This is a genomic window from Komagataeibacter medellinensis NBRC 3288, from assembly GCF_000182745.2.
In the GTDB taxonomy this organism is placed as follows: domain Bacteria; phylum Pseudomonadota; class Alphaproteobacteria; order Acetobacterales; family Acetobacteraceae; genus Komagataeibacter; species Komagataeibacter medellinensis.
The window spans coordinates 865,861-923,531 of sequence record NC_016027.1 but is presented as its reverse complement, the minus strand read 5'-3'; the positions used below and the strand labels follow the sequence as shown (position 1 = coordinate 923,531).

Below are 57,671 nucleotides of genomic sequence, written 5' to 3'. Positions count from 1 at the left end.
CCCGCTGGGCCGACGAAGGGGCGGCCGACCTGGTCCTCGCGGTCACCGGGCTGTTCACCCACGAACATCATGCGCGCGGTGGGCTCCCCCTCGCCAAACACCGTCTGGGTTGCGTGGCGGGCCATGGGGCAGATGAGGCAGCTCCGCGCCGCCAGCGCCACCGCGCGCAGGCTGGTGATCTGGCTGATATCCAGGTCCGTCACCAGTGGTAGGGCGGGCGGAGGCAGGGTGGATGGCGCCAGCGGGTGCAGGGGGGCATGCGGGCCATGCAGCAGGGTATCGCCCGTCCAGCGCAGCATGCGCCCGGGCAGGGAGAGTTGCCATGGTGCGAGTGAAAGCTGGAGGGTGATGAAACGCGCATTGCATTCAGGCGCATAGGTGCGGGCAGGAAAGGTCGCGTGCTGCGTGGTGCCCGGCTGCATCAGGGTAAGCAGGGTGCGTCGCAGTTCATCGGTTTCCGCACGGACCTGGGCTGCTGCGGCCTCCATGCGTTCAAGGTTCGCGGGGTCAGGTTGGGTGCCGGTGGCGTGGGCGTAGATCAGACCGTAGGCCAGGGCCGCGCGGTCGGGCAGCATGGACTGGAAGGTGGTGGCTGCCAGGCGCAGCGTCTCCCGCAGGATGGAAAAGCCCGGCAGGTCGGGAGCAGGCGGCGGGGGCTGGCTTGCTGCCCCGGCCTGTGCTGCGACCTGCCACGTAATGGCTTGCGGTGGCACATGCCGGGCGACAAGGACGCGGGTCATGGCGCGCCATGTTGCAAAATCGAGCGGGTGGGCAAGGGTTACGGTGACTGGCTGCATGGCTGTGATTGGTCCCGTTGTGGTATGCGGGGCGGATCAGGTCAGCCCCAGTGCGCGGGCGCTGCGCCACATCATGTAGAATGCCACAAGGAAGATCAGGCACGCAAAGATCAGGCGCAGGTGCTGCGGCTGGCTGCCCAGCCTGCGCGCCAGCACCGTGCCGCCCATGCCTCCCACCACGCCGCCCGCCACCAGCAGACCCACCATGGGCAGGTCAACCAGTCCCGCCATGGCGTAGCTGACCGATGTTGTCAGTCCGAAGGCGCACACGGCCACAAGCGATGTGCCGATGGCATTGAGCATGGGCATGCCGGTGGCCGCCAGCAGGGCCGGCACGATCAGGAAGCCGCCGCCAATGCCGAAAAAGCCGGAACAGAATCCGGTGGTGGCACCGTAAGCCAGCACGGGCAGACTGGCCATGCGCTCAGGCCCCCGGGCTTCTGGCCCCGCCTTGCGGCAGCCGCGCAGCATGAGCGCGCCGACCCCGAGCATGACCAGGGCAAACAGGAACAGCAGCCGCTGCCCGTTGATGACCTTGCCAAAGCTGGCCCCCACAAGCGCACCGGCCACGCCCGCGCTGGCGAACAGGCCCGCGCACCGCCACCGTATGCTGCCAGCGCGGGCATGGTGGGCCAGGTTGCACAGGGCATTGACGGTCACAGCCAGCGCGCTGGTGCCGATGGCCCGGTGCGGGTCGGTCATGCCCACTACATAGAGCAGCAGCGGCACGGCAAGGATGGAGCCGCCCCCTCCCACCAGCCCTAGCGTGAAGCCGATCACGCCCCCGCTGAGCAGGCCCGCCAGCCCCTGGACCAGATCAGGCACGCGCGGTGCGGGCGTGCCGGGACGGCAATGGCGTGACGGACGGGGGGTGGATCATGGTCATGGTTCCCATCATGGGCCGTGGTGTATGAACTGTTTAATTATTTATTATATTATGTATATGTTTTGACAAGCCCCCGTGCTGCCAGTCGCGCGGTAGGGGTCGTATTAATGATGGCGCGCAGGGTATGATATTACGCCCGAAATGACCTGTAAGGGAGCGAGTGGATGCCCAACCTGCCCAGAACGCGCGAAATTGCGGAAACCCTTGTGCTGCGGCTGCGCCTGCTGGCGCAGCCGCAGCGCCTGATGGTGCTGGCCTGCCTGCTTGATGGCGAAAGGAGCGTTGGTGAAATCGAGGTGCAGACAGGCATAGGCCAGCCAACCCTGAGCCAGCAGTTGGCGGAACTTCGTCGTGCTGAAATTGTTGTAACGCGCAAGGAAGCGCGTCAGGTCATCTACAGTATCAGGGACGCGGTGGAGGAGACGCGCCTGCGCCTGATCTGCGCGATCTGTGACCCGGATTGCGATATGGAACGACTGGCGGGTCTGGTGCGCGACCGAAAAGCCGTTATTCCGCCCGAACGGCAGGCCGATGCTGCCTGCTTTGCCCGTATAGGACTGGATTCCTGAAAAGCGCCAGTGAAAGATATGGCTGAATTAAGAACTTTTGTATCAATTTCGTACAAAAACGTACATTTGACTAATTGGTATTATTTAATACTAATTTGCGATCAGGGATCGTTGAATATTCTATTGTGAATATAGGAAAATGTTCCGTGATTGATATTGTAAATATTAACGGACTGATATATGAACGCCCTTCTAATGGCTTGTGAATATATCGCGGCTGTTGGTTGGTTATGGAGCTACGGAATGCGTGATGTCTGATACCGAGCAGGATTTTTCATGTCTGGAACTTACGACACAGATCGTGTCGGCCCATGTTTCAAACAATAGTGTCGCCGCCGACGTGTTACCTGACCTGATTCGTCAGGTATATCAGGCGTTGTCCAGTGTCAGTCGTCCGGTTGAAGAACCCGAAAAGCTTCAGCCTGCCGTGCCGATCAAGCGCTCGGTGTTTCCCGATTACATTGTCTGCCTCGAAGATGGCAAAAAGCTCAAGATGCTCAAGCGCCACCTGCAGAGTGCTTATGGCATGACGCCCGAACAGTACCGTGAGCGCTGGGGCCTGCCAGCGGAATACCCCATGGTCGCCCCCAACTATGCCGAGCGCCGCTCCAGTCTTGCGCGCGAGATCGGGCTTGGCCGCAAGATCACCGCTGCTTCCGCCGGCATGGCCGCAAGTAGTGGCGATGCGCCCGCCAAGTCGGGCCGCCGCCGCAAGGCCTGACGGTTCGTTCACCCTGAAATCCCATCTTCGGTGTGGCTGGTATCCATGATATTGCATGATCATGGATACTGAGCCTGACATCGTTTTGCGTGCCACGTCGCTCCATCGTCGCCTGCTGTTATGGCGCGGTGGAGCCGTGGCTTTTTTTGTGCTTGCCTGCATCGTGGCGGTGGGGCGTGTCTCGGGCGGCGGATGGGCGGCCCATCGGGCACCACATCTTGTGCACCTCAAGGTGCAGGGGATCATCGGTTCTGATGAGCATGAAAATATCGAGGCCCTGAACAGGGCGCGCGATGATGATTCGGTCAGGGGGCTGGTGCTGGAAGTCAACAGCCCCGGCGGTGCCGTAACTGGTGGCGAGACGCTGCATGATGCCGTGGCAGCCTTTGCGCGGCGTAAGCCGGTAGTCGTTTCCATGGGGAGTGTCGCGGCATCGGCTGGTTACATGGTGTCGGTTCCTGCCAGCCGCATCTTTGCCAATCGTTCAAGTTTGACTGGCTCCATCGGGGTCATTTTGGAATCGCCTGATGTCTCGACCCTGCTGGATCGGGTGGGGGTGCATGTTGATCAACTTGTCTCCGGCCCGATGAAGGGGCAGCCTTCTGTTGTGAAACCTCTTTCCCCCGAGGGACGCGACATGCTGCAGGGCGTTGTGTCCGACCTGTATGGCTTTTTTGTCAACGTCGTGGCGCAGGACCGCCACATGCCCGTGGCGCGCGTGCGTGAACTGGCCGATGGCCGCCCCTATACCGGCCAGCAGGCCGTGCCGCTGGGTCTGGTTGATGAGATCGGCAGCATGGACGATGCAAGGGAATGGCTGGCGAGGAAGGCGCATCTGTCCGATACGGCAAAGATGGTCGATATCGGCCCTGCTGCCACCCGCAGCAGATGGCAGCGCATGATAAAAGGGATTGCATCTGCCGTGCCGGGAGCGGAATTCGTGCTGAAGGAAAGTAGTATGCTTGACGGAGCCGTTGCGATCTGGAAACTTTAATTTCTTGTTTAAACAAGGGGAACAGGATGACCAGGTCAGAATTGATCGCTGAACTTGCCGCTGCCCGCCCGCACCTTCCCATCCGGGAAGTGGAACGTATTGTTCAGGTCATATTTGCTGAAGTCAGCAATGCCCTGATGCGTGGTGATCGCGTAGAGTTGCGTGGCTTCGGGGCTTTTACCGTCAAGAAGCGTGATGCACGCACCGGGCGCAACCCGCGCACGGGGGAGAGCGTATCGGTGGACGAAAAGGTCGTGCCGTTCTTCAAGGCTGGCAAGGAACTGCGTGAGCGTGTCAACCGCGCGCATGGCACGGAAGAGTGACTGACTGGCCGGTTACGTCTGTTTAAAGGGTTGTTCTGAGCGGACTGGAATGCCTGCTTGTGCACCGTTCTGTGCGGCAGAAGGACGGTTGCGGCAGGGGCTTTTTCAGGGATTAAAAGCAAACGCCGCCTTTTTGAAAAAAGGCGGCGCCTGATGGCTGCGTAATTTTTGGAGAGCGATCGTTTTCAGCCTGCCTCTTTAGTGGCGGGCGTTGATTTCCGCCAGCAGGAAGTCACGGAAAACGGCTACGCGCTTGGATGTGCGCAGTTCTTCGGGGTAGACGAAATAGGCATCCACCGTCGGCAGCGGCACTTCCGGCAGGATCTTGACCAGATTGGGATACTGCGATGCCGCATAAAGCGGGATCGACCCGATTCCGATCCCTGCCGCGATTGCGCCCGCCATGGCGGCCAGGCTGTTGACCTCAAGCCGCGCCTGACGCCGCTCGTCCGACGGCACGCCGGTTTCCGCCAGCCAGTTGATGTGCGGCACGGGCGGGTGATAGCCGCCAAACAGGATCAGCTTGTGGGCGTTCAGTTCCTCAAGCGTGCGGGGTGTGCCGTAATCATTGAGGTAGGACTGCGAGGCATAGATCGGCAGCGGGAAGTCAGCCAGATGGCGCTGGATCAGGTCCGGCTGGCGTGGCGGGTGCATGCGTACCGCCACATCCGCTTCCCGCATACCCAGATCCAGGTCGTTGTCTTCCAGGATCAGGGTGATCGAGATGTCAGGATTGGTTTCCATGAACCGGTGCAGCCGTGGCGTAAGCCAGCAGGTACCAAACCCGGTTGTGGTGGTGACCCGTAACCGACCGGCTGCCTTTTCCTTGCTTTCCGTCAGCAGGGACTGGGTCATGGCCAGCTTGGAAAAGACTTCCCGGACCGTCTGGTTCAGTGTCTCACCCTGTTCGGTCAGGATCAGCCCCCGGGCATGCCGGTGGAAGAGGGGAACCTGCAGTGCCTCTTCCAGCGCTGAAATCTGCCGCGATACCGCAGACTGGCTCAGGTTAAGCACGTCGCCAGCATGGGTGAAGGACCCTGCCTCGGCTACTGCATGAAATATCCGGAGTTTATCCCAGTCCACGCGTTGACTCCGCTTTTGCTATCTAAATAAAGGGCGCGCCAGATGTTATGACACTATAATTGTTGTGGTGAAGGAAATAACGATGCAGGTCAAGGACTCTTGCTGATTCATTACACGGTGGCAGCAAGGAAGCGTTCGGCTTCCAGGGCCGCCATGCACCCGGTTCCTGCTGCTGTTACGGCTTGGCGGAATATCTTGTCCTGCACGTCGCCTGCGGCGAACACGCCTGGCACCGAGGTGCGGGTGCTACCGGGTGTCGTCATGATGTAACCGTCTGTATCGATCTCCACTATATCACGGAAAATTGCGGTTGTGGGCGCATGTCCGATGGCAACGAACACCCCATCCACCGCAATATCATGTATCGCGCCGGTTTTCGTGTCGCGCAGTTCCAGGCCGGTTACGACAGGCGGCGTGCCGTTGCCGGTTATGCGTTCGACCGCGCTGTTCCATATGACAGATATCTTGGGGTTGGCGTGCAGCCGGTCCTGCAGGATCTTTTCCGCCCGCAGGCTGTCGCGGCGATGGATCAGGGTGACGTGGCTGGCGTGGTGGGTCAGGTAGAGTGCTTCCTCCACCGCCGTATTGCCGCCGCCAATTACGGCCACGCGCTTGCCACGGTAGAAAAAACCATCACATGTGGCGCAGGCCGAAACGCCGGAGCCCTGGAACTCTTTCTCGCCCGGAACGCCCAGCCATTTGGCCTGTGCCCCGGTGGCGATGATCACAGTGCGCGCTTCGTACAGCGTGCCGGAATCGCCCGTGGCATAGAAGCGGCCCGCGCCGTCGCTGCGGCTGAAATCACAGGACACGATTATGTCATCAATCAGCCGGGTACCCACATTGCCTGCCTGTTCGGCCATCTGCATCATCAGGTCCGGTCCCTGGATGCCCTTGCCGAAACCGGGATAGTTTTCGACATCGGTCGTGATCATCAATTGGCCACCGGGCTGGAGCCCGGCTACGAGAACGGGAGAGAGATTGGCGCGCGCGGCATAGATGGCGGCCGTATAGCCTGCGGGGCCGGCACCAATGACAAGCAGGTCGGTAGAACAGGTCTGGGGCATGAGATCCTAAAAACCCTATGGTCGGAATTTCCTTTGGTATGATCGTCCACTGGCGTCCGTGCAAGGGTTGGAGTAGGTAGTGCTGGATTATTGTGGTGCGAAAAGACCTGTTTCGCGCCTTTTCGAGAGATGGAACATGCATGGCGGAACAGATGGCTGATCTTGATGCGATTGACCGTCGGATTGTGGCCGAGCTCCAGCTGGACGGACGCATGACGAACGTGGAGCTGGCCCGGCGTGTGGGCATTTCGGCCCCGCCGTGCCTGCGCCGTATGCGCCGGCTGGAGGAAGACCATGTAATCCGCGGCTATCATGCCGATACGGATGGCGCCCGGCTGGGCTGGTCGATCACGCTGTTCGCCCTGATCGGGCTGGACAGCCAGAAGGAGACGGTGCTCTCCGCCTTCGAGGCCCAGGTCTCGGCCTGGCCGGAAGTGCGTGAATGCCACATGATCCGTGGCGAGGGAGATTTTCTGGTTCGGCTGGTGGCGCGTGATGCAACGCATGAGAACCTGCTGACCCGCCAGTTGACAGAAGCTCCGCATGTGGTGCGCGTGCAGACGCTGCAGACCATCCGCACCAGCCTGAACCGCCCTGGCGTGCCTGTGTGAGTGCTGGGTGCAGCCGACGCATGTGGCTGTATTCGCTAGCGCTGCTGGTCTGTGTGCGGCTGGTTGTGGCGGGGTTATTACCACTTTCGCCTGATGAAGCCTATTACCGCATATGGGCGCTGGCCCCGGCTGCTGGTTATCTGGACCACCCGCCCATGGTGGCCATATGGATCCGGCTGGGCATGCTGTTGGCGGGCGATACCCCGTTCGGCGTAAGGCTGGTGGGGGTGTTGGCGGGATGCGGGCTGTCGTTTTTCATAATCCGTGCGGTGCGCGACCTTGTGCCGGATGCACCGGCGGGGCAGGGGGTGCGTGCGTGCCTGCTGTTACAGGCGACTCTGGCTCTGGCAATTCAGTCAGTTGTGATAACACCAGACATGCCGGTCCTGTTCTTTGTCTCCATGCTGGTGTGGTGCATGGGACGCATCGTGGCGGGTGCAGGTGCAGGATGGTGGGTGCTGGCCGGCCTTGCCGGGGGGCTTGCGTTTGATAGCAAATACACTGCCATCCTGCCCATGGCAGGAATTGGGGTGTGGCTGGGCTTGCAGGGGCTGTGGGGTCGGTGCGCATGGCTGCGGGCGCAGATGGTGGGCATGGTGGCCGCGCCGGGTGTGACAGCGCTGGCCATGGCCCCGGTCATATGGTGGAACGCGCGGCACGGTTGGGTCAGCTTTGCCCGGCAGGGTGGGCGGGCGGCGGACTGGCATCCCGCGCGCGCATTCCAGTACCTGACGGAACTGGCGGGCGGCCAACTGGGATTGATGACACCCGGTATTGCCATCTTTTTTGTGTGGGCAATGGTGTGTCTGCTGCGCCGCGCCCGCCACGCGCCGGGTGCGGCGCTGCTGGTGTGTATGACTGGCGTGCCCGTCTGTGTGTTCGTGCAGCATGCATTGGGTGATCGGGTGCAGGCCAACTGGCCGGTAATCATCTATCCGCTGCTGGCCGTGGGTACCGCCGTACTGGGCTGGCGGTGGGGGCGGTGGGCTATAGGCGGCGGCATGTTGGTGGGGGGCGCGGTGTATGTGCAGGCCGTATTCGCCCCGCTGCCACTTTCGGCGCATGCGGATGTGGCGCTGCGGCAGATGGCGGGGTGGCACGCACTGGCCGAGCGTATAGGGGCAGTGGCTCGGCCGGGAGACTTCATTGCCGCGTGTGATTATGGCACGGCGGCCGAACTGGCCACGGTCATGCCCGGCCGGGTGGTGCTGGGTATGGAGCCACGCTGGGCGCTGTTCAACCTGCCCCATGGTGCTGCGGGGGAAGGGATTATGGTATGCAATCCGCGCCGTGAGTTCGAGCGCGCGGATTTGGCCGTCATCCAGCCCCTGGGCGTGGTGATGCGGGGGCGCCGGAGCCGGGTGGCTGAACTGGAGGGGCTGTATCGCGTGCAACTGCGCCCGGACCTGCCCGCTACCCGTCAGCAGTCGATTGCCCGGCTGCCGGTTGTGCCCGCGCATAAATCATAAAAGTGTTCTTTGAATCTTTTTGTAAAAAGCTTCAAAGAATACTGTCTTTAAAAAAGCAGTGCCCAAAACTTCTAATATTTATAAATAATTGATTTAAAAATGCTTTCTCAGTTCGGAACCGGCATCGCCTGGCGCACCTGTTCCAGCAATGCCTTCATGCGGAAAGGTTTCTCCAGCAGGGGCAGGGGGGCATAATGTGCCAGCCGGTCCGGGTCACCGCTCATGGCAATGACCTGACTGCCCCGGGCACGGGCCGCCTGGATGAAGGCATCCGGCTGCCCGTCAGGCAGGGTCAGGTCAACCAGTGCAAGCGTATAGGCAGCGGTCTGGATGCGGTGCATGGCATCGGCCACGCTGGGGCTTATGGTAGCGGCAATGCCCTGGGTTTCCAACATGGTCGCGACCAGTTCGGCTATCGTGGCTTCGTCCTCGACAATCAGGGCGGAAATCTGGGTCATGACAGGATGCTTTCAGGCTGTTGTGCGGCCGTGGTCTCAGACAGGCGGGTCTGTTGTGCAACGGGCCATGGGGCGATCCCGCGCGATGACAGGGCCAGTGCCCCCAGTTCAGGCAGCCCGGGCGAGAAAGCGGACGGGTTGGCATGCACCTGCGCCATGTCGAACCAGTCCACATCATCGGCATCATCGCCGGCGCGGATCGCGCTCCAGCCATTGTCGTGGCATTTCACCGCAATAATCAGGTAGTGGAAGCGGATCTGGCCGTGAGCATCGCGGTCAATCAGGTCAAAGGCGGTCAGCGTGCCCTCGGCATGGGTTTCAAAGCCGGTTTCCTCGCGCAGTTCCCGTGCGGCGGCAGCCAGATAGCTTTCCCCATGTTCAATGCGGCCGCCGGGAAAGCCCCACAGCCCCTGATCGGGCGGATTGCGTCGACGCACCAGCAGCATGCGCCCGTCGCGCACGATAATGGACAGCACCGCTCCGGCAAGTGTCATGTTATCAGACATAATTAAGGAATATAGAGGATCAGGCCCACGCATCCATGCCTATGTCGGACCACCATCTTCCCGATTGCGTGAACACAGGCCCCAGGGGTGCGGCTAGCGTTTGAGCACGATATGGGCACGGCAGCGCGGGGTACCGTAGGTGCCGACTATGGTTTTGCCTTCGGGATGGGCCTCGAACACCATGGGAAAGGGTGCGCCGGAGGGCTGCCGGACCAGCGCTTCGGCATGGTAGTGGGCATGGTCCGCTTCTGGCACGCCAGTCAGCAAGATCGAGCCATCGGCGGGGGTAAAGGTGACCCGCTTTTTTTCTATCTGGAAAGTGGAGGTGTCACGCGTCTCGTCACAACTGCCCTGGTCGGTCACAAGTTGGCCGGTCCATAGCCCCAGCGGGCTGCTGGCCCTTGCCACGGGGGGCAGGGCAAGGCAGGCAAGGCAGAAGAAGGCCGCAGGCAGCGGGAAAAGGCGCGCAGTCATGAAATAGCCCTGTGGTCTGGTTTTTCGGTGTGCAGGGACGCAGACCGCCCTGCCTTGATTCTTTATATTGTGCTATCCGGGCACGAAAGACTATCCCATCCTTGCACTATGATGCCAGCTCATGCTGGAAGCCTAGCTTGTTGATAATGCCGCGACCGAAAGGTACATGATGACCGAGACCGTGAATACCGCCCCCCCGGCAGCCCTTGATGAAGCCCTGCATGAAGACCGTATCCTGATTCTGGATTTTGGCAGCCAGGTCACGCAGTTGATTGCCCGGCGCGTGCGCGAAAGCGGGGTGTATTGCGAAATCTGGCCGTATTCCACCAGCGCGGACAAGATCCGTGCCTTTGCGCCCAAGGGTATCATCCTGTCTGGCAGTCCGGCCAGCGTGCTGGACGAGAACGCGCCCACCATACCCGATGTGGTCTTTGCGCTGAATGTGCCGGTGCTGGGGATCTGCTACGGTCAGCAGGCTATGTGCCGCCAGTTGGGTGGGGTGGTGGAATCTTCCGAACACCGTGAATTCGGCCGTGCGCATATCGATATCATCAAGGACTGTGCCCTGTTCCGTGGCACATGGGCACGCGGCGGGCGTGAACAGGTCTGGATGAGTCATGGCGATCGTGTGACAAAACTGCCGCCGGGCTTCCAGGCCGTGGCCGTGAGCGAAGGTGCGCCGTACGCCATCATTGCCGATGAAGGTCGCCGCCTGTACGGCATGCAGTTCCACCCCGAAGTGGTGCATACCCCCCATGGTGCGGCGCTGCTGCGCAACTTTACCCACGATGTGGCGGGCTGTCGCGGCACGTGGACCATGGCGGGTTTCCGTGACATGGAGATTGCCCGTATCCGCCAGCAGGTGGGTAAGGGGCGGGTGATCTGCGGCCTGTCGGGCGGGGTGGATTCTTCCGTTGCCGCCGTGCTGATCCATCAGGCGATTGGCGACCAGTTGACCTGTATCTTCGTTGATCCCGGCATCCTGCGCGCGGGCGAGGCGGATGAGGTGATCCGCACTTTCCGTGACCGCTTCAACATCCATCTGATCCACCGTGATGCATCGGATCTGTTCCTGAATGCGCTGGAAGGGGTGAGCGACCCCGAGATCAAGCGCAAGACCATAGGTCGCCTGTTCATTGAAGTATTTGAGGAAGAAGCGGCCAAGCTGGGCGGGGCCGACTTCCTGGCGCAGGGTACGCTGTACCCCGATGTGATCGAGAGTGTGAGCTTTACCGGTGGGCCGTCGGTCACCATCAAGTCGCACCACAATGTAGGTGGGCTGCCCGAACGTATGAAGATGCAGTTGGTTGAACCGCTGCGTGAACTGTTCAAGGACGAGGTGCGTGAACTGGGCCGGGAGATGGACATTCCCGAAGTGATCGTCGGGCGCCACCCGTTCCCCGGGCCGGGACTTGCCATCCGCATTCCCGGAGCCATCACGCGCGAAAAGCTGGATCTGCTGCGGCGTGTTGATGCGATCTTCCTTGAGGAAATTCGTTCGGCCGGTCTGTATGACGCCATCTGGCAGGCCTTTGCCGTGCTGCTGCCGGTTCGTACCGTGGGCGTAATGGGGGATGGGCGTACATATGATTACGCCTGCGCCCTACGCGCTGTGACCAGTACCGATGGCATGACGGCGGATATCTATCCCTTTGACATGTCCTTCCTCAACCGCGTGGCCGGGCGCATTGTCAATGAAGTGCGCGGTGTAAACCGTGTTACTTATGATATTACGTCCAAACCACCGGGAACGATTGAGTGGGAATGATCCCGCGTCTGGCATAGGGTGGCATCACCCGGCATAAAAGTGCCTTAAAGCCCGCAGAAATGCGGGCTTTTTTATTTTTTGGTCCAGCATTGTCTGGCACCAAACGGTATCGCCAGGCAGCAATTTTCTATGGCATGGCGCATGGTAATTATTAAGTAATGGTACCATGATTTCTGTTGATACCGTGTTGGGTATTCTATGTATGTCATGTATATATACTTGATAACCAAATAAATAATAATAGTTTTATCTGATTATTTCGATGGTTTGTGATTATGGTGTCGCTGTTTGAAGTGCCATGAACCGATGCTGACCGATACCAGACTGCCCAACCTCAAGCCGAAGGATAGGCTTTACAAGATAAATGACCGCGACGGGTTATGCGTCGCGGTGACGCCGGCGGAGAGCATTTCATTTCGCTACAACTATGCGATCCATGGCAGACAGAAAATCCTGACCTTTGGGCGGTATGGCGTTGGGAGCATCATTCTGGCCGAAGCCCGTGAGCACAGGTGGGAGCGGCTAAAAAGCTGATGGCAGCCGAGCAGTCCCCCGCTAAAGAAAAGGCTTGGGAGAAAGCGCGTAGTGCCGCCGCCGCTTAAACACAGTTGCTAGCGTAGTACGGCGCAGGCCACGCGGTCCCCCGCGCCACCAATGGGCTGGCTGTGGTAATCATCGGGTTTGGCATGGATGACAAGGGACGTGCCATCGGCATCTAGCACCGCAGGGTGGCCATCTGTGCCGTTGAGGGTCATCAGCGTGGAATACATCTCCACCGTGGCCTTGCCATCACGCCCGACAAACAGGTTGGGCAGGTCGCCCGCATCATTGGCATCGGCATTCAGCAGGCCATGCACCACGGGCGTCGTGGCATGAACATGCGCGCCCGCACTGGTGAACTTTGGTGCCTCGCAGCTACCTTTTTCATGGAAATGTATGCCGTGCCAGCCGGGTGTCAGGCCCTGCGCCGTAATGCGCAGCAGCACGCCATGGGGGGCGGCAGTTACCTGTACGTTGCCATGTGGCGCGCCATCGGTGCCAAGCAGGTTGCCTGCGGCAGTATCGGCCGCGTGTGCGCGCGCATACAGGCCGGAGGTGCCGAAAGCTGCAACACCACAGGCCAGCAGGGCGAACTGTCGAATGCGAGGGAACATGGAATTTCCTTTTTTTGTTATCGGGCACAACTCTGGCGTGTGGCATGCGAGAAGGCCCGCTCCGTGCTGCCCCCGACCCGATGCTGCCCGCCACCGAGGCGCAAACCGTCACGTTCTCCGAGTGTTGCGCCATCGAATGGTCTGGGAAAGCCAATCCTTTGTGACCATGACGCATGGGCCGGGGCAGGGCAATGCAAAAACCGTACCACTGGCCAGCAGAGCTGGAAACACGGCAGTTAACAGGGCAGGACGCGTGCGGTGAAGGTAGGCGGGAAGTCAAAACCTGTCTGCATCAGGTATCTGTGGTTACAAATAGGTCTTGATGCAACCATAGCGCGTGGTGTCTGTAGTCAGTAGCCCGCCCCATGGTGGTTCTGCCTTGTGCTTTGGGAAATAAATCCTGCATCAGGCGTGCCGCTCCGGCATCCGTCATTCTGATCACGCTTCCATGGACCAGAACAGGGCAGGGAACATCTTGTTCGTTTCATTAGACAGGCGTTGACAGGAAAATATTTTCAGTATAATGGGTACAAGAATTAATATAATAAAAATATAATTCCAAATTTGTTTAGTGTATTTCAGTGAAAGCAGGATTTTCATGAGTAATGATCATGTAATGAATGGTTCCCGTTGGCTGGTTCCGGTGGTCATGGATGTTAATCCATAAGGCAGGAACCTGCTCCTGTGCAGACACTGGCCCGCTTTCCGAACAACCTGCCAATGACACGATAGTACAGTCCTGAGATTCCATGATCTGGCGTATTTTAAAGTCCCCCCTTGTCTCCGGTCCGCTCTTTGCCCTGCTCATGGCGGTGGTGTGCCTCACCTACCTCTCCCCTGACCACCAGTTCTTCGTGGCAGTAGGGGGCGCTGCCCTGTTTTTCTTTGTTCGCCGGCATGATGAGCGCTGGTCGCGCTGTTTCCTCATGGTGCTGTCCATTGTGGTCTCGGGGCGCTATCTGGTCTGGCGGTTCACCTCCACGCTGGACTTTGATGGCGCGCTGCAGACGGTGCTGGTGCTCGCGCTGGCGGTGGGGGAAATCTATACTACCATCCGGGTCGGCTTTACCTATTTTCAGTTGGCATGGCCGCTGCGCCGGCAGGTTCACCCCATGCCGGAAGATGAAAGCACATGGCCTGTTATCGATGTCTATGTGCCCACCTATAACGAGGATATCGCGATCGTCCGCACCACGGTGCTGGGGTGCCTGAGCATGGACTGGCCGGCGGATAAGCTCAATGTTTACATCCTTGATGACGGGCGGCGGCGCGCCTTTCGCGATTTTGCCATGCAGGTGGGTGCGGGCTATATCAACCGCGCGGAAAACCAGCATGCCAAGGCGGGCAACCTCAACCACGCCATCAGCATGACGACGGGCGACATCATCGCCATTTTCGATTGTGATCATGTGCCCGTGCGCAGCTTCCTTAAAAAGACCGTGGGGTGGATGATTGCCGATCCCAATCTCGCCCTGCTGCAGACACCGCATCACTTCTATTCCCCCGATCCTTTCCGTCGCAACATGAGCCGCGGCATGCAGGTCCCGCCCGAGAGCAACCTGTTCTATGGCCTGCTGCAAGATGGCAACGACTTCTGGAACGCCACCTTCTTCTGCGGGTCATGCGCGTTGCTGCGGCGCAGGGCTATTACCTCCATCAACGGCTTTGCGACCGAGACCGTGACAGAAGATGCCCACACCGCCCTGCGCATGCAGCGACAGGGCTGGGGGACCGCCTACCTGCGCGAACCGCTTGCGGCAGGGCTGGAGACGGAAACCCTGTTGCTTCAGGTGGGTCAGCGCGTGCGCTGGGCGCGCGGCATGATCCAGATGCTGCGGATCGACAATCCCATGCTGGGCCGTGGCCTGCGGCTGACGCAGCGGATCTGCTACATGGCGGCGGCCACGAACTACTTCTTCGCCATACCGCGCATCATGTTCCTTATGGCGCCGCTTGCGTACCTGTTTCTGGGCGTGACCATGATCGCGGCCTCGCCTTATGAACTGGCGGTCTATGCCCTGCCGCACCTGTTCCATACTACCATGACCATGTCGCGCCTGCAGGGGCGGTGGCGGTATTCGTTCTGGAGCGAGATTTACGAATCCATGCTCGCCCCCTTCCTTGTGCGCATGACGTTCGTCACCCTGCTGGCTCCGCACAAGGGCAAGTTCAATGTAACCGACAAGGGCGGCCTGCTGGACCGCGAGCGCTTTGAGTGGCGCGCAGCCTATCCCGGCGTGATCATGGCCACCATTCTGGCGGTGGGGCTGGTCTGCGGTATCTGGGCGGCGATTACCCATTACCATGAAACGCTCGTGTTTCGGGCCATGGCCGTCAATTCCATCTGGGTGCTGTTCAGCCTGATCATCGTGCTGGGTGGCGTGGCCGCCGCGCGCGAAACCCGCCAGTGCCGGCGCAACCACCGTGTTGCGGCCGCTATTCCCTTCACGCTGTCCATGGGTGCGGAGCAGGGCGTTGTGTGCCGCAGTGTGGATGTATCGATGGGTGGCTGCCAGCTTGACCTGCCCGCGACACTGCCTGCCACGGTGGGCGATGAGGTCTGCCTGCGCGCCACGTTGGCATCCGGCCCGCTTGCGCTGCGCGCCACCATCATTGCCCGGAACGGTACGCGCGCCCACCTTGCATGGATCGTGCCCGACCTTGCCACGGAGCGACAGGTGGTGGGTCTTGTGTTCGGGCGTGATGATGCATGGGCCGACTGGGCCGATTTTGCGCCCGACCAGCCGCTGCACAGCCTGTACCTGCTGGTGGCCAGCATCTGCGCGCTGTTCCGCCCCGCTCCGCGCGCGCATGAAGCAACCCCGCAGCCTGCTCCCGTGACGCAGGGAAAGCCTACGCCGGAAGAGTATCTGCCCCGCCAGCAGCTTGTTATTCCGCCAGACCGCACGGTCATGCTGCGCAATGCGGGCCGGACGCTCGCGGCCCTGGCCCTGTTTGCCCTGTGCGCCACGGGCGCACGCGCGCAGGCCGTTCCCGTCACGCCGCCGGACATGGCCCCGGTGGAGGCGGCCGAAGGCTCCGTTAGCGTGGAAGATGACGGGTTGCTGAGTGTTGCGGATGTGGACCGGGTTTCGCACCAACCGGTTACCCGTACCCGGACCCTGGCGGACATGGGGCAGGTGGACGGCATGGTTCTGCGCGCGGATGCCCCGCTGCAGGGTCTGGATGCGCGGGTGGGGCGCGATATCATTATTACCGCAGGCCAGCTTGCCATTTCCGGCACCATGCATATGGGGCAGGCGGCGGGCCGGGTTGCTGTGGCCGTGAGTGTCAACAATCAGGATGTGGGCGTGGTCTGCCCGGCAGCGGATGGCGGTTTTGGTCCTGTCAGCCTGCCGGTCAGCCCGCTGTTTCTTGATACGCGCAACACGATCAATTTCCGCCTGTTCATGCTGCCCGCAGGTGGCGGTGCGGCGGCACCCGCGTGCGGGCCGGATGCGCGCGCGCCATGGCCGATGCGGGCCGGATGCTGCAGGCAACCCTGCTGTACCGCGCCATCTTCCATGGCGGGCACCCGCTGCCCGAAGCGGAGGTGGAATATGACCGTGTGCTGTCCGGCTCCATCCTTGGCTATGAGGAGGGCACGCAGCGCCTGCGCGCGCTGGGCAGCCTGCTACCCCATGACCTTGAAGTGCGTATGGCGCTGGCGCAGGCGCTGAGCTACCGCCCCGCCACGCGGTCCGACGCGGTAGAGGACATGCGTGCGCTTGCCACATCCCCCGCCACGCCGGATTTTATCCGCGATGAAACGGTTCAGTCATGGCGCAAGACGCTGGAATGGATGGGCACCGACCCGCAATCCGCGCCTTATTACCGCGAATGGCTGGCATTGCACCCCGATGATACGGAAATGGCCAGCCGCCTGAAGGCAGAGGAAGCCGCCCGCGCACTGGCCGAACGCATGGCGCTGGTCGGCTCGGGCTACAGCGCGCTGGCGCATGGGGAACTGGACCAGGCGGAAGCTGACTTCCATGCCTCCATGCAGCCCGACACGCCCCGCCCCGAGGCGCTGGAGGGGCTGGGCCTTGTGGCGCAGCGCCGGGGTGACATAAAGGCCGCGCGCGCTTTCCTGACACAGGCGCAGGCGCTGGCACCCGATAACGGGGGCATCCGCACTGCCCTTGCCGGGCTGGATGCGCCGGGCGGTGACCCGCAGCTTGCCCGCCTATGGGCGCTGGTGGCCCGCCACCAGTATGACGCGGCATGGGCTATGCTGCCCGCCGTGGAAAAGGACCATGGCCGCATTGTCGATACATACAGGGTGCGCGCCATCATAGAACAGTCGCGCCACCAGTTGCCACAGGCCGAGGCGCACTGGCGCACGGTGTTGCAGATGGTACCGGGTGACATGCCTGCTGCGGCCGCCCTGTCCGATGTGCTGATCAAGGAAGGGAAGATCAGCGAGGCCAGGATCTGGGTGAACCGCCTGCGCGCCGCGCGCTACTCCGGCGTGACCGAGCTTGAGGCCGGGATGCTGGGTGCCATGGCCGAGATCGAGACCGACCCCGAAAAGCGTGCCGTGCTGCTGGAACATGCAATGCGTGACGCACCCCATAACGGCTGGCTGCGCCTGCATCTGGCCCAGTTGTGGCTGGCGCAGGGGCAGGCCACCCGCGCGCGCACGCTCATGGCCCCGCTGTGCACACCCGCGCCCCGCACGGATGAAGACCTGCGGGCGTGCTTCAGCTTCGCCCTGCTGGATCAGGACATGCCGCGCGCCGATGCACTGCTGGCCCGTCTGCCGCGTGCGGACATGACCGCCCAGATGGCAGATGGGGTGGCGCAGGTCAGGCTGTGGCACCAGATCCGTACCCTGCCGGTTGATGACGCACAGGCTATTCCCATGCTTGAAGCCATGCCCGTTCTGCCTGACCCGGAAGGGACACGGGCGCGGCTGGTGGTCGATGCGCTGCTTAAGCGCCATGCGCCCGTGTCCGCCATATCGGGCGTGTTGCAACGTGCCCTTGCGGGCAGCGCGGAGCATGTGGGCGTGAACCAGAGCCTGTCCTACGCCGGGCTGTTCCTGCAGATGGGCGATACGCCAGCGGCACAGCATGTACTGGATAGTCTGCCCACCATCATGCAGGGCCGTGCGCTTACCCCCACGCAGGCGCGCACCCTGCGTGACATGCAGCGTAGCCTGACCATTGCGCAGGCCGACCGTGACGACATTGGCGGCCACCCCGATGCTGCCCGTCGCCTGCTGGACCCGCTGCTGGCGCAGACCCCGGATGATGTCGATCTGCTGCTGGCACGCGGGCGCGTTGATGCGGCGGCGCGCCTGCCAGCCAGGGCTGTGGTGTATGACCGCCGCGCGCTGACACGACGCCCCGAGGATATGATGGCCCTGTCCGCCCTTGCGCGTGACAGTCTTGCTGCGGGTGATGAACACACGGCGCGTACCATGGCCCGTGACCTGCGGGCAATGCACCCGCAATGGGGCGATACATGGGAGATACAGGCTGAGATTGACGGTCTGGACGGCCGCGACCGCCGCCGCCTGGCGGACGTGCAGCATGCCCGCACGCTGGACTGCACCGTGCGCGACGGTGAGGACGACAGCACCGGCCACGGCACGCGCATCGATGCGGGCTGTGCCCCCTACCACGCACAGGCAGGCGATGAATGGCCCGACATCAGCACGAATTTCGTGCCCGGCATGGGGGCCGGTATGCCGGAGGTTTATCATTATGATCCGCGCCTGACCCCCGTGCAGGCTCTGGACCGGCAGGCGGGCTACCTTGGGCGCGTGCTGGCGCCACAGGCGGATGGCAACCTGGAAATCCGTGACCGTTCCGGCCAGCCGGGACTGGGGCACATGACGGTGGTCAACATTCCCATGACCGCCATCGTGCCGTTCTCCTCCACCCAGCACCAGCTTGCGCTTTCGGTCATGCCGAGCGTGCTCATGTCGGGTGATCCGCTGGCTTCCGCCACTACCGCGCAGCAATATGGCAGTGTGATGGCCAACGGTGTGCGGCCGGGCTTTCATGTGCCCGCCGCCGTGGCCGGTGTGGCCCTTTCGGCACATTACCAGTGGCGGTTTCTGGCAGCCGATGTCGGTTCAACTCCGCTGGGGTTCACCACTACCAACGTGCTGGGCGGGATCGAGCTTACGCCGCACCTGACGCATGACCTGACCCTGCGTCTGACGGGTGAGCGGCGTGCGGTGACCGACAGCCTGCTGTCCTATTCCGGCGCGCGCGACCCCGGTACGGGACGGGTGTGGGGCGGGGTGACGCGCAACCGCGGGCATGGGCAGTTGGAGTGGGCACAGCCGGGCTACAACCTGTATGCCGGTGGTGGTTACGCGGTGATGCAGGGCACGAATACGGTAGCCAACCATGAGGCCGAGGCCGGTGCCGGTGGCTCCGCGCTGGTGTGGCACCGCCACGATGCCCAGCACCTGCGGCTGGGGGTGGACCTTGTGTATTTCGGCTACCACCGCAACACGTATTTCTTTACGTGGGGGCAGGGGGGCTACTTCTCGCCGCATGCGTTTATGGCGGCCCTGATGCCGCTGACCTATGACGGGCATGCCGGGCGGTGGACATGGCTGTTCAAGGGCGAGGCGGGCTACCAGCACTATACCGAAAACGCCACCGCCATGTTCCCGCTGGGGCAGGGCGGTATTGCGGCCCGGCAGCGTTATGCCGGTCAGTCCACCGGCGGCCTTGCGGGCAATGTTCTGGCGCGTGCCATGTACCAGCTTACGCCTTCGTTACGGCTGGGGGCAGAGGGAGGGTATTCGCGCTCGGGTAGTTGGGATGAGGTGCATGGCATGCTCATGCTGCATTACGCGCCGGGGCGCGTGTATTAAAAGAGGATAGAAGTTTTTGGGTACCGCCTTTTTTGAAAAAGCGGCGTTCTCTGAAGCTTTTGAAAAAAGCTTTACCAAAAACTTCTTCCTATTTTAAAGGCACCCTGCCGTGCAGGCAGGGCGCCATGCCGGGATCAGGGCGTGTGGACCAGCTTGCGGTTGAGGAATTCCTCAATGCCGAATTCCGAAAGTTCACGCCCGTAACCCGAGTTCTTGATCCCGCCAAAGGGCAGGTCGGGTGCGGTGCCGGTGGTGCTGTTGATGAACACCATTCCGGTATCAATCCGGGCCGCCACCTTGCGGCCGCGTTCCACATCCGTCGTGTGGATGGAACCACCCAGCCCATAAGGCGAGTCATTGGCCAGGGCCACGGCTTCATCCTCGCTGGCGGCAGGGTAGATGATGGCAACGGGGCCGAAGATTTCCTCATAAAAAATGGGATTGTCCTTCGCCACATGCGTCAGGATCGCGGCTTTCATGAAAAAGCCCTCGCGTTCGATCTGCTTGCCGCCCGTAACCAGTTTTGCGCCGTTTGCCACCGCTTTTTCTACCTGCGCCATAGCGTGCTTCATCGCCACTTCGCTGCTCATCGGGCCATGGGTCACGCCTTGTTCCAGCGGGTCGCCGTACTGGAATTCGTTCAGGGCGGCCTTCAGCTTCGTGGTAAATTCCTCAACCAGCGATGTATGCACGATCATGCGCTTGGCCGCCGTGCAGACCTGCCCGTTATTGGCCATGCGCCCCTGCACGGCCAGCGGAATGACCTTGTTCAGGTCGGCATCATCCAGCACGATGAAGGCGTCCGAGCCACCCAGTTCCATCGTACTTTTCTTGAGCGCGCGCCCCGCCTGCGCCGCTACGGCGCTGCCCGCGCGCTCGCTGCCCGTCAAGGCCACGCCGCGCACTTCGGGGCGTTCGATCAGCTTTTCAGACTGGTCGTTGGTAATGAACAGGTTGGTGTAGGTGCCTGTGGGGGCACCCGCTTCATGGAACAGTTCCTCAAACGCCACGGCGCATTGCGGCACACCCGGCGCATGCTTGACCATGACCACGTTGCCCGCCATCAGGTTGGGCGCAGCCACGCGGGCCAGCTGGTAGTAGGGGAAATTCCACGGTTCCACACAGTAAATGACACCCAGTGACTCGCTGGTCACGGTAGCGTGCCCGTTTGATACGCTTAGTTCGCGCGGGGCGAGGAAGGTTTCGGCCTTCTGGGCGTAATAGGTCAGAATATCGGCCGAAAGGTCAATCTCGGCCAGGGCCTCGGGCAGGACCTTGCCCATTTCAATGGAAATCAGGCGGGCATGCTTTTCGCGGTCGCGGCGCAGGTTCCCGGCGGCCTTGAGCATGATCGCCTTGCGCTGTGCAATGGGGCGGTGCCGCCAATCGCTTTCCCATAACTGATGGGCGGTGGACAGTTTGGCCAGCATTGTCTTGTCATCATGCAGATCAAAGACTTTTTCCGTCTTGCCGGTGGCCGGATTGATGGTGCGGTAGGGACTCATGTTCATGTCCTTGCGTGGTTTGCGGGGCGGAAGATGGCTTTATGGCCGGGGAAGGTTTGCGTTTCCTGAACGAACAGACGCACGTTACAGCACCGGGTTGCGCCCGGTAGGTGCCGGCTGGTGCATGGCTGCCCATAGCGTGACTATATCCAGCCGTATTGTGTCAATGTCTTATACCGGGCGGATGGGCTATGGCTTGGGTTGTGGGGGACTGGGCCGGGGGCGTGGCGCGCCGGTGGGGCATGCGATCACGATGGTTTGAATACCATGTGCGCATGGCGGTACGCGTTGGGCAGGCGCATGGCATTGCTGGACAGGTCCCGCGCCGCCGCGCATGCTGGTATGTAACCGACTGGAAAGGAGAATGGGCATGGATGAACAGGCCAGGAAAACCGCACTGCGGATGATCCCCTACGGGCTGTATGTGCTGAGCGCGGGCACGGAACAGGGCGGCCTTGCCGCCGCCACCATCAACTGGGTAACCCAGACCAGCTTTGCCCCGCCGCTACTGGCCCTTGGCATCAAGACAGATTCCGCCCTTTACGATGTGGCGCGCCGGAGCGGGGACCTTGTACTCAACATTCTGGGCCAGGGGCAGGGCGGGCTGGCCTTTACCTTCTTCAAGCACGCCGAATACGCGGATGGGAAACTGGCCGGGCAGGATATTGGCTGGGCAGCCAATGGCGCGCCCATCCTGAGCGCGGCCCCTGCGGCGGTGGAACTGAAGGTGCGCCATGTTGTGGAACTGGGCGACCACCACACCTTCATTGCCGAAGTCATTGACGTGCACCTGACCCGCTCCATCACCGGTCGGCCGGATGAATCGGTGCTGCAGATGAAGGACCTGGGCGAGAAGGTTTTCTACGGCGGCTGAAAGCCCATGCTGCGTCCGGTGCCGTACCTTGGGTCGTCCCGATACTGCCCGTCTGCCATACTGAAACGCCCCCTTTTTTAATGGCCGGAATGGGGTAGGGTTAAGGCTGGAAAAGTTGGTAGATTCTTTGACAATAAAATATGCTTTTGGAATCAATAGGTTCCAGGAAGAGTGTTCCCCGCACGCGCGGGGATGAACCGATTACCGACTTGCCAGCACCTACAGGTGCCTCGTGTTCCCCGCACGCGCGGGGATGAACCGACGGAACGCTCACCTGGTATCGGGCCAAAGAAGTGTTCCCCGCACGCGCGGGGATGAACCGATCAATTCGGGCATTTCCATGCGTGGCAATGCGTGTTCCCCGCACGCGCGGGGATGAACCGCGGCGTATCTTTGTCCAACCCGCTCATATGGCGTGTTCCCCGCACGCGCGGGGATGAACCGCGCCCGTGGGTGTCCACACAGGTGGCGGCAGAGTGTTCCCCGCACGCGCGGGGATGAACCGACGCTGGGGAATGTCCTCGCGTCTATATCAGAGTGTTCCCCGCACGCGCGGGGATGAACCGGTGCACCGTTCCCGTCATTCGCCACATACCCTGTGTTCCCCGCACGCGCGGGGATGAACCGCAGACCGGACAGGAAAAAATTTCCGATGATTTGTGTTCCCCGCACGCGCGGGGATGAACCGGCAATATTGCGGTTTGTCGGCTCCATTTGGAGGTGTTCCCCGCACGCGCGGGGATGAACCGACCCCGATCATCCCGCAAACTGGCCGCAGAACGTGTTCCCCGCACGCGCGGGGATGAACCGTAGTAGTGCCGGTTGTAATTGTTGTGTGGCTCGTGTTCCCCGCACGCGCGGGGATGAACCGTCGTGCCGGAACTGCTGCCCGACGTGGTCGTGGTGTTCCCCGCACGCGCGGGGATGAACCGTCTGGGTATCACGGACAAGCAACTGGGCGGTGGTGTTCCCCGCACCCGCAGGGCTAAACGGCCCTGCGCAGCAAAAAAAGGGCAGGCCGCTGTGCAGGAATGCCACACGTCCCGGAAGGCAGAAGCCTGACCTGTGATTTTGACATGCTTTTGGGCAAGACCCCTCCGGTATCTTGCTCTCCAGCCTCTACTGGCAATACGGAAAAAAGGTGAAGCCGTGCCGGATCAGGACGAACAGGGGCTGGCGTTTTTTTGGGGAAAGGCCCGACCGGATGGGGCCGAAGGGCAGGGGGCCGCCGCCATGCACCCCCTACCTGCTCATATGCTGGATGTTGCGGCGGTGGCCGCCCTGCTGCCGGGTAGCGGGCAGATGGGGCTGGACCGGCAGCAGATCGCACTGCTTGTGGCGCTGCATGATATTGGCAAGCTGGCACCCGCTTTTCAGGCCAGGGAGCCGGCATGCTGGCCTACGCAGGTGCTGGGGGCATGCCCAGACAGCGTGGTGCAGACCCGTCATGATGCCGATGGCCTGCTGCTGCTTGCCCATGTCTGCGCCGATGAACTCGCCCCCCTGTTCGGCACGGATGAAGATGGCAATGACTGGTCCCCCGGTGACAGGCTCCGTCTGTGGCGCGCCATCGCGGCCCATCATGGCCAGCCCCTTGGGGTGGAGATGCGCAGGGCCCGCCATATCCGCAATACACCGCTGGCCGCCCATGCCCGTGCCCTGATCGGGCTGCTGCTTGATGTGTTCCGCCCACCCCCCATTCCGCCCTGCGCCACGCTTGGGGATCTGCTGCAACTGGAATGGCGGCTGGCGGGGCTGACGAACAAGGCCGACTGGATTGGTTCAAATCAGAAATGGTTTCCCTATGTCACGCCACATGAAGTGCGCGACATGGCAGGCTACTGGTGGAACCACGCGGTGCCCCGCGCGCAGGCGGCCATTGCCCGGGCGGGGCTGGCCCCTGTTGCCATTGCGCCATTTCAGGGTATCGGGCACCTGTTCGCGCATGTCGTCACGCCCTCGCCGGTGCAGGCGTTGATGGAGACGCTCCACCTGCCCGCAGGCCCGGCGCTGGTGGTGATTGAGGACATGACCGGTTCCGGCAAGACCGAGGCCGCGTTGGTGGCGGCCCACCGGCTGATGGCGGCAGGACGGGCCACGGGGCTGTTCGTGGCGCTGCCCACTATGGCAACCGCCAATGCCATGTTCGACCGGATGGCGGTGGCGTATCGCGGGCTGTTCCAGCCTTCCGCGCATCCGTCGCTGGCGTTGGCGCATGGCCGCGCGGCACTGGACCCGCGCTTTGCTGCCATTCTGGCCCCCGATGATGCGCTGGACCGCGCGGCCATAACACCCGAGCGTGCTGATGCCGCCGAGATCGGCTGTGCCGCCTGGCTGGGCAGCGAAGCGCGACGCGCCCTGCTGGCGCAGGTGGGCGTGGGCACGATTGACCAGGCGCTGATGGCCGTATTGCCGGTGCGCTACGCTACCATCCGGCAGGCGGGGCTGGCGGGCAAGGTGCTGCTGGTGGATGAATGCCATGCCTATGATCCCTACATGCAGGCGGAAATGACCGCCCTGCTGCGCTTCCATGCCGCCATGGGGGGATCGGCCATCCTGCTTTCCGCAACACTGACCCATGAAGTGCGCCACAAACTGGTGGCGGCATTCAGGGCCGGGTTGGGGCAGGGGGAAACGGCACCCCTTTCTGCCACTTCTTATCCGCTCGTAACCCTTGCGGGGCGAGAGGGGGTGCGGGAACTGCCCTGTGCCCCACGCCCCGGCCTTGCACGGCGCATTGCCGTGCGGCGGCTGGATGGTGTTGCATCCGTGATGCGGGTGGTTGCTGATGCGGCGGGGCAGGGGGCCGCCGTGGCCTGGGTGCGCAATACGGTGGATGACGTTATTGCAGCAGCAAAGGCCCTGCATGAACAGGGGATCAAGGCCACGGTATTTCATGCCCGCTTCGCCATGGTGGACCGGCTGGCCATCGAGCGCACGGTGCTGGCGCGTTTTGGCCGTGACGGCACGCCCGCTGGCCGGGCGGGTGTTGTGGTGGCCAGCCCCGTAATCGAGCAGTCACTGGATGTAGATTTTGATGTCCTGTGCACGGATCTGGCGCCCATGGACCTGATCATCCAGCGCGCGGGCCGCCTGCGCCGCCATGCCCGCAGGGAGCGGCCGGTGGACCGCGAGGAACTCTGCCTTTTCGCACCCGAGCCTGTAGCCGCGCCGGACCGCAACTGGCTGCGGCGCGTGCTGCCTGGCACGGCGGCGGTATATCGCGACCCCGCCATATTGTGGCGCACGGCGCGGGCGCTGGAAAAACACGGGGCCATCAGCAGCCCTGAACACATCCGCGACCTGATCGAGGAAGCTGGTAATGCGGCGGATACCCCCGCCGGGCTGGAACAGGACAGCAGCGTGGCGCAGGGTCACGGTCTTGCCGCATCCGGTCTGGCACGTAGCCATGTGCTGAATTACGAAATGGGTTACGTGCCCGAAAGTGGTGGCTGGGACCGTGAAACCCGCATCTCCACCCGCCTGCAGGAGCGGCGCTACGTAACCGTGCGCCTTGCCGTGATGCAGGGCGCGGATGTCTGCCCGTGGGCCGCCATTCAGGATGAAAGTCTGGCTCCGTTATCCGAGCGGCGGCGGGCGTGGGCGCTGTCCGAAGTGTCGGTGGCGCAGCATGCCCTTGCCGCCTGCCCGGTGGCGGCGGGGCTGGCGCACGCCGTGGCCGCCGCCCGCGCAGGCTGGCCACGGTGGGAGCGTGAGGCGGACGGGCAGTTCCTGCTGCTTGTGCTCCGGCAGGGGAAAGCGGGCATGGAGGGAGATGCCTGTAATGAGAAAGGGGAGGCAGTTGTGGTTCATTATGACCCGCATTATGGTCTGCGGGTCGTTCCCGCCCCGGCGGGATGAACCGTCTTGTGGTATCTGTTGTAGTATCAGATGGTTGGGGTTCCCCGCATATGCAGGGATGGATACGGCATGTCCTGTCGCATGGGGCATGCCGTTTCCCAATGGATGATAGGGCAAACATCTGCTTTTTTGGTAGCTTCGTTCAAAAAAGAGCATAATTTCCTGAAAATTTTATACATTAAAAACAATAACTTGATTAGAATTCTTGTTAAGAAACAAGTCTTGAGGTATTAAAAGAAGAAAATCGGTTTCCGCTGGATGGGAAATGTCGCTAAAAAGAAAAGCCACGCCGGGCGAAAGCCCTGCGTGGCGGCAAAGAAATCAGGAAAGGTGCGTAACGTGCGGTACACGTTTGTCAGATTAGACTACGCGCCTCAGGCGCTTGTGTAATCGGACTCTGGTTGCCAGCTGCAACTGGCAGCCAGAGTTTTGGAATATTTCTCTGGAAATGTCTATTTAAATGACCCAACCCCTAAACCTCATTTCAGACCCATGGCTGCCGGTGCGCCACAGGTCCGGGGCCCGCAGTCTGATCCGCCCGGCCCAGATCGTGGCGGGGCTGGAAAATGACCCGATCATAGATTTTGACTGGCCCCGTGCCGATTTCCGCATTGCCTCCCTTGAATTCCTGATCGGCCTGCTGGCCACCGCCTGCCCGCCAGCCGATCACAGGGCATGGGGCCAGCGCTGGTGCCAGCCGCCCACCGTTGCGGCGCTCGATGCCGCCTTTGCTCCCCTTGTTCCCGCCTTCTGGCTGGATGGGCCGGGGCCACGCTTCATGCAGGACCATGAGGATCTGCAGAGCGGGTCGGAACCCGTCGAACGGTTGCTGATCGATGCACCGGGGGAGAGTACCATAAAGCGCAATGCCGACCTGTTCGTGCACCGCGCGCAGGTCGGGCGGTTGGGACGCGGGGCGGCGGCCATGGCGCTGTTTACGCTCCAGTCATGGGCACCCAGCGGCGGGGCGGGCAACATGACCGGCCTGCGCGGCGGCGGCCCGCTGACCACGCTGGTCCTGCCAGAGGAAGGGGCAGGGCTGTGGGCCGTGGCGTGGGCAAACGTGCCCTGCGGCAGTGCCGCGGACCCGGCTGCTATGTCCCGTATTTTTCCATGGATGGCCCCCACCATTGCTTCTGGCAATAAAGGCGTCGTGCGTGAAGGCGTCAACGCCCATGCGTTACAGTGCTGGTGGGGCATGCCACGGCGCATCCGGCTGGATTTTGCACCGGCACAGGGCGCGCCCTGTGACCTGACCGGCCGGGTTGATGACGTATTGGTCACTAGCTGGCGGCAGCGGCCCTATGGCCCCAAATACGCGGGCTGGATCGGGCAGCCCTATGGTGGGGCGGTCATCCACCCGCTCACGCCACGCTATCGGCAGAAGGCCACAACGGAATGGCTGGCCGTCCACCCTCAGCCCGGCGGCATTGGCTACCGGCACTGGACCGGCGTGGTGGTCAGCAGCACCGACACCAACCGCCTGCCTGCCAGTTGCGTGGCCGACTGGCGCAACGCACGGGCAGTGGAGATCGGGCTGCTGGACACAGCCCGCCTGCTGGCCGCAGGCTTTGATATGGACAACATGAAGGCCCGCGGCTTTGTGGAAAGCGAAATGCCGCTGCCCGGTACGCAGGGTGCCGACATGCGGGACGCGCTGGATGACCTGGCGCGGGACTGCGTGGGCGCTGCGGTGCTGGTGGCCGATATCCTGCGCGGTTGCGTGCGTGATGCACTGGCGGGCAAAGGCACCGTTTCGGTCGATGTCACGCTGCTGGCCAATGTGCGTGAGCGGTTCTGGCTGGATACGGAAACGGGTTTTTTCAATACGCTACGCAGCGGTTCGCGCGAAGGCAGCGACGACATGGCGCTGAAACGGGCGTGGCTGGGCATGCTGGGGCAGGCGGCGCGCAGGCAGTTCGATGCGACCGTGAAGCTGGAACCCGACACGGATCCAGCACGGGCACAGGCCTGCGCCTGGGCACGCACGCGGCTGTTCACCGCAGTTGCCGGTACCAGCAAGGAAGGTGTCGGGCTGCTGAACATGCTGGCCCTGCCGGTGCCGGTAAAGACAAAAACCAAGACAGCACGAAAGGGTGCCTGATGCGGCGTGATGACAGGGCAACAGCCCGGCAGGTAGCCACATGGTGGCATGAACTGCAGCCGGACCCGGAAAGAAAACGCCCCGGAGACCGGGCAACACTGGCCCGCCTGCGCCACTGCGGTAGCGTGACCGAAGCGCTGTTCGAGCCGGAAACCCAGATGCTGGCGCAACGCTGCGCGGCACAGGGCGAAAATGCCATTGCCCGCATGGCGCTGGTGGCGGGTGTGGTGGCGCATGTGCGCACCGATACGCCCGCCATGCGTCTGGCCCGCCAGATTGGCCCGGTTGACATGAAGGATGCGGCAACAACCCTGTGCAAGCCGATCCGCTTCCGCCGTCTGCTTGATGCCCGCACGTATGATGAATGCCTGCGTGGCTTCCGGCGCCTGGTGGTGCTGGCGGGCGGGGCGGTCAACGTGACCGACCTTGCGCATGCGCTGCTGCTGTGGCCGCGTGAGGGCACGCATGATGACGTGAGGGCCGAGTGGATACGCCGTGAATGGGTGTACCAGTACTGGAACGCTGGCCCGATGGCAACGGATAGCTGAACCCAAAGCATTATTCAAAAAAGAAAGAATTTTTTGGTGAAGTTTTTTCAAAAATATTCGAGAATACTTCAATTTAAAAAATTTCTTCCCGAACATTACCAAAAAACAAGGATGTTACCATTGAGCCGCTTCATCCAGCTTCATCTCCTGACCTTCTACCCGCCTTCCAACGTCAACCGCGATGACATGGGCAAGCCCAAGACCGCCACGGTGGGCGGGGTGACACGACTGCGCATTTCCTCGCAGGCGCTCAAGCGGGCATGGCGCACATCCGAAATCTTTGACCATGCTCTGGCAGGCCATATGGGCCAGCGTACCCAGCGCCTGGGCGAGGAAGTGCTGGCGCACCTGCACGCAAAGGGCACGAAGGAGAAAGATGCCATCAAGATCGCGCGCGAGATTGCGGGCGTGTACGGCAAGGTCAAGCCGGAAAAGGATGGCAACCCCACCCGCACCGAACAGCTTGTGTTCATCTCCCCCACCGAGCGCGAGATGGCGCTGGCCATGGCCGACCGCATGGCGGCGGGCGAAAAGGTGGACCCGAAGAAGGAGCAGGACACGCTGCTGCACCGTGCGGATACGGCGGCCGACATTGCCCTGTTTGGCCGCATGCTGGCCAGCGCCCCCGCCTTCAACCGCGAGGCCGCCGTGCAGGTCGCCCACGCCTTGACCACCCACCGCGTAACCGTGGAGGATGATTACTACACCGCGATAGACGATCTGAACAAAGGCGAGGAAGACGCAGGCGCGGGCTTTCTGGGGGAGGCGGGCTTTGGCTCGGGTGTGTTCTACCTCTACCTGTGCATCAACCGTGACCTGCTGCTGTCAAACCTGGGGGGCGAGGGCGAAACCGGTGTGGCGGAAGCCGCCCTTGGTGCCCTGGTGGAAGCGGCGATGACGGTCTCGCCCTCGGGCAAGCAGAACAGCTATGCCGCCCTTGCGCGCGCGGGCTACGTGCTGGCGGAAAAGGGCAATGCCCAGCCCCGCACGCTGGCGGGTGCCTTTGCCCGGCCGGTAGGGGGGGAGGACCTGATGGCCTCTTCCATCACGGCGCTGAAGGATTTCCGCGCGGAACTGGCCCGCGTGTATGGCCCCGGCGTTGATGAGACGTGCGAGATGGCGCTTGGGGATGCAAAAAGCGCCACGCTGGCCGATCTTGTTACCTTCTGCCGGGCCTGAACCATGGGCCGGTTCCTGACATTTGCCATGGTGGCCCCCATGGCTTCGTTCGGCATGCTTGCGGTGGGCGAGCGGCGTGATGGGGCAGACCGCCCCGCGCGTTCCGCCGTGCTGGGGCTGGTGGGGGCATGCCTTGGCCTGACCCGTGCCGATGGTGCGGCGCAGGCAGCGCTGGCGCAGGGCTACGGCCTTGCGCTGCTGTGCCATGCCCCTGGCGAGTTGCTGACCGATTATCACACGACCCAGAGTGCCCCCACGCGCCGTAACTGGCAGCCCGCAACCCGCGCGCGTGAACTGGCGGAGGCAGGGGATGATCTTGCCACCATCCTCTCGCGCCGCGACTACCGCACGGGAAGCTGGCACCTGGGTGCCGTGTGGGTACGTGATGCCGCGCCGCGCTGGAGCCTTGAGGAAATATGTGCCGCCATGCGCGAACCCGTATTCACGCCCTCGCTGGGGCGCAGGTCGTGCCCGCCCGGCCTGCCGCTTGCACCACAGGTGGTAGAAGGGGAAACCGCTACCGCCGTGCTGCTGGAGCGCCAGCATAACGGCCCGGAAAGCCAGATGCATGCACGCTACGGCCTGTTCCGTGACCAGCTTGCGGGCCACTCGCGCGCGGATGAAGGCGCGCTGGTTGTAATGGATATGGCCGATGTGGCGGCGCATGCCGGCGACCATCCCGTGATCCGGCGCGAAATGCGGCGTGACGAGCCGCTCTCACGCACGCGCTGGCAGTTCGGATTGCGTGAGGAAGCCGTGCTGCACTGTAACGCGAAGGTAGGGATATGACCGAAGGCTTCCTGTCACGTGTGGCGTTGCGCCATGAGGCTTCCGTGCAGGCCATTATCCGGTTGCTGGTACCCGGCAGTGCCGGGCAGCAGCATGGAGCGGCGCACCACCTGCTCTGGGCGCTGTTTGGCGATACGCCCGAGCGCAGGCGGGATTTTTTGTGGCGGCAGACCGCACCGGGGCAGTTCATGGTGCTCTCGGCCCGCGCGCCGGTGGACCGGCACGCGATCTTTGACATCGAAAGCCGTCCCTTCGCCCCTGTGCTGAAGGCGGGCGACCGGCTGCGCTTCATGCTGTGTGCCAACGCCACGGTGGACCGTAAGCCGCCCGAGAAGGACCGCAAGGCACCCGGGCGCACGCGCAGCCAGCGCCATGATGTGGTGATGGACGCGTTGCATGCATTGCCCTCGGCCGAACGCGCCACGGCGCGTGCGCGCGTGGTGCCTGAAGTGATGGCCGCATGGCTGGCGCGGCAGGGCGCACGCACGGGTTTCGTGCCGTTGGATGCGCCGGAGATTGAACGCTGTGATGTCTTGAGCATTCCGCGCGCGCAGGGCCGGGCCAGGGCCCGCTTTGGCGTGGTGGACATGACGGGCGTGCTGGCAGTGGAAGACCCGGCGCTGTTCGTGCCCGCACTGCTGCACGGGTTTGGCCGGGCGCGGGCGTTCGGGTGCGGGCTGATGCTGGTCCGCCGCGCGGGCTGAGGGCGCGCCATGTCCCGCCCCATGCCGGGCCTGCCGCCGCCACGGCCCATTGCGCTAAAAGAACGTGCGTCCATCATATTTGTGGCCATGGGCCAGCTTGATGTGCTGGATGGCGCGTTTGTGGTGGTGGACCAGCGTGGCGTGCGCACGCATATCCCCATCGGGGGTGTGGCCTGCCTTATGCTGGAACCCGGCACGCGCGTCAGCCACGCGGCGGCGGCGCTTGCCGCGCGCGCGGGCACGTTGCTGATCTGGGTAGGGGAAGCGGGGGTGCGGCTGTATGCTTCCGGCCAACCCGGTGGCGCACGTGCCGACAGGCTGCTGTTCCAGGCCCGGCTGGCGCTGGATGACACGGCGCGGCTTGCCGTCGTGCGCCGCATGTACGCGCGGCGTTTTGGAGAGGAAGCGCCTGCCCGCCGCTCGGTCGAGCAGTTGCGCGGCATCGAGGGCGCACGGGTGCGCGAGACCTATCGCCTGTTGGCCCAGACCCACAACGTGACATGGGACGGGCGGCGCTACGACCCGCATGCGTGGGATACGGCCAATGTGATCAACCGCTGTCTGTCCGCCGCTACCGCTGCCCTGTATGGCATTACCGAAGCGGCGATCCTTGCCGCCGGTTACGCGCCCGCCATTGGCTTCCTGCACACCGGCAAACCGCAGAGCTTTGTTTATGACATTGCCGATATTGTAAAATTCGAAGGCGTGGTGCCCGAAGCCTTCCGTGTTGCGGCAGCCGTGCAGCATGACCGCCCGCTGGAGGGCCAGCGTATAGGCGACCCGGTGGTAGCCGTGCGGCACCGCTGCCGTGACCAGTTCCGCCGTACCAACATCCTGACCCGCCTCATTCCCCTGATCGAGGACGTGCTGGCGGCAGGCGGGCTGGAACCGCCCCCGGCGCAGGCGGAAGCCATGCCAGTCGCCTTTGTGGAGCCGAAAGGGCCGGGTGATGCTGGTCATCGTGGTTGAGAACGCCCCGCCGCGCCTGCGCGGGCGGCTGGCGGTGTGGCTGCTGGAAGTGCGGGCGGGCGTGTACGTAGGCAGCTACGGGCAGCGCGTGCGTGAGATGATATGGGGGCAGGTTTGTGCCTATATTGGTGAAGGCAACGCGGTAATGGCCTGGGCAGCGCCAACCGATGCTGGCTTTGCGTTCGACACCTGTGGCAGTAACCGCCGTGTGCCGGTGGATTTTGACGGCCTGCGCCTTGTCGCCTTTGGCCCCGAAGCCGCCTTGCCCACACAGCCCGGCCCCATGGCAACCCCGCTTTCACGGCGGCGGAAAAGGGAGTAGAAAAAAGGGCCATAAAGTTGGTAGAATCTTTGACAGTAAAATAATCTTTTGGAATCAATGAGTTCCAGGAAGTGTGTTCCCCGCACACGCGGGGATGAACCGGGCGATGCTGCATTGCATGGTGACGTGCGCGGGTGTTCCCCGCACACGCGGGGATGAACCGAGGCTGTGACATACGAACAGCGCCGGTCCCTGGTGTTCCCCGCACACGCGGGGATGAACCGCTCACGCAGCCATTCCCGCGGACTCGAAACATGTGTTCCCCGCACACGCGGGGATGAACCGATCGCCAACAATGATACTGTGCGCCGTCTGGCGTGTTCCCCGCACACGCGGGGATGAACCGTGTCGTTTTCCCAACTGTCCCACTCATACTAAGTGTTCCCCGCACACGCGGGGATGAACCGGCGTTCAACGATTTCACCACCTGGCTGGATAGGTGTTCCCCGCACACGCGGGGATGAACCGGAAATCTGCTATTTTACGAACTTCGTTTTGAAGTGTTCCCCGCACACGCGGGGATGAACCGTTCTATCTGCGGCCCAGCGCCGTGCAATCGTGGTGTTCCCCGCACACGCGGGGATGAACCGCTGGGTGCACTGACGCAGATCGGTCGGCATCTGTGTTCCCCGCACACGCGGGGATGAACCGACGGCTGGGGCAACGCCCGACATGCCGTTGTGGTGTTCCCCGCACACGCGGGGATGAACCGCTGGAAGGCAAGCTGACCACCTTCACGCAGGAGTGTTCCCCGCACACGCGGGGATGAACCGACGGCGGCCTTCCGTCTGGATTTTACGGTCGGGTGTTCCCCGCACACGCGGGGATGAACCGTAACAAAAAACTTATTCCCATTCCGTACGTCTGTGTTCCCCGCACACGCGGGGATGAACCGGACCGGCACAGCGCTTCGTTCATGACATGATCGTGTTCCCCGCACACGCGGGGATGAACCGATCGAGGGAGCTAACCTTATTCTAACATTAGCGTGTTCCCCGCATACGCGAGGCTGAACCGTAACTGTATTTCCGCTGATCTGTGAAGTCAGTGATGTCGCCAGTCTGGAAGTAAAGCCACCGTGACTGATCAGGATGGTCGGGTCGGGCCTGTCGATCTCGTAGAGGGGATTGAGTGGGGTGTAATCTTCCTATCGCACACCATTGGGGTCGATCCCTTCGCGCATGCGCTGCCGGGTATTGGTCATCATGAGAGAGCCAAGGGCTGCCAGAACAGGCGTGGGATTGGTACCGATTGCAGCAATCCGGCCCAACGCAGATGCAATCGGATCGGTGCTGCCATCAACGGATATGTAAATAAAGCTATGATGGAAACCTCCCGGTAAATGGCGTATGTTCATGTCTGGCATGCGGCGACACGGTGATATTCTGCTGGCCGTAGCACCGCCGTCATGGCGGGAGCGCTTTGCGGGGTTTTGTAGCAGGCCCCGTCCGCGTGCCATCAATTCCCTTTTTCCTCATCCGGGTCAGGCAGTAGTAGTTCGCTTTAGAATACACGGCGACTGCGCATCTGCTGTCGCGGATTAGCGAATGACAGGGAATGGAAGGACTGGAGGAAGTTTTCCTGCTGGTTGCGCGTGGTCTTCACCACGTGTTCCCCGCATACGTGGGGATGAACCGAATAACGCGTGTCGGTGGGGCCTCCCGCAGAACCCCATTCGATCCGTCCCATAAAGGGACGTCCTTCGGCAGGGAGAATATCACCGTTGTCTCCGATACGCGCTAGCTGACACTAGCAGATACCAAGGAAGGTTTCCATCATGACGTTCCTTTCCATTTCCGGGAGTGTTCCCCGCACATGCGGGGCGGCACCGCAGAGCGTTTCCGGTAGTCTGGACAACCGTGAAACAGATAGGGCTGATGGGGAAAACGACGCGCCGGGGGGGCTCCCGGCAACCCCCCATGGCGATCCCGCCACAAGGGCGGTCCTACGGCTGGAAGAATGGCACCGTGTCTCGGCGCGTCGCCTGTGCAGTATAATCCGTGCACGGAAGGTTCTCCATAGTAATTTCAAATGTTGGACAGAACAGGCCCGTCCCGTTACCGCCGCTCCACCTGTGGCCTGCCCACGGATACGAAGCTGGTAGCCAGTAGGACCAGCGTCTCCACCAGTGCAAGCTGCCACATGGGCAGGCCGTGCCCCGCAATGCCTGCCACCACCAGCACGACCGCGCCCGCCACCTGCGCGCGCACAAGGCGGCGGGTGGCAACCCAACGGTAGAGCGTGCTGGCCATAAGGTAGAGCACCGGCCCCAGCGTCATTACCACGGCAGGGGCACCGGTTGCGGCCTCGACCGGTTCTTCAAGCAGGATGTCCATGCCCACTGCCGTCACGATAATGCCCGCCACCAGCACTACATGCAGGTAATGGAAATACGCCCCCATCCGCCCCGGATCGGGTGATGTAGTGATGCTGTGCTCGGCTTCCTCGCTCGATGTGCCGAAATACAGCCACCACATGGCAATGGTGCATAGGAAGCTGGTGCCAAACCCGCCCAGTTCCCAGACCGACCATTCCGTATTCTTCGCCAGTGACAGGCCCGATGCCATGATCGTCTCGCCCAGCGCCACGATTACGAACAACTGGCATCGCTCCACCAGATGGCCGCCCGCGATCGTCCAGTCCGCCGTGCGCGAGCGCCCAAGGCCGGGCAGCCAGAACCCGAACATGGGCGAGACATATTCACACGCCACCCCCACTGCCCAGAGCGGTACCCGCCACGCGGGCGTACCCACGCCGCCTGCAATCCAGAACACGCCCGCAATGACCCCCCAGCCCAGAATGCGCCGGTAATTGGGTGCAAGTGGATGGCTGGCGGGCAGGCTGCATACAATAAAGGCTGAACGGCCAACCTGCATGGCAGCATAACACAGCGCAAAGGCCAGACCGCGCGGGCCGAAGGCTTCGGGCGCTGCGGCCCCGCACAGCACGGCCAGCGCCATGGTTACGAACATCACCCCGCGCAGGGCGGGCACGCGCGGGTCGAACCAGTTGGTGACCCACCCGGTGTACTGCCACCCCAGCCAGGCGGCGAACCACAGGATGAGCGTCTGCACCCCACCCATCCAGTTCAGGTGGTGCAGCAGGCCATGGCTGATCTGGGTAACCAGGAAGACATAAGCCAGATCGAAGAACAGTTCTTCGTTCGTGACCCGTGCGCCATCCGGCCCCGACTGGCGCATCAGCGGGTGAAGGGTGGGGGCGGGTGTGGCCATGGTGGCTCCTTTATCGGGGGCGGCATGCCGGGGTCACTGTACGGGCTGCGGCATTAAAGTGATTCGTGCATGTAACCCGACTCTGACCATGGCCGTTACAAAAAACATGCCGAAGGATTCGCACGGCGGAAGTCTTGCCCTGCGGGTGGGGGCGGGGGGCAGTCACCTAAATTTAAGCGTGCATGCCACTAGATATGGTGCAATCATAATGCATCTAATACAATATGATGCGAAGTGGCCGTGCCAGGCGGACCCGGCTTCGCGGGCATGAAGGAACTGGAGCATGGACGGAGGTTTCTCGCTGGCTGGTACGGCGCGCGCGCATGTGCGTAACCCGTTGGAGGGCGCGTTTGGCACCCCCTCGCTGCCTAGCCGCGCGCTGGACCGGGGCATGGGGGAAGCCGTGGGTCGCCGCACCGTGTTCCGTCCCGCCGACCATGAGGATTTCGGCCGCGTGGCCGACCGTGTCGCACGCGGCAACACGGAACTGCTGCCCACCGTCACGCCAGCCGAGCGCGCGCAACTGCGCAACGCCATTGCCACCGGCGCGCTGCTCACCTCGGGCCGCCACCTGCAGCATGGCGATGCCGCACAGCCGGGGCGGAACATGGAAATGTTTACCAACTGCGCCACGGCCATCTGCTCGTTCGCCAAATTCTACCTCCTGCTCAACGGGTCCGGCGTGGGGCGGGCGTATGATGATGAACTGTGCGTGGTGGACTGGGGGCAGGCGCCAGACCTGCAGTTCGTCCTTTCCCCCAGTCACCCCGACTACCCCCACGACCGCGCGGGCCTGCTGCGTCTTGGCCTTGAGATGCAGATCCTGCCCTGGGGTACGGGGCTGGATGCGTTCGATGCAGCAATGGAGGGGAAGGTCCGCGCTTTCCTGTCCCGTAATGTAATGACGCAGGTGCCCGAAGGTGCGGAACAGGCTCATGTAATCGCCGATAGCCGGGAAGGGTGGGGCAAGGCGGTTGAGATGATCGAGGCCATGGCCTTCGCGGGGGCGCGTACGCGCACGCTGGTATTCGATTTCAGCGCCATCCGCTGCGCTGGCAGCCCGATTGCGGGCATGCAGGGGCGCCCGGCGTCCGGCCCGGTTTCGCTGCTGCGTGGGTTGCTCAACGTGCGCGATCATGTCATTCGGCCCGCGCGCGCGGGGAGCATGGCGCTATGGGAACAGGCGCTGCGGGTGGACCACTATCTCTCGGTCGAGGTGCAGGTGGGCGGCGCGCGCCGGGCCGCGCGTATGGCCACCAAGTCGTGGCGCGATGCGGATGTACTGCGCTTCATCCGCGCCAAGGAAGAGGGCGGGCTGTGGACGGCCAACCATTCGGTGATGGTCGATGCCGAATTCTGGGCCTGCGTGAACGACCCCGCACGGGTTGCCCCGCTGGCCGACCATGCCCGCGCCGTGTTTGCCGAGGCCACGCGGTGCGCGTGGATCAATGGCGAGCCCGGCTTCATCAACGGCGACCGGCTGGAAGACAGCCGCACCGGCAGCGCGCGACGCAAACCGGTTTATACGGACGGGCGTGACTTCCGCTCGCACCGCTACCAGGCCACCGAGGGCGCGGGCCTGCTGGCCGATCTGGCCCGGCGGGCGGCGGGCGCGCATTTTCCGGTCACCACCAACCCGTGTGGCGAGATTACGCTGCACGTAACCGGTGGCTACTGCGTGATTGGCGATTTTGCCCCGCTGCTGGCCTGCCCGGTGGCGCTGGATGGCGTAACCCCCGGCCATGTAGCAGCCGAAACGGCGGCAATATGGGATGCCCGCGTGCGCGATGCCGTGCGGCTTGGCGTGCGCTTCCTGTTGCGCGCCAACCGCATGGACGCATTGTATGGCGAGGAAGTGCGCCGCACCAACCGCATCGGCATTGGCCCGACCGGCCTGCATGAATGGGCATGGCTGCGTTTTGGCCTTGATTTCCATGACCTGCTGGATGAGACGCGCGCCGCACCGTTCTGGGATGCGGTGCGCGAATTGTCCACCATTGCCAAGACCGAGGCCAATGCCTACGCACATGAGACCGGCACCGCCCGCCCGGTTACGGTCACTACCGTCAAGCCTGCGGGCACCACATCCAAGCTGTTCGGCCTGACGGAGGGCGCGCACCTGCCCGCACGGCGGCAGTACCTGCGCTGGGTGCAGTTCAAGGGCGTACAGTGCGCCGATGGTACGTGGGAGACAGGTTCCGACCCGCTACTGGCCGATTATGCCAGCCGTGGTTACCCCGTGCGTAGCCTGCGCAGCTTTCCGGGCATGAGCATTGTGGGCTTTCCCACCGTGCCGCTGATCCAGCGGCTTGGCATGGGCGGGCGCGTGGTCACCGCCCCGGAAGCCACGCCTGCCGAGCAGTATCGCTGGCTGGAATTGCTGGAGAAATACTGGATCGGGGCGGCGCAGGGCAATCAGGTGTCCTACACGCTCAAGGTCTATACCGACCGGCATGACCTTGCGGGCTTCCGCGCCATGGTGGCGGCTAACCAGCCCCATGTGCGCTGCTGCGCCGTGCTACCCAGCAGGCCCGATTCCGATCTGGGCTACGAATACCTGCCTGAGGAAGAAGTGCCCGCAGGCCGCTTTGCCGCCATTACCGCCGCCATTCATGGTGAGGATGCGCGTGAGGTGGTGGACTGGGCCCACCTGCAATGCGCCAGCGGTGCCTGCCCGATCTAGTGCACCGCGCAACAGCCCCGAAAACGCAGAGAGATTTTTGGTGAAGCTTTTTCCCAAAAAGCTTTGAAGAATGCCGCTTTTTGAAAAAAAGGCAGTAATCAGAGACCGTTATCATTCTTATCAGGGGGGGATTTCAAGCAGTCTTTTTGCCTCACGGTTCATTCCTGCATGTGCGGGGGGATACACGGTTCCGGTTGACCGGAAAATCCACGACGATGGTTCATCCCCGCATGCGCGGGGAACACAGTCCCAGCCCAGTTGCCTCCCGCAGTTACTGCGGGTTGCGTCCAACTGCCGCCATCCGCGTCAGGCCGTCCCTGATCCCGGTCATGTCCTGCCCAATACTGAAAACTGTCGTGGAATTCTTCTTCGTGCCGTCCTAATGTAATGGGTGCGGCGTGCAGTGAAGCGGCGATATTCAGCCGACCGCAGGACCGCCCTTGTGGCGGGATCAATATTGTGGGGTTTATGGCTGGCCCCACCTGCCCACCGTTCAGCCACTATTCTGTAGCGTGTCATCCACGGGGATGTCTGGCCACGCCTCCCGAAATCAGCGGCAGCGCGCGTATGTGCTGTAGGGCATTTTCCTTCGTGGTCCGATGAGGTTTATCCCCGCGTGTGCGGGGAACACGCCTTTGAGAACGACCCGGACATTGTGGATTACGGTTCATCCCCGCGCATGCGGGGAACACTTCTTCTGCCTGCTTCTTTGCGGTCGCCTGAACGGTTCATCCCCGCGCGTGCGGGGAACACGCGCCTTGACGCCTATCATGCCCGCAAGCAGGCGGTTCATCCCCGCGCGTGCGGGGAACACGCTCACGATGCCTGGATGGCCGCGTTGTCGGCCGGTTCATCCCCGCGCGTGCGGGGAACACTGGCGTGATTGCCGCATCCTGAAGGATAACACCGGTTCATCCCCGCGCGTGCGGGGAACACCCTGTTCTGCACCAGATACAGGCATATCCCCGCGGTTCATCCCCGCGCGTGCGGGGAACACCCAGAGGTCAGCGGCGAATCAAGAACGGTGATCGGTTCATCCCCGCGCGTGCGGGGAACACCCTTCCTGGAACCCATTGTTTCCAAATCACTATTTTACTGTCAAAGACTCTACCAACTTTATGGCCCTTTGTTCTACCCGTTTTTCCGCCGCCGTGAAAGCATGGTTGCCATGGGGCCAACCCCGGAATGAATGCAATCCTGCCCGCCTGTTTTGCAGGCTGCTTTTCGGCGGTGGCATGCGGTATCGTTCTTGCGGCTATTTGAGACCGGAGGGCCAGCGTGAGCCAGACTTGGGGTGATTTTCAGGCGGTTGTGCAGTTGTCGGCTGGCCTGAATGTGGCAATTCTCAGCTTTGTGGATATCAGCCTGCCTGCCATCAAGGAACGGCGGCGGGTCTTTGCCAAGGCACAGCAGGAACTGGGCATGTACCGCACGGCCCCCAGCAGGCTGGTCAGCGCGCAGCAGTTGGAACATGACTGCCAGGTAGAGGAAATGAACCAGAAGCTGTACCTGCTGTGGCAGGAAAGTACTGATTACGCCAATGAGGAAGACACCCTGGTCCATTACACCGGTGTCATGGGTTTTTTCGGGGCAGTACTCAGCCTTGTGCTACTGTGGTACTCGGCGGAATATTACGATACACCCATAGGCGGGCTGGGGCAGGCGGTGATTGCGCTGTCCTTCTGTTCGCTGGTGGTGGCGTTCATCATCAATTTCATGACGGCCTCGCAATCTGCCGTGTTTACCCAGAAGTGCAACGCCATCCGCCAGCAGGCCCGCCAGAATCTGACCCCGCAGGCGGGTGTGCCCACCAAGCCTGCCACCCCGGTTGCCACCCCGGTTGCCACCCCGGTTGCCGCCCCGGTTGCCGCCCCGGCTGCCAGTACCGGCGCGTAGTGTGGTATTGTGGCCACAATGCGGCTGTCATACGCATGTGGCACGGTCAGACGGGGCGCGGTTTGCCGCCACGGTGGTATGTGGCAACAAAAATCACACACTAAACCGGTAGTACATCTGCAACTGCCCGTGGTGTTTCCCTGAAAAAGAGAAAATTTTCCAAGGTAATATTTTTTTTAATGCCTTGGTCATGACGGCCTGCATCCATGTTGTACCGGAAATGCACTGAATTATTGCAGCCCGTATTGTCTGGTCCATATTTATAATAAAAAATGAGTATTTAAATATAGATCATTTAATAAAACATTCATAAAACTGTATTGGAAACATAACACACAGGATCAGACGCCCATTCTAAATGAACTCATCCTTCATTACGGAATGCTTAACATGATCCGTCGGCCTGTAGTTTCCCTGTTGCTTGGTTCGTCTGCCCTTCTGGGGCTCTCTTCCTTTCATCAGGCCCATGCGGATGCCGCATCGGATGCTCAGATCAAGGCTCTGCAGGTGGAAATGCAGGCCATGCGCCGTGACATGAGTAGTCAGATCAGCGTGCTGCGCCAGCGCCTGGTCCGCGCCGAATCTGTCCGTGGTAACTCCGTGGCCGCCAACGCCGCACAGGCCCGCCGGGTTGCCGCCAGCCACGGCCAGCCCCTGCCCGACAGCTATGCGCGTGACATCCACATCGGTGGTGACAGCGGCATGGGCGGTAGCCTTAGCAGTGCGATGCAGAGGGCCGACCTTGGCACGCCCCCGTCGGATCGTGGCGTTTCCTCCTCCTGGGCATCGTTCCGTGCGGCGACGGAAAAGGAAGAGGCCCTGCACATGGGTGGCATGGTTGTGGGTTTCCCCGGCGGGCGGCCGACCATCTCGTCTGAAGACGGGATGTATGCCATGTCCATCGGCCTGGCGTTCCATGAGGATATTGGCGGGTTCATGGGCATGTCCCCGCGCCGTGGCGAGACCAAGGGCGACTATGAAGGTCTGACCGAAAACGCACGCCGCCTGCGTATTCCCATCTCGTTCCGTTACAAGAACTGGATTGCCAACATCACCCCGGATTTTGGTTCCGGTTCCGCCGATGGTACTTCCACCTCGCAGTTGTATGAAGCGAACCTGAATTACGCCGGCTTTAACCACACGGTCATCACCGCCGGTTATTTCCAGCCGCGCGTGACGGAAGAAGATTCCGAAAGCTCGAACGAGTTCGAACTGATGGAACGCCCCGCCATTACCGATATCGTGCGTAACATCGCCGCCGGTGACGCCCGCATGAGCCTTGGCGCCCTGCATTATGCCAAGCGCTGGTGGATCGCGGGTTACGTGACGGGCCAGACTTACGGCAAGCGTGCAACGTATGACAGCCAGTCCGGCGCGACCTTCCGTGTGGCGGGCCGTCCGTACATGTCCAAGGATATTGACGTTCATATCGGTCTGTCTGCCATCACGGCGTTCAAGGTGGCGCAGGCCAAGGCTTCCGATGACCGTTCCTATAACTTCTCCGAAGCGCCCGAAGTCAACCTGACCACCACCAAGCTGCTTAGCGCCACGGTGGGCAATGTGGGCAGCATCTGGTCGGCAGGCCCGGAACTGGGCTTCCGCTGGAAGCGCCTTACGCTGAAGGGTGAATACTACAACATCGGTGTCACGCGCGGTGATAACGGTGGCAACTCGGCCGCCAACAACGCCACTGTCAACTTTACCGGTTACTATGGCGCGGCCAACTACACCATCTTTGGCAAGGGGCGTTCCTACAACATCAAGGAAGGTGCATTCGCAGCCCCCGGCGTGGAGCATGCCTTCGACCCGTCGCACGGTTACTGGGGTGCGCTGGAAATGACGGCCCGTTACAGCGTGGCCGACCTGAACGCCAACCTGGGCAATGCATCAACCGCCCTGCGTGGTGGGCAGCAGACGGTGTGGTCGGCGGGCCTGAACTGGTATCCCAACCGCCACTTCCGCTTCATGCTTGATTTCAACCACTTCATTGTCAGCCGCAACAGTGTCGCAGCCAACATCCTGGGCCGCGAAGGTAACTCGGTTGCCGGGCGTATCCAGGCCGCCTTCTGATCGGGCAGGTCGGGTAGCGTAACGGCATGAGGGTTTCATGCCATGGTGCCCGAACGGTTATGGTTCGGGCACGATTAAGTAAAAATGAATTATATTTCCTTTAATTTTATTAAAAATGAAGTAATAATAAGTAAATCAATACGATAGAAAGCAGCCGCATCCCGCTGTGGAAAATTGAATGATGAATGAGATTTCTGCACAGAAAAGCCCGTCCGTCACCGTTCAGGTCATGGGGGACATTGCAAGGCCCGGGCCGGTCATTCCCCCCGACGCGCTGGGGGAGCGTCTGTTCGAATTTTTCCATAATGACGCCGAACTGATGCTCGTTGCCGTTGTGAATGATGATAATGTGCCTGTCGGTCTGGTGGAGCGGCAGGCTTTTTTTCTCAGGGTATCGGGCAAGTTCGGCCATGCACTGTTCAACCGGCGGCCGGTGGCGCTGCTGATGGATGACAGCCCGGTCGTAATCGATGCGGCTGTCTCGTCATCCGATTTTACGGCGCTGACATTAATGAGCCAGCCCTCCGACCTGCTGCGCGGCTATATCGTCACGCGCGATGGGCGCTACCTTGGCACCGGTTCGGCGCTGGACCTGATCAATGCATCCCATTCCCACGCCGTGGCGTCCGCCGCCAGCCTGAAGGAAGCCGCCGAGGAACTGCGCCGCGCCAACCGCAAGATTTCACGCGACAAGCTGTTCATCGACACGATTGTGGAGAACATCCCCTCCGCCCTGATCGTGCGCTCGCTGCGCCACGAGCACCTTGTGCTGGTCAACCGCGCGGCCGAAGCCATGACCGGCTGCCGGCGTGACCTGCTGGTGGAGCGCAATGTGGATGACGTGTTCACCAGTGATGAAATCGGCCACCTGCTGGTCAGCCGCTTTGCCGGTGGCGGGCAGGGCGTGATTGAAAAAGTGCTGTGTGACCATACTGGCGCAAGGCGGGCCATTTCCACCCGCCAGGTCACCATTGCCGATGAACGCGGCGCGCCCCGGTGGGAACTGTGCGTGGCCGATGATGTGACCGAGCAGCGCGACGCCCAGCACCAGGTGGAACTGCTGGCCCATTACGACCCGCTGACCGGGCTTGCCAACCGCGCCCTGTTCAGTTCCCGACTGGAGGCGGCCTGCGTGCCCGGCGGCACCGCAACACTTCTGTGCATCGACCTTGATTACTTCAAGACCGTGAATGACGTTTACGGCCACGCGGCAGGCGACAGCCTGCTGCAACTGGTTTCCGAACGACTGCGCGCGTGTAGCAGGCCCGAGGACCTGGTGGCCCGTCTGGGTGGCGACGAGTTCGCCATCATCTGGCCCACCGTGCCTGCCCCTGTTGAACTGACCGCGCGCGCGCGTGAAATCGTGGAGACGGTCAGCAGGCCCTACGTTATTGATGGCCACCATATCGTTATTGGTGCAAGCGTTGGCTCCGCGCTGTACCCGCGTGATGCGGATGCATCGGAAAACCTGCTGCAATATGCCGATATCGCGCTTTACCGCGCCAAGTCGCTGGGGCGGAATGGTTTCCAGTTCTTTGATGAGGAACTGCGCGACGAGATCCAGACCCGCGCGCGCCTTGGCAGCGAACTGCGTGGCGCCATTGCCGGTAACGGATTGACCCTGCATTTCCAGCCGCTGTACTCCATGCCCGGCAACCGCCTGAGCGCGTGCGAGGCACTGGTGCGCTGGCACCACCCCACGCAGGGCATGATCCCGCCCGACCAGTTTGTGGGGCTGGCGGAAGAAAACGGTCTGATTCACGATCTTGGCGAGTGGGTGCTGCGTACGGCCTGTAACGAAGCAGCGGACTGGCCGGCACAGGTCAAGGTGGCGGTCAATGTCTCGCCCATACAACTGCGCAACCCGCGTTTCATCCGCATTGTGGAAGAGGCGCTGGCGCAATCCGGCCTGCCGCCCGAACGGCTGGAAATCGAGATTACCGAGAACATATTCGTCCAGAACAGTGCCACCAACCGCGAAATCCTGCAAAAATTGGGGCGTATCGGATGCAGCATCGTGCTGGATGACTTTGGCACGGGCTATTCCTCGCTGGGTTATTTGCGTTCGTTCCAGTTCCAGAAGATCAAGATCGACCGTTCTTTCGTGCAGGAACTGCCCGAACGCGGGGCGGCGGGCATTATCCGCGCCATCATCAGCCTGGCGCAGAGCATGGACATCCCCATCACCGCCGAAGGCGTGGAGACACAGGACCAGTGGGCGCACCTGAACGATCTGGGCTGCAACCAGGTGCAGGGTTTCCTGCTTGGCCGCCCGCAACCGGCCGACATGATCCGTCAGGCCATCCTGACCCACGCCTGACAAAAAGCGCCTGAAAGCCCGCGCCCGTGGCTACAGGCGCGCGTGTGCCGGAGCTTTCCGTATCCCGTTTAATCCTGTAATGTCCTGTGCGTCCTGTCTGCCCATGGGGCAACCGCCTTTGTATGTGACAGAAATGGGACAGTTTGCGCGGGAGCAGTAAAATTCCCTGCCAAATAATAAAATGTGGCTAAAATAAAGATAAAGGGAACCTATTTTTTGTGGCAGAATTCAGTCACAATTCGTCACATGACAACGCCCCACCTGCAGATCGGCTTCCTGTTCAATCACGACTGCACTCACCAGATAGCGCATACCGCGCCGATCATCTGCGAACTCGTGGCCCTTGGGCAGGATGTCACGGTTGTTACATCATGTGACACGCAGGAACAGCAGGTCAAAAAGATAATCGCGGGCTGCGCCGCGCGTGTACGCTTTGTCCATATCGACATCAACCGCATATCGCGCGCCATCAATACGGTGGCCGGGGCGGTGCTGCCCTTCCGCCGCATTGCCAATTTGCGTGACAACCTGGGCCTGTTTGCCGGTTTTGACGCGCTGGTGGTCCCCGAGACGACATCCGCCCTGCTCAAAAGCCACTTCAACCTTGATGTCAGGCTGATCTACCTGCCGCATGGGGCAGGGGACCGCTCCATCGGGTTCCGCGATGTTACGCGCTTCTTTGACTTTGTGCTTCTGCCCGGCGCCAAGACGCGGGAGCGCATGGTGCGCAGGAAACTGGTCCGCCCCGGCCACCATGCAGTGATCGGCTACCCCAAATTCGATACCATCGACATGGCCGCCCGCCCGCGTTTTTTTGGCAATGACCGGCCCACGGTGCTCTACAACCCACATTTCGACCCGATCTTGTCCTCATGGTGGGATATGGGGATGGCGGTGCTGGAATGGTTTGCCCGGCAGGATGAGTACAACCTGATCTTCGCCCCCCATGTCATGCTGTTCCGTCGCAGGCTGCATACATCGGTGGAGCACAGGCGCATCCGCTACCGGTGGTCCATACCTGAACGGCTGCGTAACCTTTCGCATATCCTGATTGACACGGGCAGCACGCGCTCGGTCGATATGTCCTATGTGCTGGCGGCCGACATCTATCTGGGTGATGCCAGCAGCCAGGTGTACGAGTGGATCTGCAACCCGCGGCCGTGCATTTTCCTTAATTCCCACAATGCACGCTGGCAGGATAATCCCAGCTACACGCACTGGAACATGGGGCAGGTGATTGACCGGGTCAGCGCCCTGCCGCATGCGCTGGCGGTGGCGCGCCAGCAGCAGGCCCGCTTTGATGCACACCAGCGCGCGGCCTTTGCCGCAACCTTCCATACCGTTCCCGGCCAGAGCGCCAGCCGCCGCGCCGCCGAGGAAATTGTTTACTATTTGTTACAGGATAAACGCGAAGCGGCCTGAACACGGGTAGCCTATGGCGCTATCATCCCGCCTCCCTGCGTGGGGGGGGAATGTCATGCGTATTGCCTATGTCATCAATAGTTTTGAAGGGGGAGGGGCTGCCCTGCCCATCCCGGCTATTGTGGGGGTCTGCCGCAGCCTGGGGCACAGCGTGCGGGTCGTGGCACTGGAGCGGCGCAACGGTCGCGCCATGACGGCGCTGGAGCATGCCGGGATCGGGGCGGATGTGCTGGCGGTTGATGGCGCACCAGCGCCCCGCGTGCTGTCCCGGCTGGATGGCTGGGTGCGCGATGTCGGCCCCACCCATATCTGGACATCACTCACGCGCGCGACCCTGCTGGGGCAGGTTGTCGGTATGCGTCACGGCATCCCGGTTACCAGCTGGCAGCACAATGCCTTTCTCAAGCCTGGCAACCTGGCGCTGCTGCGCCTCATGCGCGGGCGCAGTCGGCTATGGGTGGGGGATTCCGCCTATGTAACAGAACTGACCCACACAAGGCTGGGTATCGCGCCCGCGCGGCTGATGTGCTGGCCCATTTTCCGCACCCGCCCCGACCTTGCCCCCGCACCGGGCTGGCAGCCGGGGGAGGTGATGCGGATCGGCACACTGGGCCGCCTTAACCCCGGCAAGGGGTATGACATGCTGTGCCGTGCGCTGGTTGCGATGCGCAACGTGGGGGGGCTGCCGCCGTTCCAGGTCATGATTGGCGGGGAGGGGGCGGAACATGGCCGCCTGCGCGCCTTCTGCCAGCAGCACGGGCTGGATAACGTGGTATTTGCCGGTTACGTGCACGATACGGCGGCGTTCCTGCGGCGGTGCCACCTCTATGTCCAGCCCTCGCGCCGCGAAGGGTTCTGCATTGCAGCGCATGAGGCCATGGACCGCGCGCTACCCGTGATCGGCAGCACAGTGGGGGAGATGAACCGCTCCATCATACACGGCGTAACCGGCTGGAAAGTGGCGCCGTGCCAGCCGCAGGCCCTGGCCGATGTGCTGGAGACCGCCCTGCGCCGGCCTGGACGGCTTGCAGCCATGGGGCAGGCGGCGCAGGCGCTGGTCAACCAGCGCTACAGCCCCGCAGCCTTTGCGCGCGCGGGCGATGCGGTGCTGCGGCACATGGCGGGCATGACCATGCACGGCGCCAGCACGCCGTGACATGAAGTAGGGGAACGGGAACACGAAAAACGGGGGGCATGGAACACGGGCACGGTCATGGACAATGCCCCCGGCCAAAGGCGGCAGGTGCGTATCCACCACCCCGGCAGCCAGATATGTTCCCTGCGTTCCCTATGTTCCTTCGTGTTTCCCTATCTCCCCCAACCTGTATACCGGTGTACTGATATCCCTATATCTTATTATTTATTCTTTATTACAGATATAAGGGAACATAAGGAACAGAGGGAACACGGGCGCATGGGCCGGCCCCCCATCGTGCCCCCCGGATCGTGGATAACCGTGGCCCTGAATGCCGTCGGGCGGCATGGGGCGGGCACCCGGCCCGGCACATGGGGGAACAGGGAACAGGTCAGGGAACAGCAAAGGCAGGGAAGGGAACAGCCGGGGTGGCCACGGGCAAGGTGGCCACCAACTGGTCGGACGATTGCGCGTCAGACGATTTCGGCTGGCGGGTGGCCCTTGGTCAACCGGTCATAGCGCAGCAGAGTGGTCAGCACATCTTCCATGCAGGCCAGTGACAGCATGGTTGCGCCATCGCTTGGTGCGGCATCGGGGTCGGGATGGGTTTCAATGAACACCCCCGCCACCCCGATAGCCAGCGCCGCGCGCGCCAGGATGGGGGCAAACACCCGCTGTCCGCCCGATGCCGTGCCCAGACCGCCGGGTTGCTGGACGGAATGGGTGGCATCATAGATCACGGGATAGCCTGTGCCCGCCATGATCGGCAGGCCGCGCATGTCATTGACCAGCGTGTTGTAGCCAAACGACGTACCCCGTTCGCACAGCATGATGCGCGTGTTGCCGGTAGAGGCCACCTTGGCGGCCACGTTCGCCATGTCCCACGGGGCAAGGAACTGCCCCTTTTTGATGTTGATGGCGGCCCCCGTCTGCCCCGCCGCAAGCAGGAGGTCGGTCTGGCGGCACAGGAAGGCGGGGATCTGCAGTACGTCCACCGTCTCGGCCACGGGCGCGCATTGCTCGGGCAGGTGCACGTCGGTCAGCACCGGCAGGCCGAAGCGCGCGCGCACCTGGCCCAGTATGTCCAGTCCCTGCGCCATGCCCACGCCGCGCGCCCCGTTGATGGAGGTGCGGTTGGCCTTGTCGAACGAGCTTTTGAAGATCAGCCCGATCCCCAGCTTCGTTGCAATGCCGTGCAGGGCTTCGGCCACCTCCATGGCATGGCTTGCGGATTCGATCTGGCACGGCCCCGCAATCAGCGTAAACGGGGCTTCATTGCCAACCGTAAGGCTGCCAATGGAAAGTGCGTGGTGCTTGGTCATCGTCTGTTACCCGCCGCCCGTTCCGCCGCCTTGGCCACGGCAGCCTTGATGAAGCCGGAGAACAGCGGATGCGGGTCAAACGGCTTGGACAGCAGTTCGGGGTGGTACTGTACCGCGATGAACCACGGGTGGTCGGGGTATTCCACTACCTCGGGCAGGATGCCGTCGGGTGACATGCCTGAAAAGCGCAGGCCGGTCTTTTCCAACTGTTCGCGGTAGTGGTTGTTTACCTCGTAGCGGTGGCGGTGGCGTTCACGGATGTCGGTGCGGCCATAGGTTTCCGCCGCGCGTGACCCGGGCGCCAGCTTGGCGGGGTAGGCGCCAAGGCGCATGGTGCCGCCCATCTCGCCCCCTTCGCGCCGGCGCAGCAGTTCGTTGCCACGCGCCCATTCGGTCATCAGGCCAACCAGCGGCTGGTCGGTCGGCCCGAATTCGGTTGATGAAGCCTTCTCGATCCCCGCAAGGTTGCGCGCGCATTCGATCACCGCCATCTGCATGCCAAAGCAGATGCCCATGAAGGGGATGTTGTTCTCACGCGCGTATTTCACGGCACGGATCTTGCCTTCCGACCCGCGCTCGCCAAAGCCGCCGGGCACGAGGATGGCATCGCTGCGGGCAAGACTGTTTACCGCATCGTCCGATTTCTCGAAATCCTCCGCTTCCACCCAGTTCAGGCGCACGCGGGCACGGTTGGCGATGCCACCGTGCTGCAATGCCTCGATCAGCGATTTGTAGCTGTCGAGCAGGGCGGTGTACTTGCCCACCACCGTCACCACTACCTCGCGGTCGGGGTGGCGGACGGCATCAACAATCTTTTCCCAGCGCGACAGGTCGGGGTCGGGCGTTGTGGGCAGGCCGAAATGGCGCAGCACCTCGGTATCCATGCCCTCGGCATGGTAGGAAATGGGGCAGGCGTAGATCGTATCCACGTCGCGCGCCGCAATCACGGCCTGCGGGCGGACATTGCAGAAGCTGGCGATCTTGCGGCGCTCGTTTTCGGGTATTTCCCGGTCCGACCGGCAGACCAGCATCTGCGGCTGGATGCCCACGTTCTGCAGTTCTTTAACGGAATGCTGGGTAGGCTTGGTTTTCAGTTCACCCGCTGCCGCGATCCATGGCAGCAGGGTCAGGTGGATGAACATCGTCTGGTCAGGCGCAAGGTCATTGCGTAGCTGACGGATGGATTCAAGGAAGGGCAGGCTTTCGATATCGCCTACCGTGCCGCCGATCTCGACAAGGACGAAGTCCAGGTCCTCGGTATCGGCCACGATCGTTTCCTTGATCGAGTCGGTAATGTGGGGAATGACCTGCACGGTCGCACCCAGATAATCGCCCCGCCGTTCGCGCGCGATCACGCCGGAATAGATCTGACCCGTGGTGGCATTGTCCGCCCGGGTGGCATGTACACCCGTAAAGCGTTCGTAATGGCCAAGGTCGAGATCCGTTTCCGCGCCGTCGTCGGTCACGAAGACCTCGCCGTGCTGGTAGGGGCTCATCGTCCCCGGATCGACATTCAGGTAAGGGTCAAGCTTACGCAACCGGACCCGATAGCCACGGGCCTGGAGCAGGGCAGCAAGGGCAGCAGAAGCAATGCCTTTGCCGAGGGAGGACACCACGCCGCCGGTGATGAATACAAACCGCGTCATGGATGGCCTTTCTACACAGCTTGCGCCCGCGCTGCAAAGGCTACGATGCACCTGTGGCCTAAAAAATGAAAAATGCCCTGGCACGGCGTACCGGGGCATGGACCGCGTGCGCCACAAGGCGTGCGCGATCAGGGGGTTGTGGCGGGTGCCGTGGTGGCGGGTGTGGCCGGGGCCGCGGGCGGTGCGGCCAGAATATCGTGGCCCACACCGCTCGATGCGCCGCGGTTCATGACCGCAAGTGTCAGTGACAGCACCATGAAGGTCGTGCCCAGCACGGCGGTGGAACGGGTCAGCAGCGTTGCCGTGCCGCGCCCGGACATGAAGGAGCCCATGCCCTGCGAGCCGCCGATTCCAAGGCCGCCACCCTCACTACGCTGGATCAGGATGGTCCCGATCAGCGCGATGGTGACGAACAGGTGCAGTAGAAGAAGAACAGTGATCATGCGTCTTTCCAGTAGAGCCCCGCCAGCCGCGCGGCAATCACGAGGCGCGGGCGGCGCGGACAAGCGGCACGAAGGCATCGGCCTTCAGGCTGGCATTGCCCACCAGCGCCCCATCCACGTTTTCAACGGGCAGGATATCGGTGACATTGCGTTCATTGACCGAGCCACCATAAAGGATTCGGATCGTTTTGCCAGCTTCCCCGAACTGGCGCACCAGTTCGGCGCGGATGAAGGCGGACATGTCGGCAATATCCTGCTGTGATGCGGCCGTACCCGAGCCGATGGCCCAGATCGGCTCATACGCCACAATGCCAGTAAAACCCTGTGGCAGTGATCCCTGGATCTGCCAGCCCACCGCATCGCGCGAATCCCCGCTGTCGCGCTGATCGGCGTTCTCGCCCACGCACACGATGGGGGTCAGGCCGGCGGCCATGGCGGCCACGGTCTTTTCGCGCACGGTCTCGTCCAGTTCGCCATGCTCGGCACGGCGCTCGGAATGGCCAAGGATTACGTACTGCACCCCAAGGTCCGCCAGCATGGGGGCCGAGATGTCACCGGTATGGGCACCGGATTTGTCCTTGTGGCAGTCCTGGGCACCCAGCGCGATGCCAGCGGCCTTCAGCTTGGGCGCCAGCCGCGCAAGCTGGGTAAAGGGGGGGCAGACCACCACATCGGCCCGCGTGGGCAGGGCGGCCAGCCCCGCCGCCAGCCCCGTGACCAGCGCGTCCGCATCGGCGCTCAGGCCGTTCATCTTCCAGTTGCCAACAATAATCTGCTTCATGTTTCCACTCCTGGTCCATGCCCCGTGCGTGCCGCCTGCGGGCGTGGCATGGTATATGATGGCCGTGAGCCTACACCACGGCCCGCCCCCCGTTGCAACCCGCATGCCACGCGTGGCAAGGCCGCGCGCATGCGGGTGCTGGTCAAACCGGCGGCGTGACCGTATGGTGCCCGACCGGAAAACAGGGCGCCCCATGGGTGCGCGTGGTGCGCGGGCCCTGTTCCTTCCGGCTTTGTCTTGGTGCTGGCGCAGGGTATTTCATGCTATCTTTTCTGTATCGCGTGTTTGTCGATTCATGGGTGGGGCGCATCGTTGCCGGGCTGTTTTTCCTGGCCTTCATCGGGTTTGGCGTGGGCGACGTGCTGATGAACATCGGCACCGAGCGCGCCGACGTGGCCGCCCGCGTGGGGGATCGCCCCATCCTGGTGCAGTCCTACCAGAACGCGCTGCAATCCGAGATGCCGCAGGTCGCGCAGTCCATGCATCTGTCGGACCCCAGCCAGATCCCGCCCGCAACGCGTGAGCAGGTGGCCCGCCAGGTACTCCAGCGCCTTGTGCTGCAGGCCGAAATTGCCGAGGCCGCTGATCGCCACTTCCTGATCGTGCCTGATTCCGTGGTGCGGGACGAGATTTTCTCCATCCCCGCCTTCAAGGGGGGCAATGGCCAGTTCGACCGCGCGCTGTTCAATGACCGCCTGCGCCGCACCGGCATGACGGAGGGGCGGCTGATCGAACTGGTGCGGCAGGAACAGGCCTCGCGCATGCTGCTTGAGCCGATTCGCAATGGCGTGGGCGTGTCCGAGGTGATGGTCCGCCACCTGTTTGATTTCGAGGCCCAGACCCGCACCATCGACCTTGTGCGCATCCCCTTTGAAAGCCAGCAGGTCACGGCCACCCCCACGCAGGCCCAGCTTGCCCGCTACCACGCCAACCACCCGTGGGAATTCACCGCTCCCGAATATCGCCACGCCCGTGTGGTCGTGCTTACGACCGACACGATTGGCCGCATGCTCGACATTACCGATGACGAGATGCAGCAGGCCTACAAGGCGCAGGCCCAGACCTTCAGTTCGCCCGAGCGGCGCAACGTGCAGATCGTGACCGTGCCGACCGAGGTACGCGCCACCGCGCTGCGCGCGCAGTGGGTGGACGGGAATGCGTGGGCGCAGGTGCAGAAGGATGCGGGCCGCGATGCGGCAGCCGTTGAACTGCCGGGCATGAAGCTAAGCGATATTCCGTCCCCCGATCTGGCGAAGCTGGTCTTCGCCGCCCCGGTCGATGCAACACAGGGGCCGGTCAGGAGCGAGGGCGGCTGGGTTGTCTTTCGCGTAACCGCCATAACCCCCGCCCATACCACCCCCATGGCCGAGGTGAAGCAGGCGCTGCATGACCAGATCGCCCATACCCGCGCGCAGGCGCTGCTGGCTGACCGGGTGCAGAAGCTACAGGACGCGATTGCTGGCGGCGGGCTGGACTCCGTCCCCGCCGACCTTGGCGCCGCAGCCGTATCGGGTGATCTTGATGCCAGCGGCAATACCCATGAAGGCACGCCCGCGCCCATACCGGGCACGGATGCGCTGCGGCAGGCAGTCATTGCCCGCGTGTTCTCCCAGCCCAAAGGGGCCAGCCCCACGCTGGTACAGGGGCCGGACGGGGGGTGGTACGCCGTGTCGGTTGATGGCATCACACCGGGCCACCCGCTCAGCCTGGCTGAGGCCGGGGGGCGCGTGAACGCAGCATGGCTGGCCGATGCGCGCCGCCACATGGCCGACCAGCAGGCTGCCGCATTCTACAACCAGGCGCAGGGGCAGGGGGGCTTGGCGCATGTCACGCCCGCCGTGCCAGGTCTGGAGCACAGCCAGCCCATCTCCCCCATGCAGCCCGCGCCCGAAATCCCGCGTGAGGTGGCAGCCCTGATCTTCCGTCTGGACAAGGTGGGGCAGAACATCATGACCGAAGCAGGCGATGGGTACGTGGTGGCGACCCTGACCGCCATCAACCACCCCGACCCGGCCGCCCAGAAGGCGCTGTATGACCGCGTGCGCGCGGGCCTGACCCAGTCCATGGGCGAAGACATAGAGATGGGCTATGGTGGCGCGCTGGAAGCCATCGTCAAGCCAAAGCCCAATGAGTCCGCGCTGCGCGCCGTGATGGCGGAGGTGACGGGCCAGAACACAGGAACCACACAGTGACCGCAGACGCCGCGCGCATGCCCCCACCCTCCCGGCAGCCCGATGCCGCCCAGCGCACGGCGGCCCTTGCCACCCTGCGCGCAGGCGGGGCCAGCGTGGTGTGGCGGGTCGAACCGGCCGACCTGCTGACCCCGGTTGCTGCCTTCCTGCGCCTGTCACAGCTTGCGCGCAGCCATGGCGGCGGCAATGGCGGGCACAACGCCTTCTTGCTGGAAAGTGTGGAGGGCGGCACCGCGCGCGGGCGCTATTCGGTTATCGGCCTGCTGCCTGACCTGATCTGGCGCTGCCATGACGGGCAGGCCAGCGTGTGTCACGACCCCTCCGCCTCCAGCCATGCCTTCGTGCCCGAAGCCGAGGCGCCGCTGGCCTCGCTGCGGCGCATCCTGCATGCCAGCCGCATCGACCTGCCTGAAGGGCTGCCGCCCATGACCGGCGGCGTGTTCGGCTACCTTGGCTATGATATGGTCCGTCAGGTCGAATGCCTGCCAGACATGCCCGCCGATGACCTGAACCTGCCCGAAGGCATCCTGATGCGTCCCGGCCTGTTCGCCATATTCGACACGGTGCGCGACGAACTGCTGCTGGCCGCCCCCCTGCGCCCGCAGGCCGGTGTTACGCCCGAGGCGGTGTGGAATGCCGCACAGGCCCGCCTGCAGCAGGCGCGCGCCGCCCTGTCCACCCCGGTGGAACTGCCCGACGACCCGGTGGGCGAGATTGCGGCCCCGGTGCCGGAATCAACCATGAGCAAGGATGAATTCTGCGCCATCGTGCGGAAGTTGCAGGACTACATTGCTGCGGGCGACGCCTTCCAGATCGTGCCCAGCCAGCGCTTCAGCGCCGCCTTCAGCCTGCCGCCGTTTGCGCTGTACCGCGCGTTGCGCCGCATCAATCCCGCACCCTTCCTGTTCTATCTGGATCTTGACGGGTTCAGCCTTGTCGGTTCATCGCCCGAGATCCTCGTGCGCCTGCGTGAAGGCACCATGACCGTGCGCCCGCTGGCCGGTACCCGCCCGCGCGGCCGCACCAGCACCGAGGACCTGGCGCTGGAGGCCGAACTGCTGGCCGACCCCAAGGAACGCGCCGAGCACCTGATGCTGATCGACCTTGGCCGCAACGATGTGGGCCGGGTGTGCGAACTGGGTTCGGTCAGGGTGACGGAGCAGTTCGTGATCGAACGCTTCAGCCATGTCATGCATATCTCATCGAACGTGGAAGGCACGCTGCGCCCTGAGCTTGAGGCGCTGGACGCGCTGATGTCGGGCTTCCCCGCCGGCACGCTGACCGGAGCGCCCAAGATCCGCGCCATGGAAATAATCGACGAGGTGGAGCCGACACGGCGGGCGACATATGCCGGGTGCATCGGCTATTTCGGCCCCGATGGGGACATGGATACCTGCATCGGCCTGCGCATGGCGGTGGTCAAGGACGGGCGGATGTACGTGCAGGCGGGTTGCGGTGTGGTAGCCGACAGCGTGCCCGAGGCGGAATACGAGGAAACCCGCCAGAAAGCCCGCGCCCTGTTCCGCGCGGCGGAGGAAGCGGTACGCTTCGCCACCGGGGATGTCCCGTAAAAGGGAATAAAAGTTTTTGGGTGCCGCCTTTTTTCAAGGGCAGCGTTCCCGGAAGCTTTTTGGCAAAAAGATTCACCAAAAACGCCTGTCTGTTTACGGACTGTTTTTACGGTGACGGCCTGAAACATTTCGCAAGGTGATTTCATGCCCCCTGCCTGCATGTTAAGGTAAGGCAAGACATGCCGGGCCATGCCAGAAGGTTTGACCCGGCCCAGCGGAAAAGCCATGATACGCCCATGATCCTCCTGATCGACAATTATGACAGCTTCACGTTCAACCTCGTCCATTATCTGGGCGATCTGGGAGAGACGTGTGAAGTATACCGCAACGATGCGATCAGCGTGGCCGATGCGCTGGCGCTCAAACCCGAAGCCATTGTCATCTCGCCCGGCCCCTGTTCCCCTAACGAAGCCGGGATATGCTGCGACCTGATCGCGGCGGCGGCGGGCAAGGTGCCGGTGTTTGGCGTCTGCCTTGGCCATCAGGCCATCGGTCAGGTGTTTGGCGGCAAGGTGGTGCGCGCGGATGTGCCGATGCATGGCAAGGTCTCGCCCGTCTACCATGGCGGGACCGACATTTTTACCGGCCTGCCAGACCCGTTCAACGCCACCCGCTACCACAGCCTGACCGTGGCCCCCGAAAGCCTGCCCGAAACGCTCGTGGCCACCGCCCACACCGATGATGGCGTGATCATGGGCCTGCGCCACGCCAGCCTGCCGGTTTTTGGCGTGCAGTTCCACCCTGAGAGCATCGCTTCCGAACATGGCCACGACATTATGGCCAATTTCCTCGCCATCGCGCGTGGGTGCAATACGCCACGCAAGGCCGCCTGAAGGAGAATGGGCAGCACGATGGACAGCGCCCCGACCGCCAGCACCCCTTTCCACGATATCCTCGGGCGCGTCGTGGGGGGGGAGATCGTAGCACCCGGACAGGTCCGGGCTGCTCTGGAAGCCATCAAGAGCGGTACTGTGGGGGAAGTCCCCGCCATTGCCCTGCTGGCCGGGCTGCACATGCAGGGCCGGATCATGGCCGACCCGGTGGAACTGGAAGCTGAACTGCGCAACCGCCCCACAGCAGATGCGGGCATGACGGCTGAATTCCGCGACATACTGGACACGGCGCTGGCCGGGCAGGCCCTGGATGCCGAGATGGCGCAGGCTGCCTTTGATCAGATCATGGACGGGCAGGTGAGCGAAGGGGGGCTGGCCGCCTTCCTGACCGCGCTGCATATGCGTGGTGAAAGTGTTACCGAACTGGAGGCCGCCGTGCGCGCCATGCGTGCGCGCATGCTGGCGGTGCCCGGCCTGCCTGCCGATGCGATTGACGTATGCGGCACGGGCGGCGACGGGCTGGGCACGCTGAACGTGTCCACCGCCGTGGCCTTCGTGCTGGCAGCCCTTGGGGTGCCGGTGGTCAAGCACGGCAACCGCGCGCTGTCCTCGCGCTCGGGGGCGACGGATGTGCTGCTCGAACTTGGCGTGCCGCTGCCGGTTGAACCTGCGCCCATCGGTCGCATGGTGGGCCAGCACGGGCTGGCCTTTCTGGCTGCCACCAGCCATCACCCCGCCATGCGGCATGCAGGGGCCGTGCGGCGCGCGCTGGGCTTTCGCACCATTTTTAACCTGGTCGGCCCGCTGTGCAATCCCGCGCGCGTTACCCGGCAGTTGGTGGGCGTGTTTTCGCCTGACTGGCTGGACACTATGGTCCGGGCCCTGCAGGCTACCGGGTCCACGCATGTCTGGGCCATAAGCGGTGACTGCGGGGAAGGGCGGTTCATTGACGAGCTGACCCTTGCCGGCCCAACCCATGCCTGCATTCTTGAAGGCGGCAAGGTTTGCAGCCTGCGCGTGGACGTGCAACAGGCGGGGCTGGAACCCGCCCCCATTGCCGCCATTGCCGGTGGCACGCCCGCTCATAACGCGCAGGCACTGCATGCACTGGCGCACGGCGCGCGCGGGGCATATCGTGATACCGTGCTGCTCAACGCCGCGGTGGCGCTGCATGTGGCAGGCCGGGGCAACACCATTCTGCAGGGCGGCGCGATTGATTACGCCGCCCTGCGCGAGAACATCCGCCTTGCGGCCGATGCGCTCGATCGTGGCGCGGTTGCGGCCGTGCTGGAGGCCGTGCGGAGTTTCCGCGCGGACGTGCCAAACACAGTAACAGGGTAGAAAATGAACGACACGCCAAGCACCCCCCCCCAGACAGGCAGTGTCCAGCCCGGCGATGTGGACAGCATTCCCGATGTTCTGGAGCGTATCTGTGCCCGCACAAGGGTGGACGTGGCGCAGCGCGCGAAGGTCATGACACTGAAGGAGATCACGGCCCGCGCGCGTGAAGTCAACACGCCGCCGCGTGGCTTTGGCCAGGCGCTGAAG

General features: G+C 62.7%; 44 protein-coding genes, 2 pseudogenes and 3 CRISPR repeat arrays (2 of these 49 only partly in view). Of the genes and pseudogenes, 31 read left to right on the top strand and 15 right to left on the bottom strand.

Annotated elements, in window-relative coordinates; all coding sequences use genetic code 11:
• Positions 1-797, bottom strand: the 5' portion of a protein-coding gene (locus GLX_RS04185) for a UdgX family uracil-DNA binding protein (protein ID WP_014104785.1). It extends 421 nt beyond the left edge of the window; the window shows 797 of its 1,218 coding nt (coding positions 1-797); it begins with the start codon at positions 795-797; the stop codon falls past the left edge of the window.
• 36 nt (positions 798-833) lie between these two features.
• The gene (locus GLX_RS04180; protein ID WP_014104784.1) at positions 834-1,622 is read right to left on the bottom strand and encodes a sulfite exporter TauE/SafE family protein; all 789 of its coding nucleotides are present in this window, start codon (positions 1,620-1,622) and stop codon (positions 834-836) included.
• A gap of 225 nt (positions 1,623-1,847) precedes the next feature.
• Between GLX_RS04180 and GLX_RS04175 the strand changes: the two genes are divergently transcribed.
• The 4 genes from GLX_RS04175 to ihfB all read left to right on the top strand — a co-directional run bounded on the left by GLX_RS04175 (position 1,848) and on the right by ihfB (position 4,290).
• Entirely contained in the window at positions 1,848-2,252 is a 405-nt protein-coding gene (locus GLX_RS04175; protein WP_014104783.1) for an ArsR/SmtB family transcription factor, read from the top strand.
• 250 nt (positions 2,253-2,502) lie between these two features.
• Positions 2,503-2,973 carry a Ros/MucR family transcriptional regulator gene (locus tag GLX_RS04170; protein ID WP_014104782.1) on the top strand — a complete coding sequence of 157 codons (471 nt, stop codon included), beginning with the start codon at positions 2,503-2,505 and terminating at the stop codon, positions 2,971-2,973.
• Positions 2,974-3,034: 61 nt separating this feature from the next.
• On the top strand, positions 3,035-3,967 hold the full coding sequence (sppA, locus tag GLX_RS04165) for a signal peptide peptidase SppA (protein WP_041247620.1): 933 nt from the start codon (positions 3,035-3,037) through the stop codon (positions 3,965-3,967).
• 26 nt (positions 3,968-3,993) lie between these two features.
• A complete protein-coding gene (gene ihfB, locus GLX_RS04160) occupies positions 3,994-4,290 on the top strand; it encodes an integration host factor subunit beta (protein WP_014104780.1) in 297 nt (98 codons plus the stop codon).
• Positions 4,291-4,488: 198 nt separating this feature from the next.
• Here ihfB and GLX_RS04155 read toward each other — a convergent pair whose 3' ends face one another.
• Both GLX_RS04155 and trxB read right to left on the bottom strand, forming a co-directional pair.
• Positions 4,489-5,373 (bottom strand): LysR family transcriptional regulator, encoded by an 885-nt coding sequence (locus GLX_RS04155; RefSeq protein ID WP_014104779.1) that lies wholly within the window; start codon positions 5,371-5,373, stop codon positions 4,489-4,491.
• Positions 5,374-5,483: 110 nt separating this feature from the next.
• Positions 5,484-6,440: a thioredoxin-disulfide reductase gene (gene trxB, locus GLX_RS04150; RefSeq protein WP_014104778.1), complete on the bottom strand. Its 957-nt coding sequence runs from the start codon at positions 6,438-6,440 to the stop codon at positions 5,484-5,486.
• 140 nt (positions 6,441-6,580) lie between these two features.
• On the opposite strand from trxB, the gene GLX_RS04145 reads away from it, so the two are divergent.
• Together GLX_RS04145 and GLX_RS04140 are read left to right on the top strand one after the other, a co-directional pair.
• A complete protein-coding gene (locus GLX_RS04145; RefSeq protein WP_014104777.1) occupies positions 6,581-7,051 on the top strand; it encodes an Lrp/AsnC family transcriptional regulator in 471 nt (156 codons plus the stop codon).
• A 20-nt stretch (positions 7,052-7,071) separates the two neighbouring features.
• Complete coding sequence (locus tag GLX_RS04140) at positions 7,072-8,520, top strand: ArnT family glycosyltransferase (protein WP_014104776.1); 1,449 nt, start codon at positions 7,072-7,074, stop codon at positions 8,518-8,520.
• A 107-nt stretch (positions 8,521-8,627) separates the two neighbouring features.
• Here GLX_RS04140 and GLX_RS04135 read toward each other — a convergent pair whose 3' ends face one another.
• The 3 genes from GLX_RS04135 to GLX_RS04125 all read right to left on the bottom strand — a co-directional run bounded on the left by GLX_RS04135 (position 8,628) and on the right by GLX_RS04125 (position 9,958).
• Positions 8,628-8,978 (bottom strand): response regulator, encoded by a 351-nt coding sequence (locus GLX_RS04135; RefSeq protein WP_014104775.1) that lies wholly within the window; start codon positions 8,976-8,978, stop codon positions 8,628-8,630.
• Positions 8,975-9,484, bottom strand: a complete 510-nt coding sequence (locus GLX_RS04130; RefSeq protein ID WP_041247169.1) for an NUDIX hydrolase — start codon at positions 9,482-9,484, stop codon at positions 8,975-8,977. The genes GLX_RS04135 and GLX_RS04130 overlap by 4 nt, the downstream gene beginning before the upstream one ends.
• A gap of 93 nt (positions 9,485-9,577) precedes the next feature.
• Positions 9,578-9,958: a hypothetical protein gene (locus GLX_RS04125; RefSeq protein ID WP_014104773.1), complete on the bottom strand. Its 381-nt coding sequence runs from the start codon at positions 9,956-9,958 to the stop codon at positions 9,578-9,580.
• Between the two features lie 166 nt (positions 9,959-10,124).
• On the opposite strand from GLX_RS04125, the gene guaA reads away from it, so the two are divergent.
• Together guaA and GLX_RS04115 are read left to right on the top strand one after the other, a co-directional pair.
• Positions 10,125-11,726, top strand: a complete 1,602-nt coding sequence (guaA, locus tag GLX_RS04120; protein ID WP_014104772.1) for a glutamine-hydrolyzing GMP synthase — start codon at positions 10,125-10,127, stop codon at positions 11,724-11,726.
• A 306-nt stretch (positions 11,727-12,032) separates the two neighbouring features.
• Positions 12,033-12,260 (top strand): Arm DNA-binding domain-containing protein, encoded by a 228-nt coding sequence (locus tag GLX_RS04115; protein ID WP_014104771.1) that lies wholly within the window; start codon positions 12,033-12,035, stop codon positions 12,258-12,260.
• A 77-nt stretch (positions 12,261-12,337) separates the two neighbouring features.
• Here the strand turns inward: GLX_RS04115 and sodC are convergent, their stop codons facing one another.
• Positions 12,338-12,880, bottom strand: coding sequence for a superoxide dismutase[Cu-Zn] (sodC, locus tag GLX_RS04110; RefSeq protein ID WP_014104770.1), 543 nt, complete (start codon positions 12,878-12,880; stop codon positions 12,338-12,340).
• 749 nt (positions 12,881-13,629) lie between these two features.
• Between sodC and bcsA the strand changes: the two are divergent.
• Both bcsA and GLX_RS19255 read left to right on the top strand, forming a co-directional pair.
• A pseudogene (gene bcsA, locus GLX_RS04105) lies at positions 13,630-15,657 on the top strand (UDP-forming cellulose synthase catalytic subunit); the annotation flags it as partial.
• Positions 15,658-16,349: 692 nt separating this feature from the next.
• Entirely contained in the window at positions 16,350-19,721 is a 3,372-nt protein-coding gene (locus GLX_RS19255; protein ID WP_014104768.1) for a cellulose synthase subunit BcsC-related outer membrane protein, read from the top strand.
• 134 nt (positions 19,722-19,855) lie between these two features.
• On the opposite strand, the gene GLX_RS04095 is transcribed toward GLX_RS19255, so the two are convergent.
• Positions 19,856-21,226, bottom strand: a complete 1,371-nt coding sequence (locus GLX_RS04095; protein ID WP_041247168.1) for an NAD-dependent succinate-semialdehyde dehydrogenase — start codon at positions 21,224-21,226, stop codon at positions 19,856-19,858.
• Positions 21,227-21,596: 370 nt separating this feature from the next.
• Between GLX_RS04095 and GLX_RS04090 the strand changes: the two genes are divergently transcribed.
• From GLX_RS04090 to cas2e, 9 genes are all read left to right on the top strand, one after another.
• Positions 21,597-22,100, top strand: coding sequence for a flavin reductase family protein (locus GLX_RS04090; protein WP_041247617.1), 504 nt, complete (start codon positions 21,597-21,599; stop codon positions 22,098-22,100).
• A gap of 171 nt (positions 22,101-22,271) precedes the next feature.
• A CRISPR array of direct repeats spans positions 22,272-23,093; the repeat unit is 29 nt; unit sequence GTGTTCCCCGCACGCGCGGGGATGAACCG.
• Between the two features lie 156 nt (positions 23,094-23,249).
• Positions 23,250-25,961, top strand: a complete 2,712-nt coding sequence (locus GLX_RS04085; protein ID WP_041247167.1) for a CRISPR-associated helicase/endonuclease Cas3 — start codon at positions 23,250-23,252, stop codon at positions 25,959-25,961.
• Positions 25,962-26,421: 460 nt separating this feature from the next.
• Entirely contained in the window at positions 26,422-28,065 is a 1,644-nt protein-coding gene (gene casA, locus GLX_RS04080) for a type I-E CRISPR-associated protein Cse1/CasA (protein ID WP_014104764.1), read from the top strand.
• Positions 28,065-28,613, top strand: coding sequence for a type I-E CRISPR-associated protein Cse2/CasB (casB, locus tag GLX_RS04075; protein WP_014104763.1), 549 nt, complete (start codon positions 28,065-28,067; stop codon positions 28,611-28,613). The genes casA and casB overlap by 1 nt, the downstream gene beginning before the upstream one ends.
• A gap of 120 nt (positions 28,614-28,733) precedes the next feature.
• On the top strand, positions 28,734-29,792 hold the full coding sequence (cas7e, locus tag GLX_RS04070; protein WP_041247166.1) for a type I-E CRISPR-associated protein Cas7/Cse4/CasC: 1,059 nt from the start codon (positions 28,734-28,736) through the stop codon (positions 29,790-29,792).
• Positions 29,793-29,795: 3 nt separating this feature from the next.
• Positions 29,796-30,581, top strand: a complete 786-nt coding sequence (cas5e, locus tag GLX_RS04065; protein WP_014104761.1) for a type I-E CRISPR-associated protein Cas5/CasD — start codon at positions 29,796-29,798, stop codon at positions 30,579-30,581.
• On the top strand, positions 30,578-31,285 hold the full coding sequence (gene cas6e / locus GLX_RS04060; RefSeq protein WP_014104760.1) for a type I-E CRISPR-associated protein Cas6/Cse3/CasE: 708 nt from the start codon (positions 30,578-30,580) through the stop codon (positions 31,283-31,285). The genes cas5e and cas6e overlap by 4 nt, the downstream gene beginning before the upstream one ends.
• A gap of 9 nt (positions 31,286-31,294) precedes the next feature.
• Complete coding sequence (cas1e, locus tag GLX_RS04055) at positions 31,295-32,254, top strand: type I-E CRISPR-associated endonuclease Cas1e (protein WP_014104759.1); 960 nt, start codon at positions 31,295-31,297, stop codon at positions 32,252-32,254.
• On the top strand, positions 32,235-32,576 hold the full coding sequence (gene cas2e, locus GLX_RS04050; RefSeq protein ID WP_014104758.1) for a type I-E CRISPR-associated endoribonuclease Cas2e: 342 nt from the start codon (positions 32,235-32,237) through the stop codon (positions 32,574-32,576). Before cas1e ends, cas2e begins: the two co-directional genes overlap by 20 nt.
• A gap of 73 nt (positions 32,577-32,649) precedes the next feature.
• A CRISPR array of direct repeats spans positions 32,650-33,593; the repeat unit is 29 nt; unit sequence GTGTTCCCCGCACACGCGGGGATGAACCG.
• Positions 33,594-33,723: 130 nt separating this feature from the next.
• Here the strand turns inward: cas2e and GLX_RS04045 are convergent.
• On the bottom strand, positions 33,724-33,933 hold the full coding sequence (locus GLX_RS04045) for a hypothetical protein (protein ID WP_041247165.1): 210 nt from the start codon (positions 33,931-33,933) through the stop codon (positions 33,724-33,726).
• 700 nt (positions 33,934-34,633) lie between these two features.
• A complete protein-coding gene (locus GLX_RS04035) occupies positions 34,634-35,809 on the bottom strand; it encodes a low temperature requirement protein A (RefSeq protein ID WP_014104756.1) in 1,176 nt (391 codons plus the stop codon).
• 283 nt (positions 35,810-36,092) lie between these two features.
• Here GLX_RS04035 and GLX_RS04030 point away from each other — a divergent pair, with 283 nt between their 5' ends.
• The 6 genes and pseudogenes from GLX_RS04030 to GLX_RS04005 all read left to right on the top strand — a co-directional run bounded on the left by GLX_RS04030 (position 36,093) and on the right by GLX_RS04005 (position 47,356).
• Positions 36,093-38,492, top strand: coding sequence for a recombinase (locus GLX_RS04030; RefSeq protein ID WP_014104755.1), 2,400 nt, complete (start codon positions 36,093-36,095; stop codon positions 38,490-38,492).
• 602 nt (positions 38,493-39,094) lie between these two features.
• Positions 39,095-39,550: a CRISPR direct-repeat array (repeat unit 29 nt; unit sequence CGGTTCATCCCCGCGCGTGCGGGGAACAC).
• Between the two features lie 220 nt (positions 39,551-39,770).
• Positions 39,771-40,280: pseudogene (locus GLX_RS04025) on the top strand (hypothetical protein); the annotation flags it as partial.
• Positions 40,281-40,778: 498 nt separating this feature from the next.
• Complete coding sequence (locus tag GLX_RS04020; protein ID WP_041247614.1) at positions 40,779-42,458, top strand: OprO/OprP family phosphate-selective porin; 1,680 nt, start codon at positions 40,779-40,781, stop codon at positions 42,456-42,458.
• A gap of 178 nt (positions 42,459-42,636) precedes the next feature.
• Complete coding sequence (locus GLX_RS04015) at positions 42,637-44,778, top strand: putative bifunctional diguanylate cyclase/phosphodiesterase (RefSeq protein WP_014104751.1); 2,142 nt, start codon at positions 42,637-42,639, stop codon at positions 44,776-44,778.
• 216 nt (positions 44,779-44,994) lie between these two features.
• Positions 44,995-46,200 carry a hypothetical protein gene (locus tag GLX_RS04010; protein ID WP_231850402.1) on the top strand — a complete coding sequence of 402 codons (1,206 nt, stop codon included), beginning with the start codon at positions 44,995-44,997 and terminating at the stop codon, positions 46,198-46,200.
• Positions 46,201-46,255: 55 nt separating this feature from the next.
• Entirely contained in the window at positions 46,256-47,356 is a 1,101-nt protein-coding gene (locus GLX_RS04005; RefSeq protein ID WP_014104749.1) for a glycosyltransferase family 4 protein, read from the top strand.
• A 452-nt stretch (positions 47,357-47,808) separates the two neighbouring features.
• Here GLX_RS04005 and kdsA read toward each other — a convergent pair whose 3' ends face one another.
• The 4 genes from kdsA to tpiA all read right to left on the bottom strand — a co-directional run bounded on the left by kdsA (position 47,809) and on the right by tpiA (position 51,527).
• Entirely contained in the window at positions 47,809-48,657 is an 849-nt protein-coding gene (gene kdsA / locus GLX_RS04000; RefSeq protein WP_014104748.1) for a 3-deoxy-8-phosphooctulonate synthase, read from the bottom strand.
• Positions 48,654-50,303, bottom strand: coding sequence for a CTP synthase (locus GLX_RS03995; RefSeq protein ID WP_014104747.1), 1,650 nt, complete (start codon positions 50,301-50,303; stop codon positions 48,654-48,656). Before GLX_RS03995 ends, kdsA begins: the two co-directional genes overlap by 4 nt.
• A gap of 128 nt (positions 50,304-50,431) precedes the next feature.
• Positions 50,432-50,746, bottom strand: a complete 315-nt coding sequence (secG, locus tag GLX_RS03990; RefSeq protein WP_014104746.1) for a preprotein translocase subunit SecG — start codon at positions 50,744-50,746, stop codon at positions 50,432-50,434.
• A 37-nt stretch (positions 50,747-50,783) separates the two neighbouring features.
• Positions 50,784-51,527: a triose-phosphate isomerase gene (gene tpiA / locus GLX_RS03985; protein WP_014104745.1), complete on the bottom strand. Its 744-nt coding sequence runs from the start codon at positions 51,525-51,527 to the stop codon at positions 50,784-50,786.
• 24 nt (positions 51,528-51,551) lie between these two features.
• Between tpiA and GLX_RS19190 the strand changes: the two genes are divergently transcribed.
• The 6 genes from GLX_RS19190 to trpC all read left to right on the top strand — a co-directional run.
• The gene (locus tag GLX_RS19190; RefSeq protein ID WP_269448787.1) at positions 51,552-51,686 is read left to right on the top strand and encodes a hypothetical protein; all 135 of its coding nucleotides are present in this window, start codon (positions 51,552-51,554) and stop codon (positions 51,684-51,686) included.
• 101 nt (positions 51,687-51,787) lie between these two features.
• Positions 51,788-53,719 (top strand): peptidylprolyl isomerase, encoded by a 1,932-nt coding sequence (locus GLX_RS03980; RefSeq protein ID WP_014104744.1) that lies wholly within the window; start codon positions 51,788-51,790, stop codon positions 53,717-53,719.
• Positions 53,716-55,290 (top strand): anthranilate synthase component I, encoded by a 1,575-nt coding sequence (trpE, locus tag GLX_RS03975; protein ID WP_041247163.1) that lies wholly within the window; start codon positions 53,716-53,718, stop codon positions 55,288-55,290. Before GLX_RS03980 ends, trpE begins: the two co-directional genes overlap by 4 nt.
• A gap of 236 nt (positions 55,291-55,526) precedes the next feature.
• On the top strand, positions 55,527-56,123 hold the full coding sequence (locus GLX_RS03970) for an anthranilate synthase component II (protein ID WP_014104742.1): 597 nt from the start codon (positions 55,527-55,529) through the stop codon (positions 56,121-56,123).
• A gap of 6 nt (positions 56,124-56,129) precedes the next feature.
• On the top strand, positions 56,130-57,464 hold the full coding sequence (gene trpD, locus GLX_RS03965; RefSeq protein WP_014104741.1) for an anthranilate phosphoribosyltransferase: 1,335 nt from the start codon (positions 56,130-56,132) through the stop codon (positions 57,462-57,464).
• 3 nt (positions 57,465-57,467) lie between these two features.
• Positions 57,468-57,671, top strand: the start of a protein-coding gene (gene trpC / locus GLX_RS03960) for an indole-3-glycerol phosphate synthase TrpC (protein WP_014104740.1). Its footprint extends 684 nt past the window's final position; the window shows 204 of its 888 coding nt (coding positions 1-204); the start codon lies at positions 57,468-57,470; its stop codon lies off the right edge, out of view.

What these genes read in the sequence shown, in the direction of transcription:
- kdsA (WP_014104748.1), bottom strand. Translation starts at nt 48,657, where the DNA reads ATGACCAAGCACCACGCACTTTCCATTGGCAGCCTTACGGTTGGCAAT.
- secG (WP_014104746.1), bottom strand. Translation starts at nt 50,746, where the DNA reads ATGATCACTGTTCTTCTTCTACTGCACCTGTTCGTCACCATCGCGCTG.
- trxB (WP_014104778.1), bottom strand. Translation starts at nt 6,440, where the DNA reads ATGCCCCAGACCTGTTCTACCGACCTGCTTGTCATTGGTGCCGGCCCC.
- GLX_RS03970 (WP_014104742.1), top strand. Translation starts at nt 55,527, where the DNA reads ATGATCCTCCTGATCGACAATTATGACAGCTTCACGTTCAACCTCGTC.
- sodC (WP_014104770.1), bottom strand. Translation starts at nt 12,880, where the DNA reads ATGTTCCCTCGCATTCGACAGTTCGCCCTGCTGGCCTGTGGTGTTGCA.
- GLX_RS04035 (WP_014104756.1), bottom strand. Translation starts at nt 35,809, where the DNA reads ATGGCCACACCCGCCCCCACCCTTCACCCGCTGATGCGCCAGTCGGGG.
- cas1e (WP_014104759.1), top strand. Translation starts at nt 31,295, where the DNA reads ATGTCCCGCCCCATGCCGGGCCTGCCGCCGCCACGGCCCATTGCGCTA.
- GLX_RS03980 (WP_014104744.1), top strand. Translation starts at nt 51,788, where the DNA reads ATGCTATCTTTTCTGTATCGCGTGTTTGTCGATTCATGGGTGGGGCGC.
- cas6e (WP_014104760.1), top strand. Translation starts at nt 30,578, where the DNA reads ATGACCGAAGGCTTCCTGTCACGTGTGGCGTTGCGCCATGAGGCTTCC.
- cas5e (WP_014104761.1), top strand. Translation starts at nt 29,796, where the DNA reads ATGGGCCGGTTCCTGACATTTGCCATGGTGGCCCCCATGGCTTCGTTC.
- sppA (WP_041247620.1), top strand. Translation starts at nt 3,035, where the DNA reads ATGGATACTGAGCCTGACATCGTTTTGCGTGCCACGTCGCTCCATCGT.
- GLX_RS19255 (WP_014104768.1), top strand. Translation starts at nt 16,350, where the DNA reads ATGGCCGATGCGGGCCGGATGCTGCAGGCAACCCTGCTGTACCGCGCC.
- GLX_RS04175 (WP_014104783.1), top strand. Translation starts at nt 1,848, where the DNA reads ATGCCCAACCTGCCCAGAACGCGCGAAATTGCGGAAACCCTTGTGCTG.
- tpiA (WP_014104745.1), bottom strand. Translation starts at nt 51,527, where the DNA reads ATGAAGCAGATTATTGTTGGCAACTGGAAGATGAACGGCCTGAGCGCC.
- GLX_RS04145 (WP_014104777.1), top strand. Translation starts at nt 6,581, where the DNA reads ATGGCGGAACAGATGGCTGATCTTGATGCGATTGACCGTCGGATTGTG.
- ihfB (WP_014104780.1), top strand. Translation starts at nt 3,994, where the DNA reads ATGACCAGGTCAGAATTGATCGCTGAACTTGCCGCTGCCCGCCCGCAC.
- trpD (WP_014104741.1), top strand. Translation starts at nt 56,130, where the DNA reads ATGGGCAGCACGATGGACAGCGCCCCGACCGCCAGCACCCCTTTCCAC.
- GLX_RS04095 (WP_041247168.1), bottom strand. Translation starts at nt 21,226, where the DNA reads ATGAGTCCCTACCGCACCATCAATCCGGCCACCGGCAAGACGGAAAAA.
- GLX_RS04030 (WP_014104755.1), top strand. Translation starts at nt 36,093, where the DNA reads ATGGACGGAGGTTTCTCGCTGGCTGGTACGGCGCGCGCGCATGTGCGT.
- guaA (WP_014104772.1), top strand. Translation starts at nt 10,125, where the DNA reads ATGATGACCGAGACCGTGAATACCGCCCCCCCGGCAGCCCTTGATGAA.
- GLX_RS03995 (WP_014104747.1), bottom strand. Translation starts at nt 50,303, where the DNA reads ATGACGCGGTTTGTATTCATCACCGGCGGCGTGGTGTCCTCCCTCGGC.
- GLX_RS04140 (WP_014104776.1), top strand. Translation starts at nt 7,072, where the DNA reads ATGTGGCTGTATTCGCTAGCGCTGCTGGTCTGTGTGCGGCTGGTTGTG.
- casA (WP_014104764.1), top strand. Translation starts at nt 26,422, where the DNA reads ATGACCCAACCCCTAAACCTCATTTCAGACCCATGGCTGCCGGTGCGC.
- GLX_RS04090 (WP_041247617.1), top strand. Translation starts at nt 21,597, where the DNA reads ATGGATGAACAGGCCAGGAAAACCGCACTGCGGATGATCCCCTACGGG.
- GLX_RS04045 (WP_041247165.1), bottom strand. Translation starts at nt 33,933, where the DNA reads ATGAACATACGCCATTTACCGGGAGGTTTCCATCATAGCTTTATTTAC.
- GLX_RS04115 (WP_014104771.1), top strand. Translation starts at nt 12,033, where the DNA reads ATGCTGACCGATACCAGACTGCCCAACCTCAAGCCGAAGGATAGGCTT.
- cas2e (WP_014104758.1), top strand. Translation starts at nt 32,235, where the DNA reads ATGCTGGTCATCGTGGTTGAGAACGCCCCGCCGCGCCTGCGCGGGCGG.
- GLX_RS04170 (WP_014104782.1), top strand. Translation starts at nt 2,503, where the DNA reads ATGTCTGATACCGAGCAGGATTTTTCATGTCTGGAACTTACGACACAG.
- GLX_RS04135 (WP_014104775.1), bottom strand. Translation starts at nt 8,978, where the DNA reads ATGACCCAGATTTCCGCCCTGATTGTCGAGGACGAAGCCACGATAGCC.
- GLX_RS04005 (WP_014104749.1), top strand. Translation starts at nt 46,256, where the DNA reads ATGCGTATTGCCTATGTCATCAATAGTTTTGAAGGGGGAGGGGCTGCC.
- casB (WP_014104763.1), top strand. Translation starts at nt 28,065, where the DNA reads ATGCGGCGTGATGACAGGGCAACAGCCCGGCAGGTAGCCACATGGTGG.
- GLX_RS04130 (WP_041247169.1), bottom strand. Translation starts at nt 9,484, where the DNA reads ATGTCTGATAACATGACACTTGCCGGAGCGGTGCTGTCCATTATCGTG.
- GLX_RS04020 (WP_041247614.1), top strand. Translation starts at nt 40,779, where the DNA reads ATGATCCGTCGGCCTGTAGTTTCCCTGTTGCTTGGTTCGTCTGCCCTT.
- GLX_RS04125 (WP_014104773.1), bottom strand. Translation starts at nt 9,958, where the DNA reads ATGACTGCGCGCCTTTTCCCGCTGCCTGCGGCCTTCTTCTGCCTTGCC.
- GLX_RS04015 (WP_014104751.1), top strand. Translation starts at nt 42,637, where the DNA reads ATGATGAATGAGATTTCTGCACAGAAAAGCCCGTCCGTCACCGTTCAG.